Origin of the sequence: Pseudacidovorax sp. RU35E (assembly GCF_900156165.1) — a bacterium.
GTDB lineage: Bacteria > Pseudomonadota > Gammaproteobacteria > Burkholderiales > Burkholderiaceae_C > Xenophilus.
This window is the reverse complement of the sequence record NZ_FTMY01000008.1, coordinates 167,240-223,850: the sequence shown is the minus strand read 5'-3', so window position 1 is coordinate 223,850 and position 56,611 is coordinate 167,240. Positions and strand designations below refer to the sequence as shown.

The 56,611-nt window shown below is 69.0% G+C and carries 49 protein-coding genes (2 of these 49 cut by a window edge); 32 read left to right on the top strand and 17 right to left on the bottom strand.

Annotated elements, in window-relative coordinates:
- Positions 1-1,134 carry the 3' portion of an NADP-dependent isocitrate dehydrogenase gene (locus BXA03_RS16265; RefSeq protein WP_076509685.1) on the top strand. Its footprint begins 1,104 nt before the window's first position, so 1,134 of the gene's 2,238 nt are visible here — the last part of the coding sequence; its start codon lies off the left edge, out of view; the stop codon is at positions 1,132-1,134.
- A 272-nt stretch (positions 1,135-1,406) separates the two neighbouring features.
- Here BXA03_RS16265 and groL read toward each other — a convergent pair whose 3' ends face one another.
- Together groL and groES are read right to left on the bottom strand one after the other, a co-directional pair.
- Complete coding sequence (gene groL / locus BXA03_RS16260) at positions 1,407-3,047, bottom strand: chaperonin GroEL (protein ID WP_043113290.1); 1,641 nt, start codon at positions 3,045-3,047, stop codon at positions 1,407-1,409.
- Between the two features lie 29 nt (positions 3,048-3,076).
- Positions 3,077-3,367 carry a co-chaperone GroES gene (groES, locus tag BXA03_RS16255; RefSeq protein ID WP_017757321.1) on the bottom strand — a complete coding sequence of 97 codons (291 nt, stop codon included), beginning with the start codon at positions 3,365-3,367 and terminating at the stop codon, positions 3,077-3,079.
- Positions 3,368-3,774: 407 nt separating this feature from the next.
- On the opposite strand from groES, the gene BXA03_RS16250 reads away from it, so the two are divergent.
- The 5 genes from BXA03_RS16250 to BXA03_RS16235 all read left to right on the top strand — a co-directional run bounded on the left by BXA03_RS16250 (position 3,775) and on the right by BXA03_RS16235 (position 10,263).
- Positions 3,775-4,161 carry a DUF4148 domain-containing protein gene (locus BXA03_RS16250; protein ID WP_076509683.1) on the top strand — a complete coding sequence of 129 codons (387 nt, stop codon included), beginning with the start codon at positions 3,775-3,777 and terminating at the stop codon, positions 4,159-4,161.
- Positions 4,162-4,431: 270 nt separating this feature from the next.
- A complete protein-coding gene (locus BXA03_RS16245; protein ID WP_076509870.1) occupies positions 4,432-6,507 on the top strand; it encodes a TonB-dependent siderophore receptor in 2,076 nt (691 codons plus the stop codon).
- A 30-nt stretch (positions 6,508-6,537) separates the two neighbouring features.
- Positions 6,538-7,749 carry a PepSY-associated TM helix domain-containing protein gene (locus tag BXA03_RS16240; protein ID WP_076509868.1) on the top strand — a complete coding sequence of 404 codons (1,212 nt, stop codon included), beginning with the start codon at positions 6,538-6,540 and terminating at the stop codon, positions 7,747-7,749.
- A gap of 95 nt (positions 7,750-7,844) precedes the next feature.
- Positions 7,845-7,997 carry a hypothetical protein gene (locus tag BXA03_RS27030; protein WP_200803388.1) on the top strand — a complete coding sequence of 51 codons (153 nt, stop codon included), beginning with the start codon at positions 7,845-7,847 and terminating at the stop codon, positions 7,995-7,997.
- 175 nt (positions 7,998-8,172) lie between these two features.
- A complete protein-coding gene (locus BXA03_RS16235) occupies positions 8,173-10,263 on the top strand; it encodes a TonB-dependent receptor family protein (RefSeq protein WP_369822435.1) in 2,091 nt (696 codons plus the stop codon).
- A 119-nt stretch (positions 10,264-10,382) separates the two neighbouring features.
- Here BXA03_RS16235 and BXA03_RS16230 read toward each other — a convergent pair whose 3' ends face one another.
- Positions 10,383-11,870 (bottom strand): nucleobase:cation symporter-2 family protein, encoded by a 1,488-nt coding sequence (locus BXA03_RS16230; RefSeq protein WP_076509681.1) that lies wholly within the window; start codon positions 11,868-11,870, stop codon positions 10,383-10,385.
- Between the two features lie 131 nt (positions 11,871-12,001).
- On the opposite strand from BXA03_RS16230, the gene BXA03_RS16225 reads away from it, so the two are divergent.
- Positions 12,002-12,904, top strand: coding sequence for a LysR family transcriptional regulator (locus BXA03_RS16225; RefSeq protein WP_083716124.1), 903 nt, complete (start codon positions 12,002-12,004; stop codon positions 12,902-12,904).
- 103 nt (positions 12,905-13,007) lie between these two features.
- On the opposite strand, the gene BXA03_RS16220 is transcribed toward BXA03_RS16225, so the two are convergent.
- From BXA03_RS16220 to BXA03_RS16190, 7 genes are all read right to left on the bottom strand, one after another.
- Complete coding sequence (locus BXA03_RS16220; protein WP_076509679.1) at positions 13,008-13,736, bottom strand: ABC transporter ATP-binding protein; 729 nt, start codon at positions 13,734-13,736, stop codon at positions 13,008-13,010.
- Positions 13,729-14,529 carry an ABC transporter ATP-binding protein gene (locus BXA03_RS16215; protein WP_076509677.1) on the bottom strand — a complete coding sequence of 267 codons (801 nt, stop codon included), beginning with the start codon at positions 14,527-14,529 and terminating at the stop codon, positions 13,729-13,731. Before BXA03_RS16215 ends, BXA03_RS16220 begins: the two co-directional genes overlap by 8 nt.
- The gene (locus tag BXA03_RS16210; RefSeq protein ID WP_083716123.1) at positions 14,526-15,557 is read right to left on the bottom strand and encodes a branched-chain amino acid ABC transporter permease; all 1,032 of its coding nucleotides are present in this window, start codon (positions 15,555-15,557) and stop codon (positions 14,526-14,528) included. Before BXA03_RS16210 ends, BXA03_RS16215 begins: the two co-directional genes overlap by 4 nt.
- A complete protein-coding gene (locus BXA03_RS16205; RefSeq protein ID WP_076509675.1) occupies positions 15,554-16,417 on the bottom strand; it encodes a branched-chain amino acid ABC transporter permease in 864 nt (287 codons plus the stop codon). The genes BXA03_RS16210 and BXA03_RS16205 overlap by 4 nt, the downstream gene beginning before the upstream one ends.
- Before the next feature lie 34 nt (positions 16,418-16,451).
- On the bottom strand, positions 16,452-17,642 hold the full coding sequence (locus BXA03_RS16200; RefSeq protein WP_076509673.1) for an ABC transporter substrate-binding protein: 1,191 nt from the start codon (positions 17,640-17,642) through the stop codon (positions 16,452-16,454).
- A 261-nt stretch (positions 17,643-17,903) separates the two neighbouring features.
- Positions 17,904-19,343, bottom strand: a complete 1,440-nt coding sequence (locus tag BXA03_RS16195; protein WP_076509671.1) for a glutamine synthetase family protein — start codon at positions 19,341-19,343, stop codon at positions 17,904-17,906.
- 5 nt (positions 19,344-19,348) lie between these two features.
- Positions 19,349-20,689: an aromatic ring-hydroxylating dioxygenase subunit alpha gene (locus BXA03_RS16190; RefSeq protein WP_076509669.1), complete on the bottom strand. Its 1,341-nt coding sequence runs from the start codon at positions 20,687-20,689 to the stop codon at positions 19,349-19,351.
- A gap of 283 nt (positions 20,690-20,972) precedes the next feature.
- On the opposite strand from BXA03_RS16190, the gene BXA03_RS16185 reads away from it, so the two are divergent.
- Complete coding sequence (locus tag BXA03_RS16185) at positions 20,973-21,710, top strand: GntR family transcriptional regulator (protein ID WP_076509667.1); 738 nt, start codon at positions 20,973-20,975, stop codon at positions 21,708-21,710.
- Between the two features lie 10 nt (positions 21,711-21,720).
- Here BXA03_RS16185 and BXA03_RS16180 read toward each other — a convergent pair whose 3' ends face one another.
- Positions 21,721-22,641, bottom strand: coding sequence for a LysR family transcriptional regulator (locus BXA03_RS16180; RefSeq protein WP_083716122.1), 921 nt, complete (start codon positions 22,639-22,641; stop codon positions 21,721-21,723).
- Between the two features lie 112 nt (positions 22,642-22,753).
- Here BXA03_RS16180 and BXA03_RS16175 point away from each other — a divergent pair, with 112 nt between their 5' ends.
- Genes BXA03_RS16175 through BXA03_RS16160 form a run of 4 tightly spaced genes read left to right on the top strand, consistent with a single transcriptional unit; the run spans position 22,754 to position 28,318 of the window.
- On the top strand, positions 22,754-23,992 hold the full coding sequence (locus BXA03_RS16175; protein ID WP_076509663.1) for an NAD(P)/FAD-dependent oxidoreductase: 1,239 nt from the start codon (positions 22,754-22,756) through the stop codon (positions 23,990-23,992).
- On the top strand, positions 23,989-25,632 hold the full coding sequence (locus BXA03_RS16170; protein ID WP_234983709.1) for a hydantoinase/oxoprolinase family protein: 1,644 nt from the start codon (positions 23,989-23,991) through the stop codon (positions 25,630-25,632). The genes BXA03_RS16175 and BXA03_RS16170 overlap by 4 nt, the downstream gene beginning before the upstream one ends.
- Positions 25,629-27,317: a hydantoinase B/oxoprolinase family protein gene (locus BXA03_RS16165; RefSeq protein WP_083716121.1), complete on the top strand. Its 1,689-nt coding sequence runs from the start codon at positions 25,629-25,631 to the stop codon at positions 27,315-27,317. The genes BXA03_RS16170 and BXA03_RS16165 overlap by 4 nt, the downstream gene beginning before the upstream one ends.
- Positions 27,314-28,318, top strand: a complete 1,005-nt coding sequence (locus BXA03_RS16160; RefSeq protein WP_076509661.1) for a Bug family tripartite tricarboxylate transporter substrate binding protein — start codon at positions 27,314-27,316, stop codon at positions 28,316-28,318. Before BXA03_RS16165 ends, BXA03_RS16160 begins: the two co-directional genes overlap by 4 nt.
- Positions 28,319-29,317: 999 nt before the next feature.
- Here BXA03_RS16160 and metK read toward each other — a convergent pair.
- On the bottom strand, positions 29,318-30,499 hold the full coding sequence (gene metK / locus BXA03_RS16155; RefSeq protein ID WP_076509659.1) for a methionine adenosyltransferase: 1,182 nt from the start codon (positions 30,497-30,499) through the stop codon (positions 29,318-29,320).
- Positions 30,500-30,707: 208 nt separating this feature from the next.
- Here metK and BXA03_RS16150 point away from each other — a divergent pair, with 208 nt between their 5' ends.
- On the top strand, positions 30,708-31,580 hold the full coding sequence (locus tag BXA03_RS16150) for a lysophospholipid acyltransferase family protein (protein ID WP_076509657.1): 873 nt from the start codon (positions 30,708-30,710) through the stop codon (positions 31,578-31,580).
- Positions 31,577-32,452, top strand: coding sequence for an LpxL/LpxP family acyltransferase (locus BXA03_RS16145; RefSeq protein ID WP_076509655.1), 876 nt, complete (start codon positions 31,577-31,579; stop codon positions 32,450-32,452). The genes BXA03_RS16150 and BXA03_RS16145 overlap by 4 nt, the downstream gene beginning before the upstream one ends.
- Before the next feature lie 84 nt (positions 32,453-32,536).
- Here the strand turns inward: BXA03_RS16145 and BXA03_RS16140 are convergent, their stop codons facing one another.
- On the bottom strand, positions 32,537-33,451 hold the full coding sequence (locus BXA03_RS16140) for an alpha/beta fold hydrolase (protein WP_076509653.1): 915 nt from the start codon (positions 33,449-33,451) through the stop codon (positions 32,537-32,539).
- 54 nt (positions 33,452-33,505) lie between these two features.
- Complete coding sequence (gene yihA, locus BXA03_RS16135) at positions 33,506-34,273, bottom strand: ribosome biogenesis GTP-binding protein YihA/YsxC (protein ID WP_083716120.1); 768 nt, start codon at positions 34,271-34,273, stop codon at positions 33,506-33,508.
- 97 nt (positions 34,274-34,370) lie between these two features.
- On the opposite strand from yihA, the gene BXA03_RS16130 reads away from it, so the two are divergent.
- The 5 genes from BXA03_RS16130 to BXA03_RS16110 all read left to right on the top strand — a co-directional run bounded on the left by BXA03_RS16130 (position 34,371) and on the right by BXA03_RS16110 (position 40,494).
- Positions 34,371-35,030, top strand: a complete 660-nt coding sequence (locus tag BXA03_RS16130) for a c-type cytochrome (RefSeq protein ID WP_076509651.1) — start codon at positions 34,371-34,373, stop codon at positions 35,028-35,030.
- Positions 35,031-35,141: 111 nt separating this feature from the next.
- Positions 35,142-37,328, top strand: a complete 2,187-nt coding sequence (locus BXA03_RS16125) for a cytochrome c biogenesis protein ResB (protein WP_076509649.1) — start codon at positions 35,142-35,144, stop codon at positions 37,326-37,328.
- Positions 37,325-38,656, top strand: a complete 1,332-nt coding sequence (gene ccsB, locus BXA03_RS16120; RefSeq protein ID WP_076509647.1) for a c-type cytochrome biogenesis protein CcsB — start codon at positions 37,325-37,327, stop codon at positions 38,654-38,656. Before BXA03_RS16125 ends, ccsB begins: the two co-directional genes overlap by 4 nt.
- 165 nt (positions 38,657-38,821) lie before the next feature.
- Entirely contained in the window at positions 38,822-39,823 is a 1,002-nt protein-coding gene (gene msrP, locus BXA03_RS16115) for a protein-methionine-sulfoxide reductase catalytic subunit MsrP (protein ID WP_076509645.1), read from the top strand.
- Positions 39,823-40,494, top strand: a complete 672-nt coding sequence (locus tag BXA03_RS16110; RefSeq protein ID WP_369822431.1) for a protein-methionine-sulfoxide reductase heme-binding subunit MsrQ — start codon at positions 39,823-39,825, stop codon at positions 40,492-40,494. The genes msrP and BXA03_RS16110 overlap by 1 nt, the downstream gene beginning before the upstream one ends.
- 38 nt (positions 40,495-40,532) lie before the next feature.
- On the opposite strand, the gene lysA is transcribed toward BXA03_RS16110, so the two are convergent.
- Positions 40,533-41,828, bottom strand: coding sequence for a diaminopimelate decarboxylase (gene lysA, locus BXA03_RS16105; protein WP_076509643.1), 1,296 nt, complete (start codon positions 41,826-41,828; stop codon positions 40,533-40,535).
- A complete protein-coding gene (locus BXA03_RS16100; RefSeq protein WP_369822430.1) occupies positions 41,825-42,040 on the bottom strand; it encodes an LPS translocon maturation chaperone LptM in 216 nt (71 codons plus the stop codon). The genes lysA and BXA03_RS16100 overlap by 4 nt, the downstream gene beginning before the upstream one ends.
- Positions 42,041-42,095: 55 nt before the next feature.
- On the opposite strand from BXA03_RS16100, the gene cyaY reads away from it, so the two are divergent.
- Positions 42,096-42,428 (top strand): iron donor protein CyaY, encoded by a 333-nt coding sequence (gene cyaY, locus BXA03_RS16095; RefSeq protein WP_076509639.1) that lies wholly within the window; start codon positions 42,096-42,098, stop codon positions 42,426-42,428.
- Between the two features lie 38 nt (positions 42,429-42,466).
- On the opposite strand, the gene BXA03_RS16090 is transcribed toward cyaY, so the two are convergent.
- Positions 42,467-44,884, bottom strand: a complete 2,418-nt coding sequence (locus tag BXA03_RS16090) for a penicillin-binding protein 1A (protein ID WP_076509637.1) — start codon at positions 44,882-44,884, stop codon at positions 42,467-42,469.
- 243 nt (positions 44,885-45,127) lie between these two features.
- Here BXA03_RS16090 and BXA03_RS16085 point away from each other — a divergent pair, with 243 nt between their 5' ends.
- From BXA03_RS16085 to BXA03_RS16030, 12 genes are all read left to right on the top strand, one after another.
- Complete coding sequence (locus BXA03_RS16085; protein WP_076509636.1) at positions 45,128-46,204, top strand: pilus assembly protein PilM; 1,077 nt, start codon at positions 45,128-45,130, stop codon at positions 46,202-46,204.
- Entirely contained in the window at positions 46,201-46,812 is a 612-nt protein-coding gene (locus BXA03_RS16080; protein ID WP_076509634.1) for a PilN domain-containing protein, read from the top strand. The genes BXA03_RS16085 and BXA03_RS16080 overlap by 4 nt, the downstream gene beginning before the upstream one ends.
- A gap of 12 nt (positions 46,813-46,824) precedes the next feature.
- The gene (locus tag BXA03_RS16075) at positions 46,825-47,505 is read left to right on the top strand and encodes a type IV pilus inner membrane component PilO (RefSeq protein ID WP_076509632.1); all 681 of its coding nucleotides are present in this window, start codon (positions 46,825-46,827) and stop codon (positions 47,503-47,505) included.
- Complete coding sequence (locus BXA03_RS16070; RefSeq protein WP_076509630.1) at positions 47,505-48,053, top strand: pilus assembly protein PilP; 549 nt, start codon at positions 47,505-47,507, stop codon at positions 48,051-48,053. Before BXA03_RS16075 ends, BXA03_RS16070 begins: the two co-directional genes overlap by 1 nt.
- A complete protein-coding gene (gene pilQ / locus BXA03_RS16065; RefSeq protein WP_076509628.1) occupies positions 48,050-50,221 on the top strand; it encodes a type IV pilus secretin family protein in 2,172 nt (723 codons plus the stop codon). Before BXA03_RS16070 ends, pilQ begins: the two co-directional genes overlap by 4 nt.
- Before the next feature lie 129 nt (positions 50,222-50,350).
- Positions 50,351-50,875, top strand: coding sequence for a shikimate kinase (locus BXA03_RS16060; RefSeq protein WP_255377180.1), 525 nt, complete (start codon positions 50,351-50,353; stop codon positions 50,873-50,875).
- 9 nt (positions 50,876-50,884) lie between these two features.
- On the top strand, positions 50,885-51,997 hold the full coding sequence (aroB, locus tag BXA03_RS16055) for a 3-dehydroquinate synthase (RefSeq protein ID WP_076509624.1): 1,113 nt from the start codon (positions 50,885-50,887) through the stop codon (positions 51,995-51,997).
- A gap of 25 nt (positions 51,998-52,022) precedes the next feature.
- Positions 52,023-53,156, top strand: coding sequence for a deoxyguanosinetriphosphate triphosphohydrolase (locus BXA03_RS16050; RefSeq protein WP_076509622.1), 1,134 nt, complete (start codon positions 52,023-52,025; stop codon positions 53,154-53,156).
- Complete coding sequence (locus tag BXA03_RS16045) at positions 53,153-54,391, top strand: MFS transporter (RefSeq protein WP_076509620.1); 1,239 nt, start codon at positions 53,153-53,155, stop codon at positions 54,389-54,391. Before BXA03_RS16050 ends, BXA03_RS16045 begins: the two co-directional genes overlap by 4 nt.
- Positions 54,392-54,460: 69 nt before the next feature.
- A complete protein-coding gene (locus BXA03_RS16040) occupies positions 54,461-55,027 on the top strand; it encodes a DUF1415 domain-containing protein (protein ID WP_200803387.1) in 567 nt (188 codons plus the stop codon).
- Entirely contained in the window at positions 55,024-55,941 is a 918-nt protein-coding gene (locus tag BXA03_RS16035) for a class I SAM-dependent methyltransferase (RefSeq protein ID WP_076509617.1), read from the top strand. Before BXA03_RS16040 ends, BXA03_RS16035 begins: the two co-directional genes overlap by 4 nt.
- A 2-nt stretch (positions 55,942-55,943) precedes the next feature.
- A protein-coding gene (locus BXA03_RS16030; protein WP_076509615.1) for a transposase crosses the window boundary here: on the top strand, positions 55,944-56,611 show its 5' portion. Its footprint extends 37 nt past the window's final position; 668 of the gene's 705 nt are visible here — the first part of the coding sequence; it begins with the start codon at positions 55,944-55,946; the stop codon falls past the right edge of the window.

Below are 56,611 nucleotides of genomic sequence, written 5' to 3'. Positions count from 1 at the left end.
AACGGTCGCCTGAAGGACGTCAAGGCCGTGATGCCGGAGTCGACCTTCGCCCGCATCTATCAGGAGATCATCAACTTCTGCAAGTGGCACGGCGCCTTCGACCCCAAGACCATGGGCACGGTGCCCAACGTCGGCCTGATGGCCCAGCAGGCCGAAGAATATGGCTCGCACGACAAGACCTTCGAGATTCCTGAAGACGGCGTCGCCAACATCACCGACCTCAACACGGGCGAAGTGCTGATGAGCCAGGACGTGGAGCAGGGCGACATCTGGCGCATGTGCCAGGTCAAGGACGCCGCCATCCGCGACTGGGTCAAGCTGGCCGTCACCCGCGCTCGCAATTCCGGCATGCCCGTGGTCTTCTGGCTGGACCAGTACCGCCCGCACGAGGCGCAGCTGATCACCAAGGTCAAGATGTACCTGCATGAGCACAACACCACCGGCCTGGACATCCAGATCATGAGCCAGGTGCGCGCCATGCGTTACACGCTGGAGCGCGTGATCCGCGGCCTGGACACCATCAGCGCGACCGGCAACATCCTGCGCGACTACCTGACCGACCTGTTCCCGATCATGGAGCTGGGCACCTCGGCCAAGATGCTGTCGATCGTGCCGCTGATGGCCGGCGGCGGCATGTACGAGACGGGCGCTGGCGGCTCGGCACCGAAGCATGTGCAGCAGCTGGTGGAAGAGAACCACCTGCGCTGGGATTCGCTGGGCGAGTTCCTGGCCCTGGCCGTGAGCCTGGAAGAGCTGGGCATCAAGAACAGCAATGCCAAGGCCAAGGTGCTGGCCAAGGCGCTGGACACCGCCACCGGCAAGCTGCTGGACAACAACAAGGGCCCGAGCCCCAAAACCGGCCAGCTGGACAACCGCGGCAGCCACTTCTACATCGCGCTGTACTGGGCCCAGGCCCTGGCCGAGCAGACCGAGGACGCCGAGCTGGGCGCCAAGTTCAAGCCCCTGGCCCAGAAGCTGGCCGCCGACGAGCAGAAGATCGTCGCCGAACTGGCCGAGGTGCAGGGCAAGCCGGCCGACATCGGCGGCTACTACAAGACGGACCCGGCCAAGACCGATGCCGTGATGCGTCCCAGCAAGACCTTCAACGAGGACCTGGCCAGCGTCGCTGCCTGATCGGGTTTCCGGGCCGCCGTGCAGCCCCGGCCCATCAACGAGAAAGCCGTCGCATGCGACGGCTTTTTTCTTGGCCCCGGACGCAAGCTGAGGCCGAGGGCGGGGCGGCGCAGCACGCCCGCCAATCCGGAGGGTGCCGCGCTAAGCGCGCACCCGCCCCGCCGAAGCAGCGCGCAGGCGGGGCACCCATGAAAAAAGCCGGGCTTCGCCCGGCTTTTTGATCTGACTTGAACAGAACCAAATCGAGCGCGCAGCAGCGCGCTCGATTTGAATTACATGTCCATGCCGCCCATGCCACCCATGCCACCAGGCATGGCGGGCGCTGCGGACTCGTCCTTCGGCGCTTCGGCGACCATGCACTCGGTCGTCAGCAGCAGGGCAGCCACGGAGGCGGCGTTCTGCAGGGCGGTGCGGGTCACCTTGGTCGGGTCCAGGATGCCCATCTCGATCATGTCGCCATAGGTGTCGTTGGCGGCGTTGAAGCCGTAGTTGCCCTTGCCTTGCAGCACGGCGTTCACGACCACGCTCGGCTCGCCACCGGCGTTGGCGACGATCTCGCGCAGGGGCGCTTCGATGGCCTTCAGGATCAGCTTGATGCCGGCGTCCTGGTCGGCGTTGTCGCCCTTGATGTCGCCCACGGCTTGCTTGGCGCGCAGCAGGGCCACGCCACCACCGGCCACCACGCCTTCTTCCACCGCGGCACGCGTGGCGTGCAGGGCGTCTTCAACGCGGGCCTTCTTTTCCTTCATCTCGACTTCGGTGGCAGCGCCAACCTTGATCACGGCCACGCCGCCGGCCAGCTTGGCCACGCGCTCTTGCAGCTTCTCGCGGTCGTAGTCGCTGGTGGCTTCTTCGATCTGGATGCGGATCTGCTTGACGCGGGCTTCGATGTCGGCAGCGGCACCGGCGCCATCGATGATGGTGGTGTTTTCCTTGCCCACTTCGATGCGCTTGGCCTGGCCCAGGTCGGCCAGCGTCACCTTCTCGAGCGACAGGCCCACTTCTTCGGCGATGACCTTGCCGCCGGTCAGGATGGCGATGTCTTCCAGCATGGCCTTGCGGCGGTCGCCGAAGCCAGGTGCCTTGACGGCCACGACCTTCAGGATGCCGCGGATGGTGTTGACCACCAGCGTCGCCAGCGCTTCGCCGTCGACTTCTTCGGCAATGATCAGCAGCGGACGGCCGGCCTTGGCCACGGCTTCCAGCGTGGGCAGCAGGTCACGGATGTTGCTGATCTTCTTGTCGAACAGCAGGACAAACGGGTTGTCCAGCAGCGCGGCCTGCTTCTCGGGGTTGTTGATGAAGTAGGGCGACAGGTAGCCGCGGTCGAACTGCATGCCTTCGACGACGTCCAGCTCGTTGGCCAGGCTCTTGCCGTCTTCGACGGTGATCACGCCTTCCTTGCCGACCTTGTCCATCGCGTCAGCGATGATCTGGCCGACGTCGGTGTCGCTGTTGGCCGAGATGGAGCCGACCTGGGCGATTTCCTTGGAGGTCGTGGTGGCCTTGCTGGACTTCTTCAGCGCTTCGACCAGGGCGGCGACCGCCTTGTCGATGCCGCGCTTCAGGTCCATCGGGTTCAGGCCGGCGGCCACGTACTTGGAGCCTTCGCGCACGATGGCCTGGGCCAGCACGGTGGCGGTGGTGGTGCCGTCACCGGCGTTGTCGCTGGTCTTGGAGGCCACTTCCTTCACGAGCTGGGCGCCCATGTTCTGCAGCTTGTCCTTCAGCTCGATTTCCTTGGCCACGGACACGCCGTCCTTGGTCACGGTGGGGGCGCCGAAGGAGCGCTCGAGCACCACGTTGCGGCCCTTGGGGCCCAGGGTCACCTTGACGGCGTTGGCGAGGATGTTCACGCCTTCGACCATGCGTGCGCGGGCGTCGCCGCCGAAGACTACGTCTTTTGCTGCCATTTTGTGTTTCTCCTAGATCCGGGGATTGATTACTTCTCGACGACCGCGAACAGGTCATCTTCCTTCATGACCAGCAGCTCTTCGCCATCGACCTTGACGGTCTGGCCGGAGTACTTGCCGAACAGCACGCGGTCGCCGACCTTGATGTTCAGGACGACGAAGTCGCCCTTGTCGTTGCGCTTGCCGGGGCCGACGGCCAGGACTTCACCCTGGTCCGGCTTCTCGGCGGCGTTGTCGGGGATCACGATGCCCGAGGCGGTCTTGGTTTCGCTTTCAACGCGCTTGACGATCACGCGATCGTGCAGAGGACGAAGTTTCATTGGGAATCTCCTGGAAGAGGGACGGAATGAGGGTTGTGCGACAGGGCGACGAGGCCCCGCCATCCACTTGACGCCGGTGCTGTTAGCACTCACCGCCAGCGAGTGCTAATCATAAGGATTTTTGGCGGCGTTTCAACTGGGTCCGGGACTACAGCGCATCAGGACAAGGGCCGGCAGGGCGGCGCTTGACAAGTCGGTGCGAACAATCGCCGTCATAAATCTCATTGATTGTTTGCGAAATGGAAACGCCTTGGCCGCGGACATGCAGGCAGTGAAGCGGCTTTCCGGCCGCATCATTCATTTCACGGCGCCGATGAACCCCAGCGCCGCCACCGCCCGGCGACGACGTGTCGCACCGGCAGGCTCTCCACGGGTGACCCATCCTCGCTAAAGAAAAGGACTCCATCATGACCAAGACTTCCAAGACCTTCGCTGCTGCCGCGCTCGCCCTGTTCGCCGCGGCGGGCGCCGTCCACGCCGAGGAATACGACGGCGTGCTCCAGTTCAACTCGACGCTCAGCCGCGCTGAAGTCCAGGCCCAGGCCGTTGCGGCCGCCCACGGCCCTGATCTTTACGCCGAAGGCGCGCTGGCGCACACCACGCCGGTGATGACTTCGCCGCGCCTGCGCGCGTCGGTGCAGGCGGAAGCCGTGGCAGCTGCCCATGCGCCCGACCAGAACGTGAAGGTCGGCTCGCGCGGCGATCAGCGCTTCTTTGCCGGCATTGCCCCCAGCACTGTCGTGGGCGGCACCACCTGGGCCATCGGCCACAGCAGCGTCCAGGGCGCCGAATAAGACAAACGCAGGGAAAAGCCGGGCACCGAGCCGGCTCGGACGACAGGCGCCTGCGGGCGCCTTTTTTTTGCGGCACGTGCCGGAGAAGGAGGAGGCAGGGCAGCACGAGAGTGTCAAAACATGACTGCAAGCTGAATGATGAACATAGAATAGGAATTGTTCTCAACTTCATTCTTCATTGGACGTTTGCTGCCCATGTCGTTGTCTGCATCCGCACCGCCCGTCCCCTCCGCCACGTCGCTGCCGCTGCCCCTGGCTTTGAGCCTGCTGATGGGCGCCTGCGTTCTTCCCGCTGGCGCACAGCCGGCGGTCGCTGACGCGAAGGCCGGTGCTGCGGCGGCCGGTGGCACGCTGCCCGCCGTGCAGGTGAGTGCCGATCCCGTCGCGGAAACCGCGACGTCGCCAGTGATCGGCTACCGGGCCACACGTACCGCCACGGCCACCAAGACGGATACGCCGCTGGCCGAGACGCCCCAGTCGGTGACCATCGTCACCCGTGACCAGATCGTCGACCAGGGCGCGACCAGCGTGCAGGACGCGCTGGGTTACGCCGCCGGCGTGCGCTCGGACGCCTACGGGCTGGATTCGCGGACCGATTCCGTGCGCGTGCGGGGTGCCTACCCGGATGTCTACCTCGACGGCCTCAAGCAGGCCTACGGCTACTACACCAGCACCACCCGCACCGATCCCTACACGCTCGAACGGCTGGAAGTGCTGCGTGGGCCTTCCGGAATGCTCTTCGGCGCCGGCACCGCGGCGGGCGTGGTCAACATGGTCAGCAAGCGGCCGCTGTTCGAAACACAGCGCGAGGTGGGCGTGCAGCTGGGCAGCTGGAACCGCCGCCAGCTGCAGGCCGACCTCACCGGCCCATTGAATGACGAAGGCACGCTGGCCTACCGCCTGATCGCTGTGGCCCGCAAGGCCGACACCCAGGTCGACCATGTGCCGGACGACCGGAAACTGCTCGCGCCCTCGCTCACCTGGCGGCCCACGGGCATGACCTCGCTCACGCTGCAGGGCCTGTGGCAGCAGGACAAGACCGGCAGTTCGTCGCAGTTCTTCCCTTGGCAGGGCACGATCCTGCCCAACCCCAACGGCCGCCTGCCCACCGACCGTTTCATCGGCGAGCCTGGCGACGGCTACGACAGCGCGCGCCGCACCTTTGGATGGCAGTTCGAGCATCGCTTCAACGACCGGTGGGCCGTTCGTCAGAACTTCCGCGTGGCGCGCAACGTGAACGACGCGCACTACACCTACGGCGACTTCTTCAGCATCACTGGCGGCTGGGGCGCGGACCCGATCGGCCAGCGTCGGCTGGGCCGCTACACCGACAGCAGCCTCACCCGCAACCAGATCGCCAACCTCGACAACCATGTCGAAGGCCGCTTCTCCACCGGCGCACTGCAGCACACGCTGCTGCTGGGTGCCGACTTTTCCCGCCAGCACGAGCGCGTGTGGCTGGGCACGAGCTACAGCACCATCGACGCCTATGCGCCGGTTTACGGCAATGTGCAGTCACCCCTGCGGGCGCCGCTGCCGCGCACCGAGCAGCGGCAGTCCGGCGTCTATGTGCAGGACCAGATGAAGCTCGGCCGCTGGACCTTCGTGGCGGGCCTGCGTCACGACAGCACCCGCAGCCAATCCGACGGCAGCGAGGCACGGCGCGACTCGGCCAATACCCGGCGCTTCGGTCTGCTCTACGGCTTCGACTCCGGCTGGGCGCCGTACCTGAGCTATGCCGAATCCTTCACGCCGCAGTCGCCGCGCCTGGGCCAGACCTTCAGGCCCCTGCGGGGCGAGCAATGGGAGGCCGGTGTGCGCTACGAGCCGCCGGGCCGGGCACTGGCCTTCAGCGCCGCCGTCTACGACCTGAAGGAAAAGAACCAGATCGTCCAGACCCTGCCGAGCGTCTTCGACCAGCTGGGTGCCACCCGCACGCGCGGCGTCGAGCTGGAGGCCAAGGGCTCGGTGACGCGCGACCTGGATGTCGTCGCGCACTACAACTACACCGACCTCGATCCGCAGCTGGAGGGCCTGCCACGCCACCAGGCCAGCGTCTGGGCCAAGTACCGCTTCGCCATCGCCGGCAAGCCCGGCTTCTCGGCCGGCGCAGGCGTGCGCTACATGGGCAGCTTCCGCGACACCTCCGGCGGAGGCGCCGGGCCGCAGATCCCGTCGGTGGCACTGCTCGACCTGGTCTTCGCCTACGAGACCGACCAGTGGCGCTACGCCCTCAACGTGAACAACGCGACCGACAAGGTGTACTTCAGCACCTGCCTGGCGCGTGGCGACTGCTGGTGGGGTGCCCGCCGCAACATCGTGGCCAGCGCCACCTACCGCTTCTGATCGACCCCACCGGAACCGCACGACATGCGCATGGACAGCAAGACCATCAAGACCTGGGCCTGGGTGCACAAGTGGAGCAGCCTCGTCTGTACGGCGTTCATGCTCCTCCTGTGCCTCACGGGTCTGCCGCTGATCTTCCACCACGAGATCGGCCATCTGCTCGGCACCGAGGTGGAGGCGCCCAAGATGCCCGCCGACACACCGCGCGTGAGCCTGGACCGGGCGCTCGACGTGGCCCGCGCCCAGCATCCGGACCGGGTGGTGCAGTTCGCCTCGCACGACGAGGAGAGCGAGGACATCTGGTTCGTCACCCTCACGCCCACGCCCGCACCCACCGACGACTTCCGTTCCGTGGCGGTGGATGCGCGCACCGGCCAGATCCTGGCCCAGCCGCGTTTCGACCAGGGCTTCATGTGGATCATGTTCAAGCTCCACGTGGACCTGTTCGCGGGGCTCGCGGGCAAGCTCTTCCTGGGACTGATGGGCCTGCTGCTGCTGGTCGCGCTGGTCAGCGGCACGGTGCTGTACGCGCCCTTCATGCGCAAGCTCGAATTCGGTACCGTGCGGCGCGACAGACGGCCGCGCGCCAAATGGCTGGACCTGCACAACCTGCTGGGGATCGTCACGCTCACCTGGGCCTTCGTGGTGGGCGCCACCGGCATGATCAACACCTGGGCCGACCTGGTGATCAAGTACTGGCAGCACGACCAGCTGAGCGCGCTGCTGGCGCCCTACCAGGGGCAGCCGCTGGTGCCGGTGGCCGAGCGCGCGCCGCTGCAGCGGGCGCTGGAGGCCGCCAAGGCCCAGGCGCCGGACAAGCGCCTGTCGTTCATCGCCTTTCCGGGCACCGCGTTCTCCAGCCCGCACCACACCACCTTCTTCCTGCGCGGGCAGGAACCGCTCACCTCGCGACTGCTGCAGCCGGTGCTGGTGGATGCACGCACGGCCGAGGTGACGGCCGCGCCCAGGCTACCCTGGTACGTGACGGCCCTGCTGGTGTCGCAGCCGCTGCACTTCGGCGACTACGGCGGCATGCCGATGCAGATCCTGTGGGCGCTGCTCGACATCGCAACCATCATCGTGCTGGGCAGCGGGCTGTACCTGTGGCTGCGCAAGGGCGATCCGGCGCATGTGCACCGGCCACAAGGCAAGGCGGGCGCCGCCTCGGCCGGGACTGAGCGTCCCGCGCCCCTGCAGCCGCAGCCCGTGAAGGCGCGCACGCGCCTGGAGTCATCGCAATGAGTGCCCGTCCGGCGGATGCCACGGGGCATCGTGGGGCGAGCGTCGCTGATGGCGCCCGAATAAATCCCGGCCCCGATCGTCGACCCCGGGGCGGCATGTGGGGCTGGCCGCTCGTCTTCGGCATCTCGACCGCCATCGGCCTGGTCTCTTCGCTGTTCAGCGATGGCGGCTTCGGCGACTGGCTGGGCTGGCTGACCCTGGGTGCGCCGGTGGTCGCCTGTCTCTGGTGGGGCTGGCTGCGGCGCTGAGTCGTCTCGATCAGCCCGCGCACGAGGTGGTTGCGGCCGCGCCACCCTCGTGTGTGCCATTGCGCCACGAGGTCGTCGAGGCACGGCAATAGGCGCCTGCACCGACGCGGTCGGGCGTCGGCCTCCCGCAGAATGCCCGCCCATGAACACATGGCGCATGGCGAAGACGGTGGGGATGGTGGTGGCGACGGCCCAGACAGGTGTGGCCGGCGCCCAGGTGTCGGTGGCCGGACAGCTGCCCGAGGTGACGGTGAGCACACCCGGCGGGCCGCAGCCAGTCTTTGCCGTGCCGGGATCGGTGGATCGTGTCGAGGGCGCGGCCCTGCGCGACAACCGCCTGGGCGTGCAATTGAGCGAAGGCCTGGGCGCCGTGCCCGGCCTGCAGATCCGCGACCGGCAGAACTTCGCGCAGGATCTGCAACTGTCCATCCGGGGCTTCGGCGCCCGCTCCACCTTCGGCGTGCGCGGCGTGCGGCTGTATGTGGACGGCATTCCCGCCACGCTGCCCGACGGGCAGGGCCAGACCTCCAACATCGACATTGCCTCGCTGGAGCGCATCGACGTGCTGCGCGGGCCTTTCTCTGCCCTGTACGGCAATTCCTCCGGCGGCGTGGTGCAGGCCTTCACGGCACCGGGTGAGGCGCCGGCCAGCCTGTCGTACAGCGTCGCCGGCGGCAGCAACGGCACCTGGCGCACGGGCCTGGTCGGCAGCGGCAAGCAGGGCGCCGTCGACTGGCGGCTGAGCGCGAGCCGCTATTCGACCGACGGCTGGCGCGCGCATTCGGCCGCGCAACGCGACCTGGTCAACGGCCGCGTGGGCATCGACCTCGACCAGGGCGGCAAGCTCACGCTGGTGTTCAACCGCGTCACGCTCGATGCGCAGGATCCGCTGGGGCTCACGGCGCAGCAGTTCGCCACCGCGCCGCGCAGCGCCGACGTGGCGACGCAGTACGACACCCGCAAGACCGTGACCCAGAGCCAGGCCGGCGTCGTGTTCGAGCAGCCGCTGGGCGCGCAGCAGTCGCTGCGGTTCATGCTCTACGGCGGCGAGCGCGGCACCACGCAGTACCAGGCGATCCCGCCCTCGGCGCAGCAGAACCCGCGCCATGCGGGCGGCGTCATCGACCTGGACCGCCACTACGCCGGTGCGGACCTGCGCTGGAGCGGCAAGTTCGACCTGGCTGGACGTCCCTTCGAGCTGGTCGCCGGCCTGGGCTACGACAGCCTGCGCGAATGGCGCCGCGGCTACGAGAACTACCTGGGCAGCCCCGCGCAGCCCCTGCTGGGTGTGCAGGGCCGACTGCGCCGCAACGAGCGCAACGAGGTCTTCAACGTCGATCCCTACGCGCAGGCCACCTGGCGCTTCGCGCCCGACTGGTCGGCCGAATTCGGCGTGCGTCGCAGCCGGGTGCATTTCGATTCGCAGGACCGCTACATCACGGCGGCCAATGGCGACGACAGCGGCACTGCCACCTACAGCCGCACGCTGCCCGTGGCCTCGCTGCGCTGGACGCCGATGCGCGACCTGGCGCTGTATGTGTCCGCTGGCCGCGGCTTCGAGACACCGACGCTCAATGAGCTCTCGTACCGGTCGGATGGGGTGGGCGGCCTCAACTTCGGTCTGCGTCCGTCGGTGAGCGACAACGTCGAGCTGGGCGCCAAGGCCCGGCTGGCCGGTGGCATGCTCACGGCGGCGCTGTTCCAGACGCGGACCCAGGACGAGATCGTCACCGACACCAACGTCGGCGGCCGCTCCACCTTCCGCAACGCTGGCCGCACCGAGCGCAAGGGCGTGGAAGTCGGCTGGCAGCACGAGACCGAGGACCACTGGCGCACGCAGGTGGCCTACACCTGGCTCGACGCGCGCTACCAGGACGCCTTCTGCACGCCCTCTCCCTGCAGCGCCGCCAACCTCGTGCCAGCTGGCCGTCGCCTGCCCGGCGTGGCCAGCCAGTCGCTGTATGCGGCCTACGGCTGGATGCCGCCGCAGGGCTGGCGCGCCGGGGCCGAGTTGCGCGCGGTGGCCAAGGTCTGGGCCAACGACCTGAACACCGCCCGGGCGCCGGGCTATGCGGTGGCGGCCATCCACGCGGGCTACGTGCTCAAGCTGGGTCGCTGGGACCTGAATGCCTTCGCCCGCATCGACAACCTGTTCGACCGGCGCTATGCGGGATCGGTGATCGTCAACGAGGGCAATGCGCGCTATTTCGAGCCGGCGCCGGGGCGGACGTGGACGGTGGGGATGGGCGGGACGTACAGCTTTTGACGCGGCGGTTCACGCAGCGCTTCGGCAGGAGCGCCGCAGCCGATCTGCCCGCAAAAAAAGAAAGCCGCCGGGGCGACCCGGCGGCTTTCTTCATCAGGAGCGCAGGGAAGGACGTCCGCTCAGTGCGCCTCCGCCTGCCGCGCCGCCGCGATGCTCGCCGCTTCGTCATGCCGCGCGCCGTTCAGGAACAGGTTCAGCACCACCGCCGTGATCGAGGTCAGCAGGATGCCCGACTCGATCAGCGGGTGGATGCCGTGCGGCATCCATTGCTTGAAGTTGGGCGCCAGCAGCGGAATCATGCCGATGCCGATGGAGACGGCCACGATCATCGCGTTGTGGCGGTTGGTCTTGAAGTCCACGCCGCTCAGGATGCGGATGCCGGTGGCCAGCACCATGCCGAACATCACCAGGCCCGCGCCGCCCAGCACCACCGTGGGAAGCGACTCCACCAGCGCCGCCATCTTGGGCAGCAGGCCCAGCACGATCAGGATCACGCCGCCGGCCACGCAGACGAAGCGGCTCTTCACGCCCGTCACGGCCACCAGGCCCACGTTCTGCGAGAAGCTGGTGTAGGGGAAGGTGTTGAAGATGCCGCCGATCAGCGTGCCCAGGCCGTCGGTGCGCAGGCCGCGCGCCAGGTCCTGCTGGCCCACCTGGCGGTCGGTCATCTCGCCCAGTGCGAGGAACATACCGGTCGACTCGATCATCACCACGATCATCACCAGCGTCATGGTGAAGATCAGCACCGGGTCGAAGATGGGCATGCCGAAGTGGAAGGGCAGCACCACGTCCACCCAGGCGGCCTTGGCCACCTTGTCGAAAGTCATCAGGCCCATGGCCGCCGCCGCGATGGCACCGATGACGATGCCCAGCAGCACCGAGATGTTGGCCACGAAGCCCTTGGCGAACTTCACGATGAGCAGGATGGACACCAGCACCAGCGCCGAGATGCCCACGCCGGACAGGTCCGCGTACTTGGGGTTGGGCACCGTGGGCATCAGCGCGATGCCCTTGGGCGCGGGTGGCAGCGAGGAGCCGGGCGACGTGACATCGGCCAGCCACTTGGCATAGGCCGGGTCCACCACCGCCGGGGCCGTCGGGCCCACCGGGTTGCCGAAGATCCAGTTGATGCCCACGCGCATCAGCGTGATGCCGATGACCGCGATGATGGTGCCGGTCACCACCGGCGGAAAGAAGCGCAGCATGCGGCTGACCAGCGGCGCGATCAGGATCGAGACGATGCCCGCCCCGATGATCGAGCCGAAGAGCAGCTGCGCCCCGGCCTGGCCCGGGTTGCCGTTGGCGATGGCTACCATCGGCGCCACCGAGGCGAAGGTCACGCCCATCATCACCGGCAGGCGGATGCCGAACCACTGCGTGGCGCCCAATGCCTGGATCAGCGTGACCAGGCCGCAGCAGAACAGGTCGGCCGAGATCAGCAGCGCCACCTCCTGAGGGCTGAGCTTGAGCGCACGGCCCACGATCAGCGGCACGGCGACGGCGCCGGCGTACATCACCAGCACATGCTGCAGGCCCAGCGCGGCCAGCTTGCCACTGGGCAGTTTCTGGTCGACAGGGTGGACGGACAACGAAGCAGACGAACTCATGGGCACGGACTCCTCGCCCTCAACGTGGGGGCTGGCGCGAAGCATAGAGAAAGCCAAAAATCGTCAAAGACGGTCAATCCGATAATTCAATCGCGTCTGCCGATCAATAGGCACGGAAAGGGCGGTTTCCCTTGGCAATCAAGTCTTCCTTGCCGGAGCTCAGGGTTTTCCTGGCTGTGGCTGAAAGCGGTCACTTCACGCGTGCGGCGGAGCGCCTGGGCATGTCGCAGTCCTCGCTCAGCGCGGCGCTGGGCAAGCTGGAGCGGGAACTGGGCGCGCGCCTGTTCGACCGCCACACGCGCGCCTGCCGCATGACCGATGCCGGCGCCGCGCTGCTGCCGGCCGCGCGCCGGCTGGTGGCCGACTGGGACCACCTGGTGGCCGATGCGCAGGACTTCGGCCGCTTCGCCCGCGGCCGGGTGGCGGTGGCGGCGCCCAACGCGCAATGCGCGCTGCTGCTGCCGCCGGTGATCCGCGCCTTCGGCGAGTCGCACCCCGGCGTGCGGGTGGTGCTGCATGACGTGCCCGAGCACGAGGTGCACGCGCTGGTGCGTAGCGGTGCGGCCGATCTGGGCATCGCCACGCAGACCGATGCCCGCACCGACCTGGTGGCCTCGCCCCTGCAGTCGGACGAGTTCGTCGCGGTGATGGCGCCCGACCATCCGCTGGCCGCGCGCCGATCGCTGGAGTGGTCGCAGCTGGCGCGGTCGCCGGTGATCGGCTACCTGCCGGGCAACCCGGTGCGCACGCTGCTGGAGGAGAAGCTGGCCGCGCGCGGCATCGCGCTGGACTATGCCTTCGAGATCGCGCTGCCCTGGACCATGATGGGCCTGGCGCGTGAAGGCCTGGGCGTGGCCGTGGTGACGATGGCGCTGCGGCCGCTGGCGCACTGGCATGGGCTGGAGGTGCGCACCGTGGGCCGGCCGCAGGTGGCGCGCATGCTCACGCTGCTGAGGGCGCCGGCCCATTCGCCATCGCCGGCGGTGGCGGCCTTCCGCGAGCAGCTGATGGCGGCGACGGGGGCGCGGCTCTGAGGTGCCGGCCGAGCCTGTCGACGCTTGGAGCAAGCCCTTCGACAAGCTCAGGGCGAACGGGGTGGCCGACTGCCTTTGCGCCCCTGCTCGGCCGCTGCCATGTTCAGGCGCCCTCGGCAGCGATGCCCACGCCCAACAGCCCTTCCAGCAGCGCCGCATCCTGTGCCAGTGCGGCGCTGGGCCCGGCGTGGACCACGGTGCCGCGCTCCAGCACGATGGCCTCGTGCGTCATCTCCAGCGCCAGCACCGGATGCTGTTCCACCACCACCGACGCCAGGCCTTCGCCTTCGCACAGCTGGCGGATGGCGGCGGCCAGCTCTTCCACCACGATGGGCGCCAGGCCTTCCATCGGTTCGTCCAGCAGCAGCAGCGACGGGTTGGTCATCAGCGCCCGGCCGATGGCGAGCATCTGCTGCTCGCCGCCGGAGAGCTGATGACCCTGGTTGCCGCGCCGCTCGCGCAGGCGCGGGAAGAGGCCGTAGACGCGCGCCAGCGTCCAGGCGCCAGGCCGCGCGATCACGCGCAGGTTCTCCTCGACGGTGAGCGAGGGGAAGACCTCGCGTTCCTGCGGCACCCAGCCCAGGCCGGCGCGGGCGCGGCGGTGAGGCGCCCAGTGCGTGATGTCCTGGCCCTGCCAGCGGATCACGCCGCGCGTCACGCGCGTGTGGCCCATCAGCGTCTCCAGCAGCGTGGTCTTGCCCACGCCGTTGCGGCCCAGGATCGCCAGGCTGCGCCCGGATGCGAGCGAAAAGCTCAGCCGGTCGAGCACCACCGCCTGGCCGTAGCCGGCGACCACACCATCGAATTCGAGTTGCGGCGCCGCGTCAGCCATGGACGGCCTCCGGCGCGTGCTGCGCGACGGGCAGCCGCGCGTGGGTCCGGCCAAGGTACACCTCGCGCACCCGCGGGTCGGCGGCGATCTCGGCGGGGCTGCCTTCGGTCAGCAATTGGCCGGCCACCAGCACCGAGATGCGGCGGGCGAAGCGGAAGACGAGTTGCATGTCGTGTTCGATGAACAGCACCGCCACGTCGGCGGGCAGGGCGGCGACGGCGTCGAAGATCTCGCCGCTCTCGTCCTTGGGCACGCCGGCGGCGGGCTCGTCCAGCAGCAGCACGCGCGGGCGCGTGGCCATGGCCAGCGCGATCTCCAGCAGGCGCTGCTTGCCGTAGGCGAGTTCGGCCACCGGCACATGGGCCAGGTTGCCCAGCCGCAGCAGGGCCAGCAGGCGCTCGGCTTCGTCGTGCAGCGGCCGGTAGCGGGCGACGGGCTTCCACCACACGGCGCCGATGCGTTCGCGCTCGGCAAGGGCCAGCAGCACCGATTCCATCGGCGTCAGCCGCGGGAAGAGGGCGTTGATCTGGAAGGTGCGCGCCAGCCCGCGGCGCACCCGCGCATCGGCCGACCAGGCGGTCACGTCCTGCCCGTCCAGCTGTACCCGGCCCTGTGAAGGCCTGAGCACGCCGGTCAGCAGGTTGATGAGCGTGGTCTTGCCGGCACCGTTGGGGCCGATCAGCGCATGCCGGTCGCCGGCGGCCAGCGACAGGTTCACACCGGACACGGCCTGGAAGGCGCCGAAGCGGACGCCGAGGTTGTCGGTGTGGAGCAGCAATGGGGCTGCGCTCATACCGCTTCTCCTGCTTGCTTGCGACGCCCTTGCGTCAGCCGCGCCAACAGCCCCATCAGTCCCCCGCGCCCCACCAGCACGGCGCCGATCAGGAATAGCCCCAGCCAGAACATCCAGTACTGCGGATTCATGTCCGCGAAGCGGTCATGCACCAGCATGTAGACCACCGCGCCCAGCATGCCGCCGTACAGCCGCCCGGTGCCGCCCAGCACCAGGATGATCAGCACCTCGGCCGAGCGGTTGAAGCCGATGGACTCGATGCCCACGAACTGCGTGGTCTGTGCCAGCAGGGCACCGGCGATGGCCGCCACGCCGGCCGAGAAGGCATAGGCCATGCGCAGCCGCGCATCCACCGGCGTGCCCAGCGCCAGCATGCGCTTGCGGTTGTCGTGAATGCCCCGCAGCGCCATGCCAAAGGGCGAGCGCAGCACCCGCCGCACCACCAGGAAGACGCCCAGCACCACCACGAAGCTGTAGATGAAGGCCGTGCGGCCGAAGAAGTCGAACTCGAAACGGCCCAGCAGCGGCGACACCGCCATCCCTTGCAGGCCGTCGGTGCCGCCGGTGATGGCCGACAGGCGATTGGCCAGCTCGTACAGCAGCACGCAGACGGCGATGGTGATCATGAGCCGCGCCAGGTCGGTGCCGCGCACCACCAGCCAGCTCAGCAGCCAGCCCAGCGCCAGGCCGACGGCCAGGGCCGCGGCCAGTCCGCTGATCGGCTCGCCCCAGCCATGCTTGGCCAGCAGGCCGGCCGCGTAGGCGCCGGCGCCGAAGAAGGCCGCATGGCCCACCGTGAGGATGCCCGCGTAGCCCAGCGCCATGTCCAGCGACACGGCGAAGAGGCCGAAGATCAGCACCTGGCTCATCAGCGTGAGCTGCTCGGGCATGAGGAAGAAGCTGCTGGCCAGCGCAGCCCAGAAGGCGACTTCGGCGGCGATCTGGCGGCGCTGCGTCTTCACCACCGGATGCGCCCCGCCCGAAGGATGTCCGGCTTGCAGGCCGGTTGTGCGTGCGGTGCCGCTCATGCCGTCACTCCCTTGCGCACCACCAGGCCGTGCGGGCGCAGCAGCAGCATCACGATCATCACGCCATAGATCAGGAAGGCGCCGGTCTGCGGCAGGTAGTACTTGCCGGCCACGTCCACGATGCCCACCAGCAATGCGGCGGCGAAGGGGCCGGTGATGGTGCCGGCGCCGCCCACGCACACCACCAGCAGGAAGTACACGAGGTACTTCAGCGCGAAGCCAGGCTCCAGGCCCAGCACGCCCAGGCTCAACGCGCCGCCCAGGCCGGCCAGGCCGCAGCCCAGCGAGAAGGTCAGCAGAAAGAGCCGCTGCACATGGATGCCGGTGCCGGCCGCCACGCGCTGGTTGTCCACCGCCGCGCGCACCATGGCGCCGTAGCGGGTGCGGCCCAGCGCCAGCAGCAACGCGGCCAGCACAGACAGGCCGCAGCCGATGAGGAAGAGGCGATAGCGGCCCAGCCCCACGCCCGCCACCTCGACCTGGCCCTGCAGCCAAGCAGGCAGGGTGAAGGGCTGCAGCGTGGGCCCGAAGAACCAGGTGAAGGCCGCGATGGAGACGAATACCAGGCCGATGGACAGCAGCACCTGGTCCAGCGGATGCGCGCGGTAGAGCCGCCGGTACAGCAGCCGCTCCAGCACCGCGCCCAGCAGCGCCGAGGCCACGAAGGCCGCCAGCAGCGCCAGGCCGAAGCCCACGCCGTGGGCATTCATCAGCACCGCCGCCGCATAGCCGCCGGCCATGGCGAAGCTGCCGTGGGCCAGGTTGACGAAGTTCATCAGCCCCATGGTCACGGACAACCCCACCGCCATCAGGAAGAGGAGCATGCCGTAGGCCACCCCGTCGAAAAGCACGACCGCCATCTGTCGCCGTTCCTCCGCGCGCCGCCGGCCCGCCTTACCTGGCTTCCTTGGCCGGGTCCTTCACGCGGTCGAACTTGTCGAACTCCACGTTGACCAGCTGGCCGTCCTTGGTCTTCTCGACCTTGCGGATGTAGACCGTCTGCACGATGTCGCGCGTGGCCGGGTCGATCTCGATCGGGCCGCGGGGGCTTTCGAAGGCGACGCCCTTGAGCGCGTCCATCACCTTGTCGCCCGAGGCCTCGGCACCGGCCTTCCTGTAGGCCAGCTCGATGGCGGTCATGGCGTCGTAGGCGGTGATGGCGAAGTAGCTCGGGCGCAGCTGGGTGCCGAACTCGGCCACGAAGTCCTTCACGAACTTCTCGTTCTTGGCCGACTTGTGGGCGTACGAGTAGTGGTGCGCCGTCACCAGGCCCAGGGCCACGTCGCCGGTGGCCTGCAGGTAGCTGTCGTCGGTGGCTTCGCCGGTGGCGTAGAGCTTGATGCCGGCTTCTTCCATGCCGCGCTCCTTCCAGACCTTGAGGAAGGCCGGCGGCATCACGCCCGAGGGAAAGAAGAAGAATACGGCCTGCGGCTTGGCGTCCTTGATGCGCTGCACATAGGCCGAGAAGTCGGGGTTGTTCATGGGTGTGCGCACCTCGCCCACCACCTTGCCGCCGCCTTCGGTGAAGGCCTTCTTGAAGGCCGTCTCGGCATCGGTGCCCGAGGCGTAGTCGGCCACCACGGTGTAGGCCTCCTTGACGCCGTTCCTGAGCATCCAGCGGGCCATGGGGTCGGCCATCTGCTGCACGGTGAAGGAGACGCGCGCCACATAGGGCGAACTGGTGGTGATGCCGGACGAGGCGGCATTCATGACCACCACCGGCACCTTGGCCTGGGCCGCCACGGCGCCCACGGCATAGGCGTTGGGGCTGAAGTCCAGGCCGGTGAGCACGCTGACCTTGTCGCGCACGATCAGCTCCTGCGCGATGCGCTTGGCGGCATCGGGCGCGGGGCCGGCCGTGTCCTTCTTGACGATCTCCACCGTCCGCCCGGCGATCTTGCCGCCATGTTCCTTGAGATAGAGCGCCACCCCGGCATCGAACTGGCGGCCGTAGTCGGCATAGGGCCCCGAGTAGGTGGCGATCAGCCCGATGCGCAGCGGCTCCGCCGCCTGCGCGGCAGCGCCCATCAGGCCCAGGCAGGCAACGGCAATCGCGCCCAGGGCGCTTCTCTTGGTGACGGTCATCGCAGGTTCCTCGTGATTACAGAAAGGCAGAAAGCAAAGTGCAGGCCGAAGCTCATGCTGCCGGTGACGTCCCCGGAGCAATGCCGGCCAGTGAATCAAAGCCCGTTCGGGCTGAGCCTGTCGAAGCCTGGGCATGTGCGTGTCCAAGCCCTTCGACAAGCTCAGGGCGAACGGGCTCACTGATCGGCGCTGTTCTGAGTGGTGGCGGCGCGGCGAAGTGAGCGAGCGAGTCGGGGTCAACGCTTCAAGCGGTGGCGGCTGTCAGTACATGTCGAAGTATTCGCGGTGCTCCCACTCGCTCACCTCCAGGTTGAACCGCGCGATCTCGGCCTGCTTGATGTGGCAGTAGTAGTCCACGAAGGTGCGGCCGAAGCGCTCGACCAGCACTTCGTCGGCCTGCAGCGCGGCCAGCGCATCGCCCAGCGAGCGGGGCAGCGGCTCGGCCGGCGTCTCGTAGGGGGCGTCGGCGCTGGGGCCGGGGTCGAGGCGGCGGATCATGCCATCGAGGCCGGCGTGGATCTGCGAGGCCAGGTACAGGTAGGGATTGGCCGCGGGCTCGCCCACGCGGTTCTCGATGCGGGTGCCGGCATCGCCCGGGCCGCCCAGCACGCGCAGCATGGCGCCGCGGTTGTCGCGCGCCCAGATGGCACGGTCGGGCGCCAGCGAGAAGGGCCGGTAGCGCCGGTAACCGTTGATGGTGGGGCAGGCCAGCACCGAGGCGCCCACCGCGTGGGTCTTGAGACCGGCCAGCCAGTGCAGTCCCAGCGGGCTCAGGTCGCCCGCGCCGTCCTCCGGGATGAAGGCGTTGGCGCCATCGCCGCGCCGCCGCAGCGACTGGTGCAGGTGCCAGCCGCTGGACATCACGTTCGGGATCTTCGGCCGGCACATGAAGGTGGCGTGCCAGCCCTGCCGCTGGCAGATCTGCTTGATGGCGCTGCGCAGCAGCACCATGGTGTCGGCTGGCGTGAGGCCCACGGTGGGGCCGAAGGTGAGCTCGAACTGGCTGGGGCCGAACTCGATTTCCAGCGAGCGCAGCGGCAGACCCAGCGCGATAAGCTGGTCGTGCAGCACCTGCATCACGGCGTCGACGCGGTCGTAGCGCAGCTCGGTGAGGTACTGGTGGCCGTGCGACAGCAGCGACACGCGCGGCGGCTCGCCGGGCTGGCCCGAGTCGGCCAGGCCCATGCGCGCATCGTCGAGCTGGAAGACGTGGAACTCCACCTCCAGCCCGGCGACGAAGTCCAGGCCCTCGCGGCCCAGCTCGTCCACCGCCTTCTGCAGGATGCGCCGCGTGGCGAAGGGGCAGGGGCTGCCGTCGGCCATGTAGGCATCGCACAGCACCCAGCCGGTCTTCTTGGCCCAGGGCAGGATGCGGAAGGTGCCCGGGTCGGCCACCAGCGTGAAGTCGGCGCCGCCCTGCAGGCCGGGCAGTGCGAAGCCGCCGCCGGCGCTGAAGACCGGGAACACCGTCTTGTGCGAGGTGTCCTTGGCCAGCAGGGTGGTGGTGAGGTTGACGCCGCCGCGCAGCGCGCTGCGCGCTTCGCTGGCGACCAGGGTCTTGCCGCGCAGCAGGCCGTGCTGGTCGGGCCAGGCGAAGCGCACCACGTCCACCTCGCCGCTGGCCAGGCGCCGGTCCAGCTCGGCGGCCTGGCGGGCCTGCTCGTCGGTCCACAGGCCGTGGCGGTCCACGAAGCTCGCCATGGCGCTCAGCCCGCCTCGCCCGTGGTCAGCCGGGCGGCGGCCCAGCTGCTCTTGAGGCGGCGCTCGCGGTCGGCCTCGCGCCAGTAGGCGTCGTTGTCGCTGCCGCGGTCGTTCACGCCGTCGATGGAAGGCGGGCCGCTGAAGGCGGCGGCCTGATCGGCGCCGATGAGCAGCGGCGCCTCGCGCTCGCCGCGCTGGACACTCTCGATGGCGCGCACCAGCATGCGGCGGAAGGTGATGATGCCCTTGTCGGTGGCGCCCAGGTGCTCGCGGGTGCGGTCCTGGATGGGGCCCTGCGATTCGCAGGCCCACTGGTCGTGCACGTTGATGTCCATGCCCATGCCGGTGAAGGTCTGGCTGGCCTGCTCCTGCACGTCGTAGCCGTACTGGTTGGACTTGTTGCGCCGCGAGACGTAGTCGGGCAGCTCGATGGTGGCCAGGCGCTGGTCGCGCATCTGCTGCTTGTCCACCGGGCCGGTGAAGCTGGTGAAGATGGCGTACCAGTAGGTGTGGGTGTCGTCCACCGGCACATGCCACTGGGTGATGGTCATCTCTGCGCTCATCGGAATGACGAAGGCCTGCGGGAACATCACATTGGTCACGCGCACGTGGGTGGCCTTTTCATCGAGCTTGCGCAGCGTGGTGAGGCGCATGCCGTATTCGGTGGGCTCGACGGCGATTTCGGGGCGGTCGTATTCGCGCAGCACACGGGTGATGGGCAGGTCGGAGTCGGCCGAGGCGCCGCGGAACTGCTTGCCGTAGCTCTCGGAGGTGTCCTCGTCCTCGAAGAAGCGGTGCAGGAAGGAGGCATGGGCCGGGTCCATGCCCACCTCCAGCGCCTGCAGCCAGTTGCATTCCCACAGCCCCTTGAAGGCGAAGGTGTGCGTGCCGGGTGCGACGAAGCAGTCGAACTCCGGAAAGGCCGGCGGCTCGCCGGGGCCGATGTACGCGAAGACGATGCCCGAGCGCTCCACCACCGGGTAGGCGCCCTGTTGGATGCGCGTGCACATCTTGCTGCCCACGGGCTCGGCGGGCGTTTCCAGGCACTGGCCGGTGGCGTCGAAGAGCCAGCCGTGGAAGGGGCAGCGCAGGCCGCCGTCCTCCAGCCGGCCGAAAGCGAGGTCGGCGCCGCGGTGCGGACAGTCGCGGTCGAGCAGGCCCAGGCGGCCGGTCTCGTCGCGGAACAGCACGAAGTCCTGGCCCGTCAGCTTGACGGCCTTGAGCGGGCGCGGGCCGTCCAGCTCTTCCAGCAGCGCGACGGGCTGCCAGTAGCGCCGCAGCAGTTCGCCCGCCGGCTTGCCGGGGGCGACGCGGGTCATGAAGTCGTTCTGTTCCTGGGTGATCATGGGCTACTCCAATCGAAGGTCTGCACTTCGTTGTATGCAATTGCATGCAGTGTTAGGCCGATCCTTGTGTTCCGTCAATGGCGGGTGTCCGGCCCGACTGCAAGATGCCGGACCATTTTTCCCTTTGTTGGTGAGGATGGAGCGAGGGAATGCACCAGCGCCGGGCATCGCTGCCGTCGCCGAGGCGATCCTCGTTCTGCATGCAACTTGCGAGCCAAGGTGCGCCCTGGGCATGCCGCTGCACGCCGGCGCCTAGAATCCGTCGCAGCTTCGGAACTGCGCCATGGACTCCCAACAATCACGCGTGCTCGTCCAACTCCGGGACATGATCCTCAAGGGCGAATTCGGCCCGGGCGAGCGCCTGGCGGAGATCCCGCTCTCGGAGCGCCTCGGCGCCTCGCGCACGCCGGTTCGGCTGGCGCTGGCGAGCCTGGAGCATGAAGGGCTGATCGAGCCCTCGCCCTCGGGCGGCTACCAGATGCGGGCCTTCACCTCGCGCGAGATCGCCGACGCCATCCGCGTGCGCGGCGTGATCGAGGGCTTCGCGGCCCGCCTGCTGGCGGAGGACGGCGCCTCGCGCCAGTTGCTGCGCCAGCTGCACGACTGCCTCGACGAGGGCGACCGCGCCGTCAACAAGCCCACCATGGAGCTGGACGACTACGCCGCCTATGTGGAGATGAACGACCGCTTCCACCGCCTGATCCTCGAAGGCTGCGGCAATGCGGCTGTGCTGCGCACGCTGGAGATGCTGGCCAGCCAGCCCTTTGCCGCGCCCAGCGCCATGCTTCCCATGCAGTCGTCGATGGAAGAAGGCCAGCAGTGGATGCGCCAGGCCCACCGCACCCACCATGCTCTCGTGCAGGCCATCGAGCGCGGCCAGGGCTCGCGCGCCCAGGCGCTGGGCGAGGAGCATGTGGAGATCGCCCGCATGAACCTGGACTACGCACTGGAGCGGCCCGACCTCGCCGCGCAGCTGATGCCGGGCATGCGCCTCGTGGCCGGCAGCCGCGGCCGGGGCTGAAGACCGTCGTTCAGTCCGCGGCAGCCCGCGCCGCGCGCTGCTGCAGCAGCGCCACGAAGGCCTGGGCCGGTGGTGACAGCGCCAGCCCCCGGCGCTGGTAGATGTAGTAGGGCCGCCGCATCTCCGGCCCCCGCAGCTCGATGAAGCGCAGGCCGAAGTTGCCGGCGAAGGACCGCGCATAGTCCGGCACCGCCGCCAGCCCGGTGCCCACGCCGACCAGCGCCAGGGCGGTGGTCAGGTACTCCACTTCGGCGGCGGTCTGCAGCGAGAGCGAGGCATCGTGCGCATGCAGGTGCCGCTCCAGATGCCGGTTGAACTCGCTCGAATAGAGCACCCAGCGCTCGTTGCGCAACTCGTCCCAGGCCACGGCCTTGCGTCCGGCCAGCGGATGGCCGGCGGCGCAGACCAAGCGGATCGGCACGTCCATCAGGAAGGTGCGGGCCACGTCCTCGCCGGTGGGCCGCTCGGGGCCCACGCCCAATTCGGCATCGCCACGGCGCACGGTGCCCACCACCGCATCGGCCGTGGCGTCGGCCATGCGCAGGCCGATCTCGGGATGCGCCGCCTCGAACTCGCCCAGCACGGCCGCCACCCAGGTGCAGGCCAGCATCTGCGGCGCCACCACGCGCAGCAGGCCGGTGCGCAGCGAGCGCAGGTCCGAGGCGCCTTCGGCCATCTGCTGCAGGTCGTCCAGGATGCGGCGCGCCAGCGGCAGCAACTGGCGGCCCGCCTCGGTCAGCGTCACGCTCTGACCGCGGTCGAAGAGCGGCAGGCCCAGCGCCTCTTCCAGCTGCTGCACCAGCATGCTGACGGCCGATTGCGTGAGGTGCAGCTGCCGCGCCGCCGCCGTGAAGCTGCCCGCGCGGGCCACGGCGGCAAAGGCGCGCATCTGCCGCAGGCTGAGGGCGTTGAGGGTTGGGGAGGGCTGCACCAGCGTGGAACGGGCAAGGTGATGGAACGCGGCCGATTATCAGAAGTCTTGATGGGGCCATGAAAAGAATTGGCTGGCTTGATGGCCGACAAGCTTTCCAGAATGCCGGCCCATGCACATCGCCGTCATCGGAACCGGAATCGTGGGCAGCTGCACCGCCGCCTGGCTGCAGCGCGACGGCCATCGCATCACCTTCGTCGACCCCCTCGACGCCGGCGAGGCCTGCTCCTTCGGCAATGCCGGCTCGCTCTCGCCCAGCGCCTGCCTGCCCGTGGGCATGCCCGGCATGTGGAAGAAGGTGCCGCGCTGGCTGCTCGACCCGCTCGGCCCGCTGACGGTGCGTTGGGCCTATGCGCCGGTGGTGCTGCCCTGGCTGTTGCGGATGCTGCGGCATTCCTCGCGCGAGGAGGTCACGCGCATCGCCACCGCGCTGCGCACGCTGCTGGCGCCCATCTTCGACAGCTATGCGCCGCTGCTCGACCATGCCCAGGCACAGCACCTGGTGCGGCGCAGCGGCTGCCTGTATGTCTTTTCCTCGCGCGAGACGGCGGCGCAGTGGGCCTGGGGCATGAAGCTGCGCCGTTCGCTCGGCGTGCAGATGCGCGACGTGGAGCAGGACGAGCTGGAGGCGCTGGAGCCGGACCTCAAGGGGCGCTTCCGCTTCGGCATCCTCGCGCCGGAGAACGGCTCCACCTCCGATCCTTCCGCGCTCGTGAAAGCGCTTCATGCCCAGTGCCTGGCCGATGGCGCCACGCACCTGCGCCGCCGCGTCACCGGCTTCGAGCGGCAGGGCGGGCATGTCACAGCGCTGCAGCTGGACGAAGGCGCGCCGCTGCCCGTCGATGGCGTGGTGGTGGCCGCGGGTGCCTGGTCCGGCCGGCTCGCCGCCGCGCTGGGCAGCCCGGTGATGCTGGAGACCCAGCGTGGCTACCACGTCACCGTGCAGAGCTCCAACCTGCAGCTTCGCCATACGGTGATGGCCGTGGAGCACAACCTGATGGTCAACCCCATGGCCATGGGCCTGCGGCTGGCGGGCACGGTGGAATTCGCAGGCCTGGCTGCCGAGCCCAACATGGCACGCGCCGACGCGCTGCTGGCGCAGGGCCGGCAGCTTTTTCCGCACCTGGACACCTCGGCCTTCAGCCGCTGGATGGGACACCGGCCCTGCATGCCCGACAGCCTCCCGGTGGTCGGCCCGGCCCGCGGCGCCGACAACGCCTGGCTGGCCTTCGGCCACGGCCACATGGGTATGTGCATGGGCGCCACCACCGGCCGCGAGATCGCGCACCTGGTGGCCGGACGGCCCACGCAGGTGGACCTGGCGCCCTTCTCGGCGGAGCGCTTCCGGTGAGCGCGGCGCCCTGGTCGCTGGGCGTGGACATGGGCGGCACCTTCGTCGATGCCGTGGCGCTGCACGAGGACGGCCGCAGCGTGGCGATCAAGCATCCGCGTGCGGGTCGGCGGCTGGCCGAGCCGGTGGTGGAGGCGCTGGACCGGCTGTGTGCCGAGGCCGGCATCGCGCCCGAGGAAGTGGGCGGGGTGGTGCACGGTTCCACCGTCATCACCAACCTGCTGCTGGAGCGGGACGAGCCGCCGGTCGCCCTGGTGTTGACGCGTGGCTTCGGCGACGTGCCGGTGCTGGCGCGACAGGACCGGCGTGCGCTCTACGAGCCCGTGGTCGCGCCGGCGGTGCCCGAGGCGGCGCTCTTTCCGCAGCCGCTGCGCTTTGAGATCGGCGGGCGCATCGATGCCGAGGGCCGCGAGGTCGAGCCACTGGACCTGACGGCGCTCGACGCCGCCGCAGACGCCATCGCGACCGCGGGCGTGCAGGCGGTGGCGGTCTGCCTGCTGTTCTCGCATCGCAATCCTTCGCATGAACAGCAGGTCGGCGAGCTGTTGCGGGCGCGTCTGCCGCATCTGCACGTCTCGCTCTCGCACGAGGTCGATCCGGCGCCGCGCGAGTTCGAGCGCGCGCTGACCACCGCGCTGGATGCTTATGCCAAGGCGCTGGCGGCCGGCTACCTGCGGGCGCTGGCCGAGGCGCTCTCCGCCCGCCGGTTGCCTGCACCGATGCTCATGCATTCGGAAGGCACGGTCCGGCCCTGGCAGGACCTGGCCGCGCGTCCGATCGGGCTGGCGATGTCCGGCCCTTGCGCCGCCCTGCGCGGCGTGGCGGCCTGCCTGGACGTAGGCGCCCACCGTGGCGCCGTGCTCACGCTGGACGTGGGTGGCACCAGTGCCGACATCGGGCTGCTGCACGGCGGCGAGCCGGCCTTCGCCGAATCGCTGGAATGCGGCGGGCTGGGCATCCGCCAGCGCTGCGTGGACATTGCCTCCATCGCCATCGGTGGCGGCAGCGTGCTGCAGGTGCTGGCGGGTGCGGCGCTTCGCATCGGCCCGCGCTCGCAGGGCGCCTGGCCGGGGCCGGCGGCCTATGGGCAGGGCGGCACCTTGGCGACGCTGAGCGATGCGCTGTGCGTGCTCGGCCGTCTGCCTGATCGGTTGGCGGGCGGACTCGTGCTGGACCGCCGTGCCGCCGAGGCCGCGCTCGCGCGCGACGTGGCCGTGCCGCTGGGCCTGCCGCTCGACGAAGCGGCCGAGGCCGTGGTGCAGGCGGCTGCCGCGCACATGGCCGAGGCGCTCAAGACCCATGCCTTCCAGCGTGGCCTGGATCCGGCGGACGCGCTGCTGGTGGCCGTGGGCGGCGGCGGCGCGCAGCATGCGGCGGAGGTCGCCGCGCTAGCCGGCATGACCGCCGTGCGCGTGTTGCCGCAGGCCGGCGTGATGGCGGCGCTGGGCATGGTGCGCGGGCCGGAGGAAGTGGCCGCGACGCCACTACACACGACGACTGACGCCTGGGCCGGCATCGCGCCGGAGGGCGATGGTCCGGCCGCACTGTTCGCGCCGATGACCACGGTGTGGGTGCCGGCCGGCTGGTGCTGGCGCATCGAGGCCGACGGCGCGCTGTCGCTTGCGGTGTCCACCCGATGAGCACCGCCCTCGACCCCGCCGTCGCACTGCGCATGGAGCCCCTGCGCCTGGCCCTGCAGGGTGCGGCCGACCGCATGCAGTCGGCCATGATGCGCGCCGCCGTCTCCACCATCGCCCGCGAGGGCGGCGACTGCGCGGCGGCGCTGTTCCTGCCCGACGGGCGGCTGCTGGCGCAGGCCCGTTCGCTGCCGCTGCTGCTGGGCTCGCTCATCCCGGCCGTGGCCGGCGTGCTGGCGCGCTTTCCGGCCGGTGTCATGCGCAGCGGGGATGTCTATCTGCTCAACGACCCGTGGTCGGGCGGCACGCACCTGCCGGACATCGCGCTGGTGCATCCCGTCTTCGACGGCCGCGAGCTGATCGCCCTGGCCGCCACCAGCCTGCACCACCAGGACGTGGGCGGCATGGCGCCGGGGTCCATCCCGCCCGACGCGACCGAGATCCACCAGGAAGGCCTGCGCCTGCCGCCCGTGCGCTGGCGTGATGCAGCGGGCGTGCTGCCGGACATCGACGCCATCCTGGCCGCCAATACCCGCACGCCCACCAACCTGCGCGGCGATCTCGAGGCGCAATGGACCGCGCTGGCCCAGGGCGCGCGCGAGCTGCGACAGATCGCCCGCCACACGGGCGAGCGCTTCGCCGCGGTGTGCGATGCATTGCTCGCCCAGTCCGCCGACATGACCCGCGCCGCACTGGCCGCCGTGCCCGATGGCGAGTGGCATTGGCACGACGCGCTCGATGGCGCCGGCGAGGGTTCCGAGCCCATCGCCATCGCCGTGCGGCTGCACAAGCAGGGCGAGGCGATCACGCTCGACTTCGAGGGCAGCGCGCCGCAGGTGCGCGGACCGCTCAACGCCTCCGCAGCGGCGATGCTGTCGGCGGCCCTGTTCTTCATGCGCACGCTGGCGCCGCAGGCGCCCAACAACGCGGGCTGCCTGGCGCCGCTCACGCTGCGGCTGCCGCCCGGCAGCGTGGTCAATCCCGACTGGCCGGCGGCCGTCAATGCCCGCACGGCCACGGTCAAGCTGGCCTGCAACGCCATCCTCGGCGCCTGGGCGCAGGCCATGGGCACGCAGGGCCAGGGTGTGGCCCCGCATGCCGGCGTGGCCACCGTGCTCGCGCTCAGCGGCACGCGCGGCGACGGCCGGCGCTGGATGTTCACCGAGATCATCGCCAGCGGCGCGGGCGCCAGCGCCACGGCACCTGGGCGCGCGGGTGTCTCCACCGACGTGGGCAATGCCCGCAACACGCCCATCGAGGTGATCGAGGCCGAGGCGCCCATCCGCGTGCTGCAGTACGCCATCCGCCGAGGCTCCGGCGGTGCGGGCGCGCAGGCCGGTGGCGACGGCGTGCGGCGCGAGTACCTGCTGCTCGATGGCGAGGGCTGGATCGCCTACCGCGGCGAGCGCCACCGCAGCCAGGCCCGCGGCGCCCAGGGCGGCGCTGCGGGTGCCAGCGCGTCGGCACGCCTTCTGCATGTCGACGGGCGCGTGCAGCCGCTGGCCGCGCGCAGCCGGGTGCGCTGGCAGGCCGGCGATCGGCTGCTCATCGAGACCGCGGGCGGCGGCGGCTGGGGGGCGGCGGCCGCGGATGCAGCGGCTGCCGGCGCCTCGTCGCCACCGTCTACTTCTTCATCGTCTTCCCCGTCGTCTCCCCTCCATCCCGACCCCCGCCAGGAGTGCCCATGAACCGACCGTCCTTCCCTCTTCGCCGCCGCGCCGGCCTGGCCCTGGTGGCGGCCCTTGCCACCGGTGCACTGCTGGCACCGGCCCTCGGCCAGGCGCAACCGGCCTATCCGGGCAAGCCCATCCACATCGTCGTGCCCTTTCCGCCCGGCGGCAGCACCGACGTGCTGGCGCGGCGCATCGGCGACAAGCTGGCCAGTGCCTGGGGCCAGCCGGTGGTGGTGGACAACCGCGCCGGTGCCGGTGGCACCGTGGGTGCCGACTACGTGGCCAAGTCCGCGCCGGACGGCTACACGTTGCTGATGGGCGTGACCGGCAGCAATGCCATCGCGCAGGCGCTGTACGCGAAGCTGCCCTACGACGTGGTCAAGGACTTCGCGCCCGTCTCGATGGTGGTGAGCGCGCCGCTCGTTCTGGCCGTGAATCCCGACGTGAAGGTGCGCACGGCGCAGGAGTTCCTGGCGCTGGCCAAGTCGAGGCCGGGCGGGCTGAACTACGGCTCGGCCGGCAACGGCACGTCGATGCACCTGACGGGCGAGATGTACAAGCAGGCCGCGGGCGTGTCGATGGTCCACATCCCCTACCGCGGCAGCGCGGGCATGCTGACCGACCTGATGAGCGGGCAGATCCAGGCCACCTTCGGCGACGTGCTGGTGCTGATGCCGCAGATCCAGGCGGGCAAGCTGCGGGCGCTGGCCGTCACGTCGAAGACGCGGCACCCGATGCTGCCGGATGTGCCGACGCTGGACGAGGCTGGCCTGAAGGGCTTCGAGGCCTTGTCGTGGCAGGGCCTGTTCGCGCCGGCCGGCACGCCGCCCGAGGTGGTGGAAAAGCTGAGTGCCGAGGTGAACAAGGCGGTGCGTTCGCCGGATGTGCGCGAGTATTTCGCGTCGCGCGGTTTCATCGTCGAGGGCACGACGCCGGCGGCCTTCAAGGCGCTGATCGAGGCCGAGGTGAAGAAGTGGACGCCGATCGTGAAGTACTCGGGGGCGCGGGCGGATTGAGCGCGCTGGACGCTCCGCCGGCCCCGGCCCGCCCGGCCGCCTCGCCCACAGGCTGCGCCGCTCGCTGAACGCTCGCGGAACCTGCGGTGCTCGCCGGATGAGCGCGCGGCGTAATTCGCTACGCGCTTCGCGCTGCGCTCAAACAAACGCCGCGAGTCAGTGACGACCGGCCCGCGGGGACCGCGGGCCTCGCTCGTCCGGCTGCGCGCCTCGGCGCATCCTGAGGGCGAGTCGGCCGGGCGGGCCGGGGCCGGCTCCAGGGGTGTTCGGGCGTGGTACTCCCCTTTGGCGTCCTTGAAGACAACGGAGACCCGTTCACCCGACAGCCGTTCACGCTGAAAAGCGCAGGTCAGCTCACCCAGCAGCCGTTCGGGCTGAGCTTGTCGAAGCCAGCGCATGTGGGGATCAACGCCCTTCGACAAGCTCAGGGCGAACGGGTTGATGGACTCAGGGCGGACGGGTTGATTGACTCAGCGGCTGGGCAAGCGTACTGATTGCGTAAGCACGCGGATGGGCCCGTTGGAACCTGACCAAGGCCAACACCCGCCGATCACCCCCAAGCCCGGCGGGAGCGGCCCCCAGGGCGTGGCCGTTGGGCGTGCCGAGGCGCGCAGCCTGGCGAGTGAGGTGCGCGAGCATCGCGCACCGGCCGTCTCTGACTCGTGGCGCTTGTCCGAGCGGAGCGCGGCAGCGCGTAGCGAGTTGCGCCACGCACTCGCCAGGCGAGCACCGCAGGGGACCCCGAGCGTTCAGCGAGGGGCACGCACATCGGCCGCGCCCTGGGGGCCGCTCCCGCCGGGCGTCTTCGCGGAGACAACGGTCCTCCGAGCCCGTGTGCGTCCCCATTGAATCCTCTCGCTTCTTGCGTGCGAATGGCATGTGGCAGTGGCCCCACGAGCCAAAGGAGCCTGCACAGCAGCCCAACGGCACCCCGCAGAAAGCCCCAAAACAAAACGGGGCCCCGAAGAGCCCCGTCACTCACTCAGCGGAGGAACCGGATCACAGTCCCGCAGCCGCCTTCAGCGCCGCCGCCTTGTCCGTGCGCTCCCACGTGAACTCCGGCTCCTCGCGGCCGAAGTGGCCGTAGGCGGCGGTCTTGGTGTAGATCGGACGCAGCAGGTCCAGCATCTGGATGATGCCCTTGGGACGCAGGTCGAAGTGCTCGTTCACCAGCGCCGCGATCTTGTCGTCGGAAATCACGCCCGTGCCTTCGGTGTAGACCGTGATGTTCATCGGCTTGGCCACGCCGATGGCATAGGCCACCTGCACCTGGCACTGGCGCGCCAGGCCGGCGGCCACCACGTTCTTGGCCACGTAGCGGGCCGCGTAGGCGGCCGAGCGGTCCACCTTCGACGGGTCCTTGCCCGAGAAGGCGCCGCCACCGTGCGGGCAAGCGCCGCCGTAGGTGTCCACGATGATCTTGCGGCCCGTCAGGCCGCAGTCGCCCTGCGGGCCACCGATGACGAAACGGCCCGTGGGGTTGATCAGGTAGCGCGTTTCCTTGAGCCACTCCTTGGGCAGCACCGGCTTGATGATCTCCTCGATCACCGCCTCGATGAAGCTGGCCTTCATCTTGGTGGCGGTCTCGCTCTGGTCCGGGTGGTGCTGCGTCGACAGCACCACGGTGTCGATGCTGTGCGGCTTGCCGTCCACGTAGCGCATCGTGACCTGGCTCTTGGCGTCGGGACGCAGGAAGGGCAGGCGGCCGTCCTTGCGCAGTTGCGCCTGACGCTCCACCAAGCGGTGCGCGTAGTAGATCGGCGCGGGCATCAGCTCGGGCGTCTCGTCACAGGCATAGCCGAACATCAGACCCTGGTCACCGGCGCCGGTGTTCAGGTGGTCGTCGCTGGCCTGGTCCACGCCCTGGGCGATGTCGTTGGACTGCTTGTCGTAGCAGACCATCACCGCGCAGCCCTTGTAGTCGATGCCGTAGTCGGTGTTGTCGTAGCCGATGCGCTTGATGGTGTCGCGCGCGACCTGGATGTAATCGACGTGCGCGTTGGTGGTGATCTCGCCCGCCAGCACCACGAGGCCCGTGTTGGTCAGCGTCTCGGCGGCCACGCGCGACCGCGGGTCCTGTTCGAAGATGGCATCGAGGATCGCGTCCGAGATCTGGTCGGCCACCTTGTCCGGGTGACCCTCGGACACCGATTCGGAAGTGAAGAGAAAGTCGTTCGCCATGTTCGAGAAAACTCCTGCAAGAAGGATGCGGACCGGGCGTTTGCCGGCACCCTCGGGGAGTCTCTGGCGAACGCTTTAGCAGTTGGGTTTAACGTCGCCCTGCAAGTAGTCCTGTAACTCGGCGACAATTTCGATTCTATTCATGCCGGCCTCAGCCCGCTGAGCCGCGCGTCGGTTTTCCACCCACCCGTTTGTCCGACAACACCTGATGACCGCGTTGTTTCGTCTGCTTGCCCGTGCGCCTTTGCCGCTGATGCATGCACTGGGCGGGCTGCTGGGCTGGCTGGTCTGGGCGCTGGCGCCGGACTATCGGCGGCGCTTCCGCGAGAACACGGCGCAGGCCGGCCTTGCGCCGGCGCAGTGGCGCCCGGCCATCGCCGCCGCCGGCCGCATGGCCGCCGAGCTGCCCTGGCTCTGGGCCCGGCCGGCGGGCGAGAGCGTGTTGCCCCGGGTGCGCCAGTGGACGGGCGATGAGGCCCTGGGCGCCGCGCTGGCTGCGGGCCGCGGCGCCATCGTCATCTCGCCGCACCTGGGTTGCTGGGAACTGCTGGGCCAGGCCCTGGGCGAGCGCTTCCTGGCCAGCCACGGGCCCATCACCGCGCTGTTCCGGCCGCCGCGCAAGCCGTGGATGGCGGCGTTGATGGAAGGCTCGCGCGACCGGCCCGGGCTGCACATGCTGCCCACGGATGTGTCGGGCGTGCGCGGGCTCATGCGTGCTCTCAAGAAGGGCGGCTACACCGGCATCCTGCCCGATCAGGTGCCGCCGATGGGGCAGGGCGTGTGGGCGCCCTTCTTCGGCCGACCGGCCTACACCATGACCCTCGTGCCGCGCCTCGCGCAGCTAACTGGCGCCCAGGTCTTCCTGGGCGTGTGCGAGCGGCTGCCGCGCGGCCGTGGCTATGCCGTGCGCCTGCAGCCGCTGGATGCGCCGGCCCTTTCCGACCCCAAAGCCGCCCCCGAAGAGGCCGCTACCGCCATGAACCAAGGCATCGAGCAACTGATCCTGAGCCTGCCTGGCCAGTACGTCTGGGACTATGCGCGCTACAAGGCGCCGCGCGCCGAGATGGAGACGGCGCGATGAGTTTTTCGGCCCGCCTGGGCATCGGCTTCATGCGCGCGCTGGCCCATCTGCCGCTGCCGGTGGTGCGCGGCCTGGGCGCGGCGCTCGGGCCGGTGCTGCATGCCCTGGCCAAGCCGCGCCGCCATGTGGTGGACGTCAACCTGGCCCTGTGCTTCCCTGAGAAGACGCCCGAGGAGCGGCGCCGCATCGCGCGCCAGACCTTCGTCTACGTCGCCCAGGCCTGGTTCGACCGCGCCTGGCTATGGCATGCGCCGGCCGAGGTGATCCGCCAGCGCGTGACGCTCAAGGGTGCGCTGGACGAGATCGACGTGGGCGAGCAGCCCACCATCCTCTTCGCGCCGCACTTCTACGGGCTGGACGCCGCCGCCACGCGGCTGACCATGCACACGCCCAAGCAGTCCACCACCATCTACACCACGCAGCGCAACCCGGTGATGGACGAATGGACGCGCGAGGGTCGCACCCGTTTCGGCAACGTGACGGTGCTGCACCGCATGGACGGCGTGAAGCAGATCGTGGCCAACCTGCGCCGCGGCGGTCTGCTCTACCTGCTGCCCGACATGGACTTCGGCCCGGCGCACACCGAGTTCGTGCCCTTCTTCCACACGCTGGCCGCGACCACCCCCTCGCTCTCACGCTTCTCTCGGCTGGCGCGGGCCAAGGTGGTGCCGGTGCTGTCGCGGTTGACCAAGGACGGCTACGAGATCGAGGTGCTGCCGTCCTGGCAGGACTTTCCGACCCATGACGCCATCGCGGACACGGCGCGCATGAATGCGCAGCTGGCCGAGTGGATCCGCACGATGCCCGCGCAGTACTACTGGGTGCACCGGCGCTTCAAGACGCGGCCGCCGGGCGAGCCTTCGGTGTACTAGAGGGGAAGGCCGCTTCCAGGCTTCGACAGGCTCAGCCTGAACGGTGTCGGGTCAACTGGACCCCATTCGCGCACCCGCTGGTGCTCAGCCTCTCAGGCGCGGATGCCGCTGGATGAAGGCGCCGATGCGCGCCATTACCAGTTCGGGCTGCTCGTGCACCACCCAGTGCGTGGCGCCATCCAGCCGCTCGACCTCGAGCTGGGGCACGTAGTCCTCCAGGCCATCGAGCAGGCCGGGGCGCAGGGCGATGTCGGCCATGCCCCAGAGCACCAGCGTCGGGATGTCCACGGTCAGTCGCTCGCGCGGGATCTCGGGAATGTCGGCGCCCGGCTTCAGCGGCGTGACGCGGTAGAGGTTGCACGCGCCCACGAGGCCCTGCGACCACACGTCGCGGTACTGGGCCCTCACGTCCTCGGTGAGCCAGTCGGCATTGCCTGCGCCGGCCTGCATGGACGACAGCATGCCGAAGAGGCGCGCGAAGTCGTCGCGCGCCAGCACCTCCTCGCTGCCCGGGCGTGCCAGCCAGTTCATGTAGGCGCTGGCTTCCTGCTGCTCGGCGCTGTTCTTCAACTCGCGCGCGAAGGTGCCGGCGTGCGGCGAGTTGATGATCACCAGCCGGCCGACCCGCTCGGGCATCGCGTTGGCCATGCCCCAGCCGAAGGCGCCGCCCCAGTCGTGGGCGATCAGCGTGTCGATCTGTCCGCCGGCCGACTCGCTGTCGGCCAGTGCGCGCAGGTCCTGCATCAGGCGATGGGCCTGGTAGGCCTCGACTTCCGCCGGTGCGCTGGAGCGCTCGAAGCCTCGCAGGTTGGGCGCCACGCAGCGGTAGCCGCCGTTCTCGGGCCGGGCGAAATGCGTCAGCAGCGGGTCCCAGATGAAGGCCGCCTCCGGAAAGCCGTGCAGAAAGAGCATCAGCGGCCGGCCGGGCTCGCCGGCCGCGCGGCAACTCAGCGTGATGCCATGCGGCAGCGCGCGCTCGAAGGTCTGGATGTCGGTCATCGCACGTGTCTCCTGGGTGTGGGTCGGAAGACGCGTGCGTGGATGCAGGTCGCGTCAGCCGGCGTCGGGGTGCGTCCAGCGCCAGATGATCTCGGCCGCTTCGTCCACACCCTGCTTCTTGAGGGCGGAGAAGAGTCTGACCTCGCCGCCGCCGGCCTGCAGTCGCGCAATCGACAGCGCCTTGTTGGCCTCGGCCCGCGTGAGCTTGTCGGCCTTGGTCAGCAGCACCAGGAAGTTCAGCCCCTGCTCGACACGCGGGCGGATCACTTCCAGCAGCACCTCGTCCAGTTCGGTCATGCCCAGGCGCGGGTCGCACATCAGCACCACGCCGGACAACTGCTCGCGCGTCATCAGGTAGTTGCCCATGACGCGCTGCCAGCGCAGCTTGGCCTCGCGCGGGACGGCGGCATAGCCGTAGCCGGGCAGGTCGGCCAGCACGGCATCGTCGACCTGGCCCTTGCCCACGCCGAACAGGTTGATGTGCTGTGTGCGGCCGGGCGTCTTGGAGGCGAAGGCCAGGCGCTTCTGCTGCGTCAGCGTGTTGATGGCGGTGGACTTGCCGGCGTTGGAGCGGCCCACGAAGGCGATTTCGGGCAGGCCCAGCGGGGGCAGGGTGTCCAGCCGCGGCGAGCTGAGCAGGAAGTGGGCGGTGTGCATCCAGCCCAGCGCAGTGCGGGCGCGCTCGGCGAAGGTGGCGGCGGGCGCCGGCGTCGCAGCGACGGTGGAGGCGGGCGGACTGGCGTTCTCCGCCGATCCGCTGGCGGGTGCCGCTGCGGCGTCGGCCGCGTCATCCGCAGGAGAGGGCGGAAAAGTTTGATCCATTCGGTACAGGGTTCTCAAGGAGGCCGTTGGGAGGGTGGGCGATTGTAGAATTGCCCGGTTTTGCGCCAGTCAGCGTACGAGTGAAGAAGCCCACGATATGAAGTTGTTCGCGCCTTATCTGCTTGCTGCCGTGCTGGGAACCGTTCTGGGGGGAACGGCCATGGCGGCAGATGCTCCGGCCGCCGCGGCCAAGCCCGCCAAGCCCGATCCCGCCAGGGGCGACACCATCTACACGCAGGGCCCCGCCAACGGCGTCGCCTGCGCCTCGTGCCACAACGCAGACGGCAATTCGGCCATCGCGGCGAACCCCAAGCTGGCACAGCAGCACCCCGAATACATCCTCAAGCAACTGCACGAGTTCAAGTCCGGCAAGCGCAAGAGCGCGATCATGCAGCCCATGGTGGCCAACCTGAGCGAGCAGGACATGCGCGACATCGCCTGGTTCCTGGGCAGCAAGACCATCAAGCCCGGCTTCGCCAAGGAGAAGGACCTCGTCGTGCTGGGCGAGCGCATCTACCGCGGCGGCATCGCAGACCGTCAGGTGCCCGCTTGCGCCGGCTGCCACAGCCCGACGGGTGCCGGCATCCCTGCCCAGTACCCGCGCCTCGGGGGGCAGCACTCCGACTACACCGAAGGTCAGCTCAAGTCCTTCCGCGACGGCATCCGCACCAACAGCCCGCAGATGACCGGCGTGGCCGCCAAGATGAACGACCGCGAGATCAAGGCCGTCGCCGACTACATCGCCGGCCTGCGTTGACTTAACGCAAGTCAAAAAACCGCAGAACCAACCGCCGACAATTCCACTCAACAAGGGCGGGCCGATCCCTGGGATCGCCCGCCCTTTTTCCTGCCTATTGCTGCTTTCGTCATGAGCGTCTCCACCCACGGCCTTCGCCTTCGAACCGGCTCGCAGGCCCTGCGCGCCGCCGTGGAGTTGCTGTCATCGATGCGCTTCGCCATCGCGCTGCTGACGGTCATCTGCATTGCGTCCGTCATCGGCACCGTGCTCAAGCAGCAGGAGCCGATCAACAACTACATCAACCAGTTCGGGCCCTTCTGGGCGCAGGTGTTCCGCAGCGCGCGGCTGGACACCATCTACAGCGCCTGGTGGTTCCTGCTGATCCTGGCCTTCCTGGTGATCAGCACCTCGCTGTGCATCGCGCGCAATACGCCGCGCATCATGGCCGACCTGCGCACCTACAAGGAAGACCTGCGCGTGCAGGGCCTGAAGGCCTTCGGCCTGCGCGCCGAGACCGTGCTGGCCGAGTCGGCCGATGTGGCGGCCAACCGCATCGGCCAGCAACTGGTGGGCGGCGGCTGGAAGGTCAAGCTGCAAAAGCGCGAGACGGCCGGCGCACCCGCGGGCTGGATGGTGGCGGCCCGCGCGGGCGGCGCCAGCAAGCTGGGCTACATCGCGGCCCATGGCGCCATCGTGCTGATCTGTCTGGGTGGCCTGCTCGACGGCGATCTGATCGTGCGCGCGCAGACCTGGCTGGGCGGCAAGTCGGTCTACACCGGCGGCGGCATGATCGCCGACGTGCCCGCCCAGCACCGCTTGGCGCCGACCAATCCGACCTTCCGCGGCAACATCCTCGTGCCCGAGGGCGCGCAGTCCTCGGTGGCCATCCTCAACCAGGCCGACGGTGTGCTGCTGCAGGAGCTGCCCTTCGCCATCGAGCTCAAGAAGTTCATCGTCGACTACTACGCGACCGGCATGCCCAAGCTCTTCGCGAGCGAGGTGGTGCTGCACGACCGCGCGACCGGGGAGACGAAGAACGCACGCATCGAGGTCAACCACCCGGCCAGCTGGAAGGGCATCGAGATCTATCAGTCCAGCTTCGACGATGGCGGCTCGCGCGTGAAGCTGCGCGCCGTGCCCATGGGCGCGGCGGCCAAGCCCTTCGAGGTCGAGGGCACCATCGGCACCAGCACCGAGTTGACCAACGGCAAGGACAAGCTCACGCTCGAATACACGGCGCTGCGCGTGATCAACGTCGAGAACTTCGCCGGCGCCAATGGCGGCAGCGGCGCCGACGTGCGCAAGGTGGACCTGGTCGGCAGCCTCGAATCGCGCCTGGGCGCGGCCCACAAGGTGGACAAGCCCAAGGAGCTGCGCAACATTGGCCCGAGCATCGGCTACAAGCTGCGAGACGCCGCCGGTCAGGCGCGCGAGTACCAGAACTACATGGTGCCCACCGTGATGGAGGAGGGCGCGCCGCCGGTGTTCCTGCTGGGCGTGCGCGAGCAGCCCGATCAGCCCTTCCGCTACCTGCGCGTACCCGCCGACGACGAGATGGGTCTGGCGGGCTTCACCCGCCTGCGCGAGGCGCTGGCCGATCCGGCCGTGCGCGCCGAGGCCGTGGACCGCTATGTCGCCCAGGCCATCGGCCCTGACCGTCCGGAGCAGGCGCAGCAACTGCGTGCCTCGGCGCTGCGGGCGATCGGCCTGTTCGCCGGTGCCGAGCAGCTGCAGGGTGGCACTGCGCGCGCGGACGGCGGCAATGCCTCCGGCTGGCAGGCGATTGCCGAATTCATCGACCAGCAGGTGCCCGAGGCCGAGCGCGAGCGCGCCGGCCAGATCCTGGTGCGTGTGGTCAACGACGTGCTGTTCGAGCTGCTCAACCTGAGCCGCACGCAGGCGGGGCAGGCGGCCCTGCAGCGCGACGACAAATCGCAGGCCTGGCTCACGCAGGCCGTGCTCTCGCTGAGCGATGCCGCCTTCTACCCGGCGCCTGTGGCGCTGATGCTGACCGACTTCACGCAGGTGCAGGCCAGCGTCTTCCAGGTGGCCCGCGCGCCGGGCAAGAGCGTGGTCTACCTGGGATGCCTGTTGCTGATCGTGGGCATTTTTGCCATGCTCTACGTGCGCGAGCGGCGGCTGTGGGTGTGGCTCGCCCCCCGTGCCGGTGGCGCGGGCGCCGAGGCGTCGATGGCCCTGTCGGTCAACCGACGCGGGGGCCTGGACACCGACAAGGAATTCCACCGCCTGCGCGAACGGCTTCTGGGCTTGCCCCCGACAGACGCGCCCCCTTCTGCGGAGACTCCATCCCGATGAACACCGTCACCAGCACCACCACGCTGAGTCTCAATGAAGGCTGGTTCTCCCGCCGCAGTCTGACCGACTGGCTCTTCGCCGCCTTCGTGCTGGCGGGCGGACTGTTCGCGCTGGCGCGATACCACGGCGCCATGGACGTCTACGAGAAGGCGATCCTGGTCGGCACACTGCCAGCGCTGGTGTGGCTGGGCTGGTTCTGGCGGCCGCTGCAGCGCCTGGGCGTCGTGGTGGCCGCGGCCTCGGTGCTGGCCATCGTGAGCTACCAGGGCGACCTGGCGCGGGCCGACACCGTGTTCTGGCTGAAGTACTTCATCTCCAGCCAGTCGGCCATCCTGTGGATGAGCGTGCTCTTCTTCATGAGCACGGTCTTCTACTGGCTGGGCTTTTTCGCCACCAACCAATCCGCCGCCATGGAGCGCATCGGCTCCCGCCTGGCCTGGGCGGCGGTGACGATGGCGCTGATCGGCACCATGGTGCGCTGGTATGAGAGCCACCAGATCGGCCCTGACATCGGACACATCCCGGTGAGCAACCTCTACGAGGTGTTCGTGCTCTTCTGCTGGATGACGACCGCGTTCTACCTCTACTACGAAGAGCGCTACCGCACCCGCGCCCTCGGCGCCTTCGTGATGCTTGTGGTGAGCGCGGCGGTGGGCTTCCTGCTCTGGTACACGCTGGTGCGCGGCGCGCACGAGATCCAGCCGCTGGTGCCGGCGCTGCAGAGCTGGTGGATGAAGCTGCATGTGCCCGCCAACTTCATCGGCTATGGCACCTTCTCGCTGGCGGCCATGGTGGCCTTCGCCTACCTCATCAAGCAGCAGGCCGCCGAAACCCGCTGGTGGCGCCTGACGCCCATCTGGCTGCTGGGCGCGGCGCTGTGCTTCGTGCCCATCGCCTTCCGCCAGCGTGGCGTGGCCGAGGCGGGCGGCAGCTACTGGGTGGGCTATGCGCTCATCTCGGCGCTGATCGCCGCCGGCATCCTGCTGGGCCGCCGCCGCATCGCCGCCCGCCTGCCGGCTTTCGAAGTGCTGGACGACGTGATGTACAAGGCCATCGCCGTCGGCTTTGCCTTCTTCACCATCGCCACAGTGCTGGGCGCGCTGTGGGCCGCCGACGCCTGGGGCGGCTACTGGAGCTGGGACCCGAAGGAGACCTGGGCGCTGATCGTGTGGCTCAACTATGCGGCTTGGCTGCACATGCGGCTGGTCAAGGGCCTGCGTGGCACGGTCGCCTCGTGGTGGGCGCTGGTGGGCCTGGCAGTGACCACCTTCGCCTTCCTGGGCGTCAACATGTTCCTGTCGGGCCTGCACAGCTACGGCACGCTGTAGGCGAAAGCCGCCAGTTGACAGGCCGGCCCAGCCCCACGCGCGGCGGGGAGAGGGCTTTTGGGGCAGACTGAAATCCAGGTGGGGCCCGCCTGCGTAACCAAATGGACGTGGGCACCGAACTCTCCAGGGTCCACCTGTGTCCACCGCCTGCGAAAGGGCCCCCTCATGCTGATCCGTTCCCGCGATGACGGCTTCGTTCATCCCATCTCCAGTGAAATCACGCCGCGCCAGGTCTATGAGCAGCGCCGCCAAATGCTGCGCCTGATGGCGACCGGCGCTGCCGGCGCGGCCCTGGCCGGCTGGGCCGGCCGCGAAGCGATGGCCCAGTCCCAGAATTCCGGCGGCAAACTGGCGCCGCTGCCAGGCGCCAAGTCCAACGTCCCGGGCGCGCAGGTGATGGAAAAAGTCACCGACTACAAGGACGCGACCAGCTACAACAATTTCTACGAGTTCGGCACCGACAAGGCCGACCCGGCCAAGAACGCCCACACCCTCAAGACACGGCCCTGGACGGTCGAGGTCGAGGGCCTGGTCAAGAAGCCGGGCAAGTACGGCATCGACGACCTGATCAAACTGTCCGCCCAGGAAGACCGCGTGTACCGCCTGCGCTGCGTCGAAGGCTGGTCGATGGTGATCCCGTGGGTGGGCTATTCGCTGGCCGAACTGATCAAGCGTGTAGAGCCGCAAGGCAATGCCAAGTACGTCGAGTTCGTGACGCTGGCCGACCCGAAGACGATGCCTTTCGTCGGCTCCCGCGTGCTGGACTGGCCCTATGCGGAGGGTTTGCGCATGGACGAAGCTATGCACCCGCTCACGCTGCTGACCTTCGGCATGTACGGCGAAGTGCTGCCCAACCAGAACGGCGCGCCGGTGCGCATCGTGGTGCCGTGGAAGTACGGTTTCAAGTCGGCTAAGTCCATCGTGAAGATCCGTTTCGTCGAGAAGGAGCCGGGCACGGCCTGGAACAAGGCGGCGGCCAACGAGTACGGCTTCTATTCGAACGTGAACCCCGACGTGGACCATCCGCGCTGGAGCCAGGCCACCGAGCGTCGCATCGGCGAGCCTGGCGGTCTGTTCGCCAAGCGGCGCAAGACGCTGCTGTTCAACGGCTACGAGGCACAGGTCGGCCAGCTGTACGCGGGCATGGACCTGAAGAAGTTCTACTGATGGCGACCGCTGCGCAGCCCCGCGGCGGCGCCCGCCCCGCGGGTGCCAGTGGACTGAACCGGGTGCTGATGCATGCGGCGGCCAAGCCGGCCGTGTTCATGCTCTGCCTGCTGCCCTTCGCCTGGCTGCTCTATGGCGCCGTGGCTGATCGGCTCGGCGCGAATCCCGCGGAATATCTGCTGCGCGCCACCGGCGACTGGGCTCTTCGCTTCCTCTGCATCGTGCTGGCCGTGACACCGCTGCGTGTCATGGCGAAGCTGACCGCACTGGCGCGCTGGCGCCGCATGCTCGGGCTCTTCGCGTACTTCTACGTCGTGGTGCACCTGCTGTGCTATTCGTGGTTCGACATGGGCTTCGATCTACCATCCATCGTGGCGGACATTCCCAAGCGACCTTTCATCCTCGTGGGGTTCGCGGCCTTCGTGCTGCTGACGCTGCTGGCCGCGACGTCCTTCAACCGAGCGATCCGGGCGCTGGGCGGCAAACGCTGGCAGCGGCTGCACCGGCTGGTCTATCTGTGCGCTGGCCTGGGCCTGCTGCACTTTTTCTGGATGCGGGCCGGCAAGAACAACTTTGGCGAAGTCGGCATCTATGCCGTGATCATCGCGCTGCTGCTGGGCTGGCGGGTCTGGCACGCGCTCGCCGCGCGCCGGCGAGCGGCCCTGCAGTAGCACCCTGCAAACAGGGCGGCCTCGGCCGCCCTGTTTGCTCAGAACGACTGTTCGGTGCGAAGCTGATCTTCCGCTGTCTCGCGACGACGGATCAGCCGGGCCTCGGCGCCGCTCACCAGCACCTCGGCCGCGCGTCCGCGCGTGTTGTAGTTGCTGGCCATGCTCATGCAGTACGCGCCAGCCGAGAGCACGGCGAGCAGGTCGCCGGCCTGGACCGCCAGGTCCCGGTCGCGGCCAAGCCAGTCGCCGCTTTCGCACACCGGGCCGACGACGTCGTAGCGCACCGGCTGCGCGTCGGGCCGGAGGACCACGGGTTCGATGCGGTGGAAGGCCTCGTACATGGCCGGGCGGGGCAGGTCGTTCATGGCCGCGTCGACGATGCAGAAGTTCTTCTCTTCGCCGGGCTTGGTGTAGACCACTTCGGTCAGGCAGATGCCGGCGTTGCCCACCAGCGAGCGGCCAGGCTCGATCACGAGTTTGCGATCGCCGAACCCACGGGCGTCCAGCCGGGCCAGCAGCTGCTGCCACAGCGCATCGGCCGCGGGCGGCGTGTCGCCGTTGTAGTCGATGCCCAGGCCGCCGCCGAAGTCCAGGTGGTGCAGGCGGATGCCTTGGGCCTCGATGGTCTGAACCAGATCGAGCACGCGCTCCAGCGCATCCAGGTACGGTGACGCCTCGGTGATCTGCGAGCCGATGTGGCAGTCGATGCCCACCACGCTCAGTCCCGGCAGGGAGGCTGCATGCCGGTAGACCTCGACCACCCGATCGTGCGCAATGCCGAACTTGTTGCCCTTGAGGCCGGTGGAGATGTAGGGGTGCGTCTTCGCGTCGACATTGGGATTGATGCGCAGGCTGACCGGCGCGCGCTTTCCGGCGGCCACGGCCACTTCGCTCAGGACATCGAGCTCGGCTTCGCTCTCGACGTTGAAGCAGGCGATGCCGGCGTCCAGCGCCTGGCGCATCTCGGCGCGGGTCTTGCCCACGCCCGAGAAGATGACCTTGCCCACATCGGCGCCGGCCGCCATCACGCGGGCCAGTTCGCCGCCCGACACGATGTCGAAGCCGCAGCCGGCTTCGGCGAAGACGCGCAGCACGCCCAGCGAGGAGTTGGCCTTCATCGCGTAGCACACCAGCGCGTCCCGGCCTTCGAAGCCGCGGCGGTAGGCCGCCAGCGCGTCGAGCATCCACTGCTTGGAGTAGACGAACAGCGGCGTGCCGTGTTCGCGCGCGAGCGCCTGCAGGTCGGCCTGCTCGACACGCAGCGTGCCGCCTTGGCGGGCAATATGGGGTTGGCCCGGCAGCGAGGCGCCGGCGGAAGCGAAGGAAGCGGTCATGGACGGGAAGCGGGAACCGAGGGGGATGCCGGCGCGCTGGCAGCACCGGCCGGTGCCGGCGCGGGCTTGTTGCCGGAGCCGGTCAGCACCTGCGGCAGGGTGGCGCGCTGGGCGGCAGCGGGTTCGGTCGGCAGATAGAGCGCCCCCTTCTGGCCACAGGCCGACAGGGCAGCGAGGGTCGCGAGCGCAAAGGCCTTGGCGAGAGTGAGCAAGGGGGCGCTCACTAGAATTTGCCGAGCATTCAACATCGCGAAATTTTATCCAGTCATGACCGACGCCCAGTACCTCGATCTCGCGGAATCCGCTCTGGCAGCCATCGAACGATGCTGCGACAAGATCAACGAAGACACCGACGCGGACATCGACAACCAGCGTGTGGGCGGCATGATCACGCTGACCTTTGCCAACCGAAGCCAGGTGGTGGTGAACCTGCAGCCGCCGCTGCATGAGATCTGGCTGGCGGCCCGCACCGGCGGCTACCACTTCCGGCACGACGGTCAGCGGTGGGTGGACACCAGGACCGGCGAAGAGCTTTTCGGCCGCCTGTCGCAGGAATGCAGCCTGCAAGCCGGGCAGGCGCTGCACTTCGTCGCAGACTAAGTGCAAACGCCGGCCTTCGGCCGGCCATCCCCGTGACTTCAGTTGCGGAACAGATCGAGGATGCGGTTGCGCTCCTCGCCCACTGGCGCCGATGGAGCACCTCCGGCCCCGCTCTCCATGCCGGGCACGACCACCGGCTCCACGCCCAGTGACGTGACGCCGCGGCCCGGCGTGAACTCGTCGTAGTAGACCTCGCCACCGATGTTGACCACCCCCGGAGGCGCCTGGATCTCGCTCACCGGCACGCCCTTGAGGGCTGTCTGCATGAAGCTGATCCAGATCGGCAGGCTCAGGCCGCCGCCGGTTTCGCGATCACCCAGCTTGCGCGGCGTGTCGTAGCCCATCCACACCACCGCGGTCAGCGTGGGCTGGAAGCCGGCGAACCAGGCGTCCAGCGAATCGTTGGTGGTGCCCGTCTTGCCGTACAGGTCGACGCGCTTGAGCGTGGCCTGCGCCTTGGCAGCCGTCCCGCCGCTGGCCACGGACTGCAGCAGGCTGTCCATGATGTAGGCGTTGCGCTGCGGAATGGCGCGCGAGGTCTCGCCCCGCAACGGTGGCTGCACATCGACCAGCACCCGGTCCTTGTGGTCGGTGATGCGGGTGATCAGATACGGATTCACGCGGTAGCCGCCGTTGGCGAACACCGAGTAGGCCGCCGCCATCTGCATCGGCGTGACCGAGCCGGCGCCCAGGGCCATCGGCAGGTAGGCCGGATGCTTCTCGCGCTCGAAGCCGAAGTTGGTGATCCAGTCCTGCGCATAACGGGTGCCGACGGACTGCAGCACGCGGATGGACACCATGTTCTTGGACTTCATCAGCGCCCGGCGCAGCGGCATGGGGCCCTCGAAGTTGCCGTCGTAGTTCTTCGGCTCCCAGGGCTGGCCGCCGGTGGTGCCGGCATCGAAGAACAAAGGCCCGTCGTTGACGACGGTGCTGGGCATGAAGCCCTTCTCCAGCGCGGCCGAGTAGATGAAGGGCTTGAAGCTGGAGCCCGGCTGGCGCCATGCCTGCGTCACGTGGTTGAACTTGTTCTTGCCGAAATCGAAGCCGCCGACCATGGCCTTGATGGCACCGTCGCGCGGGTCCATGGCGACGAAGGCGCCTTCCACCTCGGGCAGCTGCGTGATCTCCCAGCTGCCCTTGGCGGTCTTGGCCACGCGGATGACGGCGCCGCGGCGGATGCGCACGTTGGGGGCCGCCTTGTCCGACAGGCCCGACTGGGCCGGGCGCAGGCCTTCGCCGTTGATCTGCAGTTCCTCGCCGCTGGCGCGGATGGCGGTGACCTCCTTGGGGCTGGCCTTGAGCACCACGGCGGACATGACGTCGCCGTTGTCGGGGTGTTCCGCCAGCACGTCGTCCACGACCTCGTCCAGTTCCTTGGGGTCGTTCGGCAGGTCGACGAACTTCTCGGGACCGCGGTAGATCTGCCGGCGCTCGTAGTCCATGATGCCGCGCCGCAGGGCACCGTAGGCTGCGGACTGCTGCGAGGCCACCAGCGAGGTGTAGACCTTCAAGCCGCGCGTGTACGTGCTTTCGCCGTACTGGGCAAACATGAGCTGTCGCACGGTCTCGGCCACGTACTCCGCATGCAGTCGATCGGGGTCGTTGGCATTGCGCAGGTGAAGGCGTTCGGCGCGGGCCTCCTTGGCCTGGGCCTCGGTGATGAATCCGGCATCGACCATGCGGTCGACCACGTACAGCTGGCGCGCCCGCGCGCGCGACGGGTTGTTGACGGGGTTGTTGGCGCCGGGCGCCTTGGGCAGACCCGCCAGCATGGCGGCTTCCGCGATCGTGATGTCCTGCAGTGGCTTGCCGAAGTACGACTCGGACGCGGCCGCAAAGCCGTAGGAGCGGTTGCCCAGGTAGATCTGGTTCAGGTAGATCTCGAGGATCTGGTCCTTGCTGAGCTGGTGCTCCAGCTTGAAGGCGAGCAGGATTTCATAAATCTTGCGGGTGAGCGTCTTCTCGGAGCTGAGGTAGACATTGCGCGCGACCTGCATCGAGATGGTGGAGGCGCCCTGGCTCTTCACGCGGTTCAGGTTGGCGAGACCCGCGCGCACCACCCCCTTGTAGTCCACGCCGCCATGGTCGTAGAAGCGCGCGTCCTCGGCGGCCAGCACGGCCTCCTTCATCACCTTGGGCACGGTAGCGATGGGGGTGAGGTTGCGGCGCTCCTCTCCGAATTCGCCGATCTGGATGCCTTCGGCGGAGAAGACGCGCAGCGGCAGCTTGGGGCGGTAGTCGGCCAGATCGGACACGTCTGGCAGATTGGGGTAGGCCACGGCCAGGGCGACGGCTCCCACCATCAGCGCGCAGGCCACCGCAGCGCCGGCCAGGCCGAGCAGCCACAGCAGGATGCGCAGCGGCCAACGGAGCCAGGCCGGTGTCGCGGAGGGGCGCTTCGCGGCCTTGTCGTCTCGGGGTGCAGGCGCCGGTGCGCGGGAGGAAGGGGGCATGGGGTGAGGCCAAAGAGGGCGGCGGATTATAAAAACCGCACATGGCCTACCCCTGGTTACACTGAACGTTACGCTGGGTTGAGGATGCGTTGGCTTTCTTCCGTATTGTTTTAACAACTAACGCGAATTCGTTAAAAAAAGCCAACGGCAGTGCTTGGTGTCCGTGGTCCTCGACTGATAGCATCTATTCACATGCATTTCTTGCCAAGTGTTACAAGCACGTGAACGGCTGAGCGTCTTCCGATGGCCCTGGGATCACTTTTTCGCCGACAGCCGCCGCCCCTGCTGGGCCTGGACGTCTCCTCGTCCAGCGTGAAGCTGGTGGAACTCGAGCGCAACCCCGCGGGCAAGCTGGTGCTCCTGCGCTGTGCGATCGAGCCGCTCGAGCGTGGCTGGATCACCGACGGCAATGTCGAGAAGTTCGATGAAGTCGCCGAGGCCGTCCGTCGCGTCGTGCGAAAGAGCGGCGCCAAGACCAAGAACGTGGCCCTGGCCCTTCCGCCCTCGGCGGTCATCACCAAGAAGGTGATCCTGCCGGCGGGCCTGAGCGAGACCGAACTCGAAGTGCAGGTCGAATCCGAGGCCAACCAGTACATCCCCTTCTCGTTAGACGAGGTCAGCCTCGACTTCTGCGTGATGGGTCCGAGCCCGGGCAGCCCCGAGGACGTCGAGGTGCTGATCGCGGCCTCCCGCAAGGAAAAGGTGCAGGACCGCCAGGGCCTGGCCGAGGCCGCCGGACTCAAGGCGGTGATCCTGGACGTGGAGTCCTTCGCATCCCGCCTGGCCGCCGCGCGCCTCATCGAGCAGTTGCCTGCGCAGGGTCGCGACGCCGTGGTCGCGCTCTTCGAGGTGGGCGCCAGCACCACCAGCATGCAGGTGCTGCGCAACGACGAGGTGCTCTACGACCGCGACCAGGCCTTCGGCGGAGCCCAGTTGACCCAGCTGATCGTGCGCCAGTACGGCTTTTCGGCCGAAGAGGCGGAAGCCAAGAAGCGCAACGGCGACCTGCCCGAGGACTACGAGTCCGCCGTGCTCAAGCCCTTCGTCGCCAGCATCGCGCAGGAAATCGCGCGGGCGCTGCAGTTCTTCTTCACCAGCACCCCGCACAACCGCGTGGACTACGTGCTGCTGGCTGGTGGATCCGCCGGGCTGCCCGGCCTGACCCACGCGGTGACGCGCCAGACCTCCTTCGCGTGCTCGCTGCTCAATCCCTTCGAGGGCATGGAGTTCGATTCGGGTGTGCGTGCCAAGCGGCTGCAGCGCGAATCCGCCTCCTATCTCACGGCCTGCGGGCTGGCGATGCGGAGGTTCCTGCAGTGATCCTGATCAACCTGCTGCCGCACCGCGAGGCGGCCCGCAAGCGTCGCAAGGACAACTTCTACGCGTCGCTGGGTGCGGCTGCGCTGGCCGGTCTCCTGATCGCGGGTGTCGCCTATCTGTACCTGCAGGCGCTGATCCTCGAGCAGCAGTCGCGCAACGCCATGCTCACGGCCGAGAACCAGAAGCTGGATGCCCAGATCAAGGAAATCGCCACCCTGCAGGGCGAGATCGCCGGACTGCGGGCGCGTCAGAAGTCGGTGGAAGACCTGCAGGCCGACCGCAATCTGCCGGTTCATCTGCTCAATGAACTGGTGCGCCAGCTGCCCGACGGCGTCTACCTGACCAGCATGCGGCAGGAAAACCAGACGGTCACGCTGCAGGGCGCGGCGCAGTCCAACGAGCGGGTGTCGGAACTGCTGCGCAACCTGGGCAACAGCAGCCCCTGGCTGGTCAAGCCCGAACTGGTGGAGATCACCGCAGGCATCGCCACGCTCAGTCCCCGGGATCAACGCCGGGTTGCCAACTTCACGATGCGCGTGGGCGTGCGGCGGCCGATGGAGGCCCAGAAGCCGACATCGCCCGCGCCTGCCACACCGAACAAGGGCTAAGGGATCACGGACATGGCATCGCGCGTATCCCTGCCCCGCGTCCAGGTCGGCACCTCGCTGCGGTCGGCTGCCCAGCAGTTCCGCAGCCTCGACCCGAACGACCCGTCGCGCTGGCCGCCCGTGCCGCGCTACACCCTGTTCGTGCTGCTCGCGGCCGTCGTGGTGGTGGCCCTGTGGTTCTTCTGGCTGGGCGGCGTCGACGACGAATACCAGGCCGAGCGCGACCGCGAGCAGGCCCTGCGCAACGACTACAAGACCAAGGTGGCGCGCGCCGTCAACCTCGACCTGCTCAAGAAGCAGCGCGAAGAGGTGCAGCAGTACGTGCTCGTCCTCGAGAAGCAGCTGCCCAGCAAGGCCGAGATGGATGCGCTGCTGTCGGACATCAACCAGGCCGGCCTGGGACGCAGCCTGCAGTTCGAGCTTTTCCGGCCTGGTCAGGTCGAGGTGCGCGACTACTACGCCGAACTGCCCATCGCCCTGCGCGTCACCGGCCGCTACCACGACATGGGCTCTTTCGCCGCCGACATCGCCAATCTGTCGCGCATCGTCACGCTCAACAACCTGTCCATCGTGCCGCAGAAGGACGGTGGCGGCCTGACGATGGACGCCACTGCCCGCACCTACCGCTACCTGGACGCCGAGGAGCAGGCCGCGCAGCGCAAGGCGACGGCCGCCGCCCAGGCCAAGAAATGATGAAGAAGTCCGGCCTCCCGCTGCTGCTGGCCTGCGCCTCGGCCGTGCTGCTCACCGGCTGCCTGGGCTCCGACCAGGATGACCTGACGGAGTGGATGCGTCAGGAGCGCGCCAACGTCCGGCCGCGCATCGAGCAGATCTCCGAGCCGAAGAAGTTCGTGCCCCAGGCCTATACCGAGGCCGCCGCGGTCGAGCCCTTCGACAACCAGCGGCTGCTGCAGGCGCTGCGGCGCGACTCGACGAGCCCGGCGGTCCGTTCCGACCTGATCGCGCCCGAACTCAACCGGCTGAAGGAGCCGCTGGAAGCCTTCCCGCTCGATTCGATGGCGATGGTGGGCAGCCTCCGGCGCGGTGGACAGCGGGTGGCGCTGGTGATGGTGGACAAGCTGCTTTATCAGGTACGGGTGGGCAACCACCTTGGACAGAACTTCGGGCGCGTGACGCGCATCGACGAGACGGAGCTGGCCTTGCGCGAGATCGTGCAGGACGCCGCGGGTGAATGGATCGAGCGCACGGCGACGCTGCAGCTGCAAGAGAGGTCGAAATGAAGTCATTGGTCAGCACTCCCGCCCTGGGTTGGCTGCGGCGCGCGGGCATGGCGATGCTCTGCCTCGCAAGCATGGCCGCGGCGCATGCGCAGAACGCCATCCAGGCCGTGACGGGTTCGGTGCAGTCGGGCTCGGAAGTCGTGCGCATCGACTTTGCCCGGCCGCTTGCGGCGCCCCCCACCGGCTTCACGGTCCAGAACCCCGCGCGGATCGCGCTGGACTTTCCGGGCACCAGCAATGCGTCGGGGCGCTCCTCCCTGGAGATGAACCAGGGCAACCTGCGCTCGGTCAACGTGGTGCAGGCAGCCGATCGCACGCGGCTGGTGTTGAACCTGAAGCAGGCCGCGGCCTATCGCACCGACATCCAGGGCAATTCGCTGCTGGTCGTGCTCAGCCCGGCCCCCGGCCAGGCGCTGGCGGCGCCGGCGCAGCAGGCCTTTGCCGAGAACTTCAACCGCGACAGCCTGCCGCTGCGCGACATCGACTTCCGCCTGGGCCCGGACAACACGGGCCGCGTGGTTGTCGAGCTGCCGAACAACCAGGTCGGTGTCGACGTGCGCCAGCAGGGCCGCACGCTGGTGGCCGAGTTCACCAAGTCCACCCTGCCCGAGGGGCTGCGCCGCCGCCTGGATGTGACCGACTTCAACACGCCGGTGCAGTTCATCAACGCCCAGCAGGCCGGCGACCGCGTGCGGCTGACCATCGACGCGCGCGGCGACTACGAACACAGCGCCTACCAGAGCGACAACCAGTTCGTGGTCGAGGTGCGCGCCCGCAAGGTCGACCCGACCAAGCTCACCCAGGGCGCCGGCTACACCGGAGAGAAGCTGTCGCTGAACTTCCAGAACATCGAGATCCGCTCGCTGCTGCAGGTGATTGCGGACTTCACCAACTTCAACATCGTCACTTCCGACTCGGTGACCGGCTCGCTGACGCTGCGGCTGAAGGATGTGCCCTGGGACCAGGCCCTGGACATCATCATGCAGGCCAAGAACCTCGGCATGCGCAAGAACGGCTCCGTGCTGTGGATCGCGCCGAAGGACGAGATCAACGCCAAGGAGAAGATGGAATACGAGGCCAAGGCGGCCATCGAGAACCTGGAGCCGCTGCGCACCCAGTCGTTCCAGCTCAACTACACCAAGGCCGTCGTCATAGCCCAGGGGCTGACCGGCACCGGCACTGCGGCCGGTGGCGGGGGCGCGGGCACGGCCACGCGCATCCTGAGTGCACGCGGCAGCGTGATCGCCGAGTCGCGCACCAACCAGTTGTTTGTGTCGGACGTGCCCTCCAAGCTGGCCCAGGTGGCCGAGCTGATCCAGAAGCTCGACGTGCCCGTGCGTCAGGTGATGATCGAGGCGCGCATCGTCGAGGCCACCGATACCTTCGGCAAGTCGCTGGGCGCGCGCCTGGGCGGCAGCTTCATCAACAACCGCAGCGCTCTGGGCACCTTCCCGACCGTGACCGGCGGAGGGACCACCTCCACCAGCACCACCACGGGCGGTGTGACGACGACCACGTCGACCTCGACCAGCCCGTCGGTGAGCTTCGGTACCGCCACGCTGAACAACTTCATCAACCTGCCAGCGGGTGACGCCGGCGGCACCGGCAATGCGGCGGGCGCGTTCACGCTGGCGCTGTTCAACTCGAGCTTCTCGCGCATGCTCAACCTGGAGATCTCGGCGCTGGAAGCCGATGGCAAGGGCCGCGTCATCTCCAGCCCCCGCGTCATCACCGCCGACCAGACCAAGGCGCTGATCGAACAGGGTGAAGAGATTCCCTACCAGCAGGCCACCTCCAGCGGGGCGACGTCCATCTCCTTCCGCAAGGCGGTGCTGAAGCTGGAAGTGACGCCGCAGATCACGCCCGAGGGCAACATCATCCTGACGCTGGACGTGAACAAGGACTCCCGCGGCGTCAATACCTCGGCCGGCCCCGCCATCAACACCAAGCATGTGCAGACCGAAGTGCTGGTCGAGAACGGCGGCACGGTGGTGATCGGCGGCATCTTCGAGCTGACCGAAAGCAACGACGAATCGCGCATCCCCGTGCTGGGTGAAGTGCCGGTGGTGGGCGCCTTGTTCCGCAAGCGCGATCGCGTGTCGAACAAGACCGAGATGCTGGTGTTCATCACGCCGAAGATGATCACCGACCGCAACGCCGCGCGTTGATGCGGGCAGCGGTTCGGCCGGGCGGAAGCGCCCGGACCCGCTGATACACTGCCGCGCGTTTTGCATCCAGCAGGGACCGACAGGTCCCTGCGTTTCATCGGCCCTGTGTCCTCCTCTCAATCCATCGCCTTGGTCGGCATGCCCGGCGCCGGCAAGTCGGCGGTGGGCAAGGAGCTCGGCCGCCGGCTGCAGCGCCACTTCGCGGACAGCGATGTGGTCATCGAGCAGCGCATCGGCTGCTCGATCCGTGAGTATTTCGAACGGGAGGGCGAGGCCGCCTTCCGTCAGCTCGAAGAGCAGGTGCTGGCCGAACTGGGCGAACAGGGCGCCGGCGTGTTGGCCACCGGGGGTGGCATCGTCATCCGGTCGGCCAACCGCGCGTGCTTGCTGCGGTCCTTCCGCGTGGTTTACCTGCATGCGACACCCGAGGACCTGTATCGCCGCCTGCGCCACGACACCAAGCGTCCGCTGCTGCAGGTGGCCGATCCGCTGGCCCGCCTGCGTGAGCTCTACAGCGCGCGTAACGGTCTCTATCGCGAGGTGGCCCATGCCGTCGTCGAGACCGGGCGGGCTTCGGTTGCCGCGGTGGTGACGGAGGTGCAGCGGCAGCTGCAAGCAGCCTCCAGTGACCGAGGGGCTGAGGCCGGCCTCTAAACTCGGCGCATGGCCGCTAACCCTTCCCTTGCGCCGGCCGTCGAGCAAGTCCGCATCGACCTTGGCGAGCGCAGCTATCCCATCCTGATCGGCGCCGGCCTCCTGGCCCAAGCCAGCACCTACGCCGCAGTCCCCGCGGCGTCGGCTGCCGTGATCGTCACCAACACGACCGTCGCGCCGCTCTATGCGCAGCAGCTGCGGGACACGCTGGCCGGCCGCTTCGCGACTGTGCGCATGGTCGAGCTGCCCGACGGCGAATCGCACAAGAACTGGGAAACGCTGCAGACCATCTTCGATGCGTTGCTGGCGGCCCATTGCGACCGCCGTACGGTGCTGTTCGCGCTGGGCGGTGGCGTGGTGGGCGACATGACCGGCTTCGCGGCGGCCTGCTACATGCGCGGGGTGCCGTTCGTGCAGGTGCCGACCACGCTGCTGGCGCAGGTCGATTCGTCGGTGGGCGGCAAGACGGCCATCAACCACCCGCTGGGCAAGAACATGATCGGCGCCTTCTACCAGCCGCAGCTGGTGGTGTGCGACCTGGCCACGCTGCATACCTTGCCGCCGCGCGAAGTGGCGGCGGGCCTGGCCGAGATCATCAAGTACGGGCCGATCTACGACATGGCGTTCTTCGACTGGATCGAAGCGAATGTCGACGCCCTGGTCGCGCACGAGTCCGCGGCCCTGGCGCATGCCGTGCGCCGCAGCTGCGAGATCAAGGCCGCCGTCGTGGGCCAGGACGAGCGCGAATCCGGCCTGCGCGCGATCCTCAACTTCGGTCACACCTTCGGCCACGCCATCGAGTCCGGCCTGGGCTATGGCGAGTGGCTGCATGGCGAGGCGGTGGGCTGCGGCATGGTGATGGCCGCGCGTCTGTCGCAGAAGCTGGGCGGCGTCGATGCCGCCTTCGTCGAGCGGCTGACTGCGCTGGTGCGCCGCGCCGGCCTGCCGGTCGTGGCGCCCGCCCTGGGCGCGCAGCGCTACCTCGACCTGATGCGCGTGGACAAGAAGGCCGAGGCCGGCGAGATCCGCTTCGTCGTGATCGATCGCCCGGGCAGCGCCGTGATGCGCCCGGCGCCCGACGCCCTGGTGCGCGAGGTGCTGGCCGAATGCGTGGCCGCCTGAGCGCGCGCGCTGCCAGGGCCGGGCAATGAGCGCGCCCGCCTGGGCCAGCGACCCCGCCCGCAGCCGCGGCCGCCGCTTCGCCGAGCCGCCCGCGCCCACGCGCGACGACTTCCAGCGCGACCGCGACCGGATCGTCCATTCCACGGCCTTCCGCCGGCTGGTCTACAAGACGCAGGTCTTCCTCAACCACGAGGGCGACCTGTTCCGCACCCGGCTCACCCATTCGCTGGAGGTGGCGCAGCTGGGTCGCTCGGTGGCCCGGTCGCTGGGCCTCAACGAGGATCTGGTCGAAGCCATCGCCCTGGCGCACGACCTGGGCCACACGCCCTTCGGCCATGCGGGGCAGGACGAGCTCAACCGCTGCATGGCGGCGCATGGCGGCTTCGAGCACAACCTGCAGAGCCTGCGCGTGGTCGACGCGCTGGAGCACCGCTACCCCGGCTTCGACGGCCTCAACCTCTGTTTCGAGACGCGCGAGGGCATCCTCAAGCACTGCTCGCGCGCCAACGCCGAGCGGCTGGAGGCGCAGGAGCCGGGCGGCATCGGCCGGCGTTTCCTCGACGGCACGCAGCCGAGCCTGGAGGCGCAGCTCACCAACCTGGCCGACGAGATCGCCTACAACGCCCACGACATCGACGACGGTGTGCGCTCGGGCCTCCTGCTGCTGCCGGCCCTGCAGGAGGTGGAGCTGTTCGACCGCCATCGCCGCCGCACGCTGGACGAGCACCCCCAGTTGGACGAGCGCCGGCTGCTCTACGAGGCCATCCGCCGCATGCTCAGCGAGCAGGTCTACGACCTCATCGACACCACCCGCGCCGCCTTGTCGGCGGCCGGTCCCGCGGACGCAGACGCAGTGCGTGCGCACCCGCCGCTGGTGCGCTTCAGCGAAGGCATGCGTGCGCAGTCGGTAGCGCTCAAGCGCTTTCTGTTTGCCAACCTCTACCGTCATCCGCAGGTCATGCGCACCACCGGCCGCGCGCAGCAGGTGGTGCGAGACTTGTTCGCCGCTTATGTGCAGGGCGACATGGCGCTGCCCGAGCGCCACGCGCGCCGCCCGGACCGGCCGCGCGCCGTGGCCGACTACATCGCCGGCATGACCGACCGATTCGCCGTGCGCGAGCACGAGCGGCTGACCGGCCGGCCCTGGACGGACGAATGAACGCCCCCGCTGCCGCCGGCCAGCCCGTGCCGCGCCATGCGGCCTTCTTCGTGGTGGCCGGCGGCGTTGCGGCCTCCATCCACCTGGGCAAGCTGCCGGCCGCGGTGCCGGCGCTGCAGGCGGCGCTGGGCATTTCGCTGGTGCAGGCTGGCTTTCTGCTGTCTGTGCTGCAGGTGGCTGGCATGGGCCTCGGCCTGCTCGCGGGCCTGCTGGCAGACGGGCTGGGCCCGCGCCGCTGCATGCTCGTGGGACTGGCATTGCTGACGCTGGCTTCCGCGGGGGCCGGTGCCTGGGGCGAGGGCGGCGGCATCGGCTTCAAGGGGCTCCTGGCATTGCGCGTGGTGGAAGGCGCCGGCTTTCTGATGGCAGTGATGCCGGGCCCGGCCCTGGTGCGCCGACTTGCCACGCCCGGCACCGAGAAGGCATCGCTCGGCTGGTGGGGCGCATACATGCCACTGGGCGTGGCGCTCGCGCTGCTGATGGGGCCGCTCTTCCTGCACGTCGGAGGTTGGACCGGCTGGTGGCAGGGTGCGGCGCTGGTCTCGGCGATGGCGCTGGCGGGCGTCGTGTATGCCGTGCCCGCCGACGGGCCGCGGCCTGCGCAAGCCGCCGGTGGGGCCTGGTCGCAGCGGCTGGGCCTCACGCTGCGAGCGCCCGGCGCCTGGTGCGCGGCCGCCGCCTTCGGCGCGTACTCGGCGCAGTGGATGGCGGTGATCGGCTTCCTGCCGACCATCTATGGCGCTGCAGGCCTGGCGCCAGGCTGGACGGCGGTGCTCACCGCCGTCGCCGCGGCGGTGAACATCGTCGGCAACGTGATGGGCGGCCGGTTGCTGCAGCGCGGGCGGGCGCCCGCGCACCTCCTGGTGGGCGGTTTTTCCGTCATGGCCATGATGTCCGCGTTGGCCTTCGTGCAGATCGGCAGCGGCGTGGAGGCCTGGAGTCTGCCGGCGCCGGTGCGCTATCTGGCCGTGTGCGCGTTCTCGCTCGCCGGCGGCATGGTGCCGGCGACGCTGTTCATGCTGAGCGGGCGGATCGTGCCCCAGGCTGCCTCGACCACCGTGGGGCTGATGCAGCAGGCCTCCTCGCTGGGCCAGTTCCTCGCGCCGCCGCTGGTGGGCTGGATCGCGCAGCGCCTGGGCGGCTGGCAGTGGACCTGGGTGTTCACGTTGCTGTGTTCGCTTGCCGGCATTCGCCTGGCCCTTTGGCTGGGCCGCCGGGCGGCGCCGGCCGCTTGACGGGACAATGGCGGCCCGCGCCGACGCCACTCGCCCCGGCGCGCCCCTGCCATAAGGATTGCCTCCCCCATGACCTTTGATGCCGACCAGGCCATCGCCGACACCCGCCGCTGGGTGGACCGGGCCGTGATCGGCCTGCAGCTGTGTCCCTTTGCCAAGGCCGTGCAGGCCAAGGGTCAGGTCCATTACGCGGTGCATCCTGGCGATGACCTCGACCAGCTGGCCGAGCGACTGCTGGCCGAGGCCCAGGCGCTGCGGGGCACACCGGCCAACGTGCGCGACACCACCCTGCTCATCGTTCCCGACGCCTTGCAAGACTTCTACGACTTCCACGATTTCACCGGCCGCTGCGAGCGCCTGATGCGCCGCGCCGGGCACGAGGGCGAGCTCCAGCTGGCCAGCTTCCATCCGCGTTTCCAGTTCGCCGGTGCCGGCGAGGACGACATCGGCAACGCCAGCAACCGTTCGCCGCATCCCACGCTCCACCTGCTGCGTGAGGCCAGCATCGACCGCGCCGTCGAGGCCTTCCCGGATGCCGCCGAGATCTTCGAGCACAACATCGACACGCTCGAATCCTTGGGCGCAGGAGGCTGGATGGCCCTCGATGTCGGCGCCGGGGCGGGAGGTCGGCCATGAAGCGCCAGGCGGACAAGAAGCCCCGTGCGACCGCCGCCGGTGCCGACGCGGCGCTGGCCGAGGAACTGCGTTCGGGCCAGTCGGTGGAGCTGCTCAAGGAACTGCACATCCTCACCCGCGAGGGCCGGCTTAACCAGGATTCGCGGCGCAAGCTCAAGCAGGTCCACCACCTCTATCAGTTCATCGAGAAGCTGCTGCTCGAACTGCCGGAGGAGGGCGCTAGCGCCACGGTGGCGGACCATGGCGCGGGCAAGTCCTACCTGGGCTTCATCCTGCACGACCTGTTCTTCAAGGCGCGCGGCGGCGGCCACATCTACGGCATCGAGACGCGCGGTGAACTGGTCGAGCGTTCGCGGGCGCTGGCCGACCGGCTGGGCTTTGCGCGCATGCACTTCCTTGCGCTGTCGGTGGCCGAGGCGGCAACCGCCGCCGAGCTGCCTGCGCAGATCGACATGGTCACGGCCCTGCATGCCTGTGACACCGCCACCGATGACGCCATCGCCTTCGGCCTGGCCAAGCAGGCCCGATTCATGGTGCTGGTGCCCTGCTGCCAGGCGGAGGTGGCCGCCAGCCTGCGGCAGAACAAGGCGCTGTCGTTGTCGCGCACGCCGCTGGCCGAGCTGTGGCGGCATCCGCTGCACACCCGCGAGATCGGCAGCCAGCTGACCAACGTGCTGCGTTGCCTGTACCTGGAGGCCTGCGGCTACCAGGTGACGGTGACCGAGCTGGTCGGTTGGGAGCACAGCATGAAGAACGAGCTGATCCTGGCCCGCCGCACCGGCCATCGCAAGGCCAGCGCCGCCCAGCGGCTGCGGGCGCTGCTGGCCGAGTTCGGGCTGGACGAGCTGGCCGGGCGCCGCTTTCCGGCACTGCCGCCCGCGGCGTCGGCGACCGAGGCCGTGCACGAGGCCTGAACATGGCCAGGCAGCCCCGGCTGGCGCTGGCCGGCCATCCGCACCACCTGATCCAGCGCGGCAACAACGACCAGGCGGTGGTGGTCGACACCACCGACCGGCAGATGCTGCTGGACACGCTGGGCGAGCAGGCCCAGCGCGCGGGCGTGGCCCTGCATGCCTACGTGATCCTGGAGGACCACTTCCATGTCCTGGCGACGCCGCCGACGGCCGAGGCGCTGTCGCGGTGGATGCAGGCCGTGGGGCGGCGCTATGTGCGCCACTTCAACGACCGCCATGGACGGCGCGGCACGCTGTGGGAAGGCCGCTACCGTGGCACGGTGCTGCAGGCCGAGCGCTACTTTCTGCCCTGCATGGCCTACATCGACCTGCATCCGGTGCGGGCGGGCCTGGTGGAGCAGGCGCGCGACTATGCGTGGTCCAGCCATGGCCATTACGTGGGGCTGCGCACGGATCGGTTCCTCACGCCCCATGCGCTGTACTGGGCGCTGGGCAACACGCCCTTCGCGCGCGAGGCCGCGTACGCCGAAATGGTGCATGTGGGGCCGACGCGCGCTGAACAGCTCATGCTGACGGAAACCACCCGCAAGGGATGGGCGGCGGGCGAGGCTGCCTTCGTCCAGCAACTGCAGGCCGATACGCCGCGCCGATTGGCGGTCGGGCGTGCAGG

Excerpts from the sequence above, each read along its gene's own strand:
- BXA03_RS16175 (WP_076509663.1), top strand. The coding sequence starts at position 22,754 with ATGCACATCGCCGTCATCGGAACCGGAATCGTGGGCAGCTGCACCGCC.
- BXA03_RS16230 (WP_076509681.1), bottom strand. The coding sequence starts at position 11,870 with ATGAGTTCGTCTGCTTCGTTGTCCGTCCACCCTGTCGACCAGAAACTG.
- lysA (WP_076509643.1), bottom strand. The coding sequence starts at position 41,828 with ATGACCGCTTCCTTCGCTTCCGCCGGCGCCTCGCTGCCGGGCCAACCC.
- BXA03_RS16215 (WP_076509677.1), bottom strand. The coding sequence starts at position 14,529 with ATGAGCGCAGCCCCATTGCTGCTCCACACCGACAACCTCGGCGTCCGC.
- BXA03_RS16235 (WP_369822435.1), top strand. The coding sequence starts at position 8,173 with ATGGTGGTGGCGACGGCCCAGACAGGTGTGGCCGGCGCCCAGGTGTCG.
- BXA03_RS16250 (WP_076509683.1), top strand. The coding sequence starts at position 3,775 with ATGACCAAGACTTCCAAGACCTTCGCTGCTGCCGCGCTCGCCCTGTTC.
- cyaY (WP_076509639.1), top strand. The coding sequence starts at position 42,096 with ATGACCGACGCCCAGTACCTCGATCTCGCGGAATCCGCTCTGGCAGCC.
- pilQ (WP_076509628.1), top strand. The coding sequence starts at position 48,050 with ATGAAGTCATTGGTCAGCACTCCCGCCCTGGGTTGGCTGCGGCGCGCG.
- BXA03_RS16160 (WP_076509661.1), top strand. The coding sequence starts at position 27,314 with ATGAACCGACCGTCCTTCCCTCTTCGCCGCCGCGCCGGCCTGGCCCTG.
- ccsB (WP_076509647.1), top strand. The coding sequence starts at position 37,325 with ATGAACACCGTCACCAGCACCACCACGCTGAGTCTCAATGAAGGCTGG.
- BXA03_RS16085 (WP_076509636.1), top strand. The coding sequence starts at position 45,128 with ATGGCCCTGGGATCACTTTTTCGCCGACAGCCGCCGCCCCTGCTGGGC.
- BXA03_RS16165 (WP_083716121.1), top strand. The coding sequence starts at position 25,629 with ATGAGCACCGCCCTCGACCCCGCCGTCGCACTGCGCATGGAGCCCCTG.
- BXA03_RS16050 (WP_076509622.1), top strand. The coding sequence starts at position 52,023 with ATGAGCGCGCCCGCCTGGGCCAGCGACCCCGCCCGCAGCCGCGGCCGC.
- yihA (WP_083716120.1), bottom strand. The coding sequence starts at position 34,273 with ATGGATCAAACTTTTCCGCCCTCTCCTGCGGATGACGCGGCCGACGCC.
- BXA03_RS16185 (WP_076509667.1), top strand. The coding sequence starts at position 20,973 with ATGGACTCCCAACAATCACGCGTGCTCGTCCAACTCCGGGACATGATC.
- BXA03_RS16040 (WP_200803387.1), top strand. The coding sequence starts at position 54,461 with ATGACCTTTGATGCCGACCAGGCCATCGCCGACACCCGCCGCTGGGTG.
- BXA03_RS16145 (WP_076509655.1), top strand. The coding sequence starts at position 31,577 with ATGAGTTTTTCGGCCCGCCTGGGCATCGGCTTCATGCGCGCGCTGGCC.
- msrP (WP_076509645.1), top strand. The coding sequence starts at position 38,822 with ATGCTGATCCGTTCCCGCGATGACGGCTTCGTTCATCCCATCTCCAGT.
- BXA03_RS27030 (WP_200803388.1), top strand. The coding sequence starts at position 7,845 with ATGTGGGGCTGGCCGCTCGTCTTCGGCATCTCGACCGCCATCGGCCTG.
- BXA03_RS16045 (WP_076509620.1), top strand. The coding sequence starts at position 53,153 with ATGAACGCCCCCGCTGCCGCCGGCCAGCCCGTGCCGCGCCATGCGGCC.
- BXA03_RS16205 (WP_076509675.1), bottom strand. The coding sequence starts at position 16,417 with ATGGCGGTCGTGCTTTTCGACGGGGTGGCCTACGGCATGCTCCTCTTC.
- BXA03_RS16075 (WP_076509632.1), top strand. The coding sequence starts at position 46,825 with ATGGCATCGCGCGTATCCCTGCCCCGCGTCCAGGTCGGCACCTCGCTG.
- BXA03_RS16245 (WP_076509870.1), top strand. The coding sequence starts at position 4,432 with ATGGGCGCCTGCGTTCTTCCCGCTGGCGCACAGCCGGCGGTCGCTGAC.
- BXA03_RS16035 (WP_076509617.1), top strand. The coding sequence starts at position 55,024 with ATGAAGCGCCAGGCGGACAAGAAGCCCCGTGCGACCGCCGCCGGTGCC.
- BXA03_RS16090 (WP_076509637.1), bottom strand. The coding sequence starts at position 44,884 with ATGCCCCCTTCCTCCCGCGCACCGGCGCCTGCACCCCGAGACGACAAG.
- BXA03_RS16210 (WP_083716123.1), bottom strand. The coding sequence starts at position 15,557 with ATGAGCGGCACCGCACGCACAACCGGCCTGCAAGCCGGACATCCTTCG.
- BXA03_RS16190 (WP_076509669.1), bottom strand. The coding sequence starts at position 20,689 with ATGATCACCCAGGAACAGAACGACTTCATGACCCGCGTCGCCCCCGGC.
- BXA03_RS16150 (WP_076509657.1), top strand. The coding sequence starts at position 30,708 with ATGACCGCGTTGTTTCGTCTGCTTGCCCGTGCGCCTTTGCCGCTGATG.
- BXA03_RS16070 (WP_076509630.1), top strand. The coding sequence starts at position 47,505 with ATGAAGAAGTCCGGCCTCCCGCTGCTGCTGGCCTGCGCCTCGGCCGTG.
- BXA03_RS16195 (WP_076509671.1), bottom strand. The coding sequence starts at position 19,343 with ATGGCGAGCTTCGTGGACCGCCACGGCCTGTGGACCGACGAGCAGGCC.
- BXA03_RS16140 (WP_076509653.1), bottom strand. The coding sequence starts at position 33,451 with ATGACCGACATCCAGACCTTCGAGCGCGCGCTGCCGCATGGCATCACG.
- BXA03_RS16240 (WP_076509868.1), top strand. The coding sequence starts at position 6,538 with ATGGACAGCAAGACCATCAAGACCTGGGCCTGGGTGCACAAGTGGAGC.
- BXA03_RS16200 (WP_076509673.1), bottom strand. The coding sequence starts at position 17,642 with ATGACCGTCACCAAGAGAAGCGCCCTGGGCGCGATTGCCGTTGCCTGC.
- metK (WP_076509659.1), bottom strand. The coding sequence starts at position 30,499 with ATGGCGAACGACTTTCTCTTCACTTCCGAATCGGTGTCCGAGGGTCAC.
- BXA03_RS16125 (WP_076509649.1), top strand. The coding sequence starts at position 35,142 with ATGAGCGTCTCCACCCACGGCCTTCGCCTTCGAACCGGCTCGCAGGCC.
- aroB (WP_076509624.1), top strand. The coding sequence starts at position 50,885 with ATGGCCGCTAACCCTTCCCTTGCGCCGGCCGTCGAGCAAGTCCGCATC.
- groES (WP_017757321.1), bottom strand. The coding sequence starts at position 3,367 with ATGAAACTTCGTCCTCTGCACGATCGCGTGATCGTCAAGCGCGTTGAA.
- BXA03_RS16110 (WP_369822431.1), top strand. The coding sequence starts at position 39,823 with ATGGCGACCGCTGCGCAGCCCCGCGGCGGCGCCCGCCCCGCGGGTGCC.
- groL (WP_043113290.1), bottom strand. The coding sequence starts at position 3,047 with ATGGCAGCAAAAGACGTAGTCTTCGGCGGCGACGCCCGCGCACGCATG.
- BXA03_RS16220 (WP_076509679.1), bottom strand. The coding sequence starts at position 13,736 with ATGGCTGACGCGGCGCCGCAACTCGAATTCGATGGTGTGGTCGCCGGC.
- BXA03_RS16130 (WP_076509651.1), top strand. The coding sequence starts at position 34,371 with ATGAAGTTGTTCGCGCCTTATCTGCTTGCTGCCGTGCTGGGAACCGTT.